This is a genomic window from Schaalia georgiae DSM 6843 (assembly GCF_000429245.1).
Lineage (GTDB): Bacteria > Actinomycetota > Actinomycetes > Actinomycetales > Actinomycetaceae > Pauljensenia > Pauljensenia georgiae.
In genome coordinates this window covers 1-57,671 of the sequence record NZ_AUBM01000006.1, presented here as the reverse complement: position 1 = coordinate 57,671, position 57,671 = coordinate 1, and the positions used below count along the sequence as shown (strand labels likewise).

Here is a 57,671-nt window from a genome sequence, read left to right as displayed (position 1 = left end):
ACCTGCCGTTCGGTGGCACGACCCTGCTGATCATCATCGGCGTCGGCCTGCAGACCGTCAAGGAGATCAACACGCAACTGCAGCAGCACCACTACGAAGGGTTCCTCCTATGACCGTTGTCATTCTGCTCGGCCCCCCCGGAGCCGGGAAGGGGACGCAGGCAGCGCACATCGCGCAGCGCCTCTCCATTCCGGCCATCTCGACGGGCGACATCTTCCGCGCGAACATGGCGGAGGGCACCGAGATAGGCAAACAGGCCAAGGCGTACATGGACCGCGGCGAGTTCGTGCCGGACTCGGTGACCAACACGATGGTCCGGGCGCGCCTGGCCGCCCCCGACACTGCCGACGGCTTCCTGCTGGACGGCTACCCGCGCAGCGTCGAGCAGGCGCACGCGCTGCGGGACATGCTGCTCGACCTGGGCAAGCAGATCGACGTGGTCGTCGAGATCCAGGTCGACGAGGACGAGGTCGTCGCCCGTATGCTCAAGCGCGCCCAGGAGCAGCACCGCTCGGATGACACGGAGCCGGTGATGCGCCGTCGCCTCGAGGTCTACCGGCAGCAGACGGAGCCCGTGGCCACCTACTACGTCGACCAGGACCTGCTGGAGGTCGTCGACGGCAAGGGCACCATCGACGAGGTCACCGCCCGCATTAACACGGTCCTGGACTCCGTGGCTCAGCGCTGATGGGGCGGATCGAGCTCAAAACCGCCGAGGAGCTCCGCTTCATGCGCGAGGCCGGCCTCGTTGTGGCGACCATCCACGAGAAGCTGCGCGAGGCGGTGCGCCCGGGCGTGACCACCGCGGAGCTGGACGCCGTCAGCTCCGACGCGATCGCCGGGGCAGGGGCGACCTCGAACTTCCTGGGCTACTACGGCTATCCCGCGACCGTGTGCGTCTCGGTCAACAACGTAGTCGTCCACGGGATCCCCGGGGACTACCGGCTGCGCGCCGGCGACCTCGTGAGCTTCGACTGCGGCGCCTGGTTGACGCGGCGGGGCAGGCAGTGGCACGGGGACGCGGCCTTCTCGGTGGTCGTGTCCGACCCGTGGATCGACGACGCGGCCTTCGCGGCGGGGGAGCGGGCGGCCGCGGAACCTGCGGGCGGCGGGCAGGGCCCGGAGAGTGCGGCGCTGCGGCGCCGCCGCGAGCTGGACGCCGTGACCCGGGAGTGCCTGTGGGCGGCCCTGGCGGCGCTCGCCACCGGCAGGAGGGTGAGCGCAGTGGGCGCGGCAGTGGAGGACGTCGTCGCCGCGCGCGCCCAGGAACTCGGCTGGGAAGCCGGGATCATCGAGGAGTACACGGGCCACGGCATCGGCACGAAGATGCACATGGAGCCCGAGGTGCTCAACTTCAACGCCCGCGGGCGCAGCCCGCGCCTCAAGAAGGGCATGGTACTGGCGGTAGAGCCGATGCTGGTCAGCGGGGGCATCGCCACGCGCACCGAGGACGACGAGTGGACGGTGCGCACCGAGGACGGCGGGGACGCGGCCCACTGGGAGCACACGATCGCTATCGCCGAAGGGGGAGTGTGCGTGCTCACCGCCCGCGACGGCGGAGCAGCGGGACTGGCCCCCTACGGAGTGGTGCCCGTCAGCCTCGACTGACGCAGGATCCGCCCCGGGCAGAATGTGAGTGAATTAACGTGAGGTAGTCGACAGGCAGTCGACTACCAGATCACGGCGCCGATGCCGTAAGGTGGACGCTTGGGCGTGTCGCATCCGGCGGGTGTCGCCGCGCCCGCCCAGCGGCATCCGCCGCACCCCTATCCGAGACATGTAGAGGACAGACGGAGGATATGGCAAAGAAAGACGGCGTCATCGAGATGGAGGGCACGGTCGTCGAGGCCCTGCCCAATGCCATGTTCCGGGTGGAGCTCAAGAACGGCCACGTGGTCCTCGGCCACATCGCGGGGAAAATGCGCCAGCATTACATCCGCATCCTGCCCGAGGACCGAGTCGTCGTCGAGCTCAGCCCCTACGACCTCTCCCGGGGCCGTATCGTCTACCGCTACAAGTGACACGACACTGACTGCCCGAGGGCAGTGGAGGTAACAACCATGAAGGTCAAGCCGAGTGTCAAGAAGATCTGTGACAAGTGCAAGGTGATTCGTCGCCACGGCAATGTCATGGTCATCTGCGACAACCCCAGGCACAAGCAGCGCCAGGGCTGAGGCCCGCTGCGACTCGCGGGGCGCCACGCCCCACAGCACCGCTCTAAGCGCCCCTCGCGGGGCGACCCCCGGTTCGGAGGCCGGGGCCGGGCCGCTCGCCCGGACTGAGCGGTGACGACCTCCGAGGAACAACTGGAGCACCACAGCAATGGCACGTATCGCCGGCGTCGACCTCCCCCGCGAGAAGCGGCTCGAGATCGCGCTCACCTACATCTACGGAGTCGGCCGCACCCGCGCCGCCGAGACCCTCGCCGCCACCGGCGTCAGCCCGGACACCCGCGTCAAGGACGCGACGGAAGAGGAACTCGTCAAGCTCCGTGACTACATCGAAGCCAACTTCAAGGTTGAGGGCGACCTCCGCCGCGAGGTTCAGGCCGACATCCGTCGCAAGATCGAGATCGGCTCCTACCAGGGCCTGCGCCACCGCCGGGGCCTGCCCGTCCACGGCCAGCGCACCAAGACCAACGCGCGCACCCGCAAGGGCCCCAAGCGCACCGTTGCAGGCAAGAAGAAGGCCAAGTAAGGCGCCGCCACCCCCGGGTGGATGATTCCGCGACTAGAAGGAACTGAACCACAATGGCAACCAAGAACGCCCGCTCCGGCGCGGGGCGCAAGCCGCGCCGCAAGATCTCCAAGAACGTCACCCACGGCCACGCCTACATCAAGTCGACGTTCAACAACACCATCGTCTCACTCACGGATACCACGGGCGCCGTTGTCGCCTGGGCCTCCTCCGGCCAGGTCGGTTTCAAGGGCTCCCGCAAGTCGACGCCCTTCGCCGCCCAGCTCGCCGCCGAGGCTGCCGCGCGCCGCGCCCAGGAGCACGGCATGAAGAAGGTCGATGTCTTCGTCAAGGGCCCCGGCTCCGGCCGCGAGACCGCGATCCGCTCCCTGCAGGCCGCCGGCCTCGAGATCGGCTCGATCCAGGACGTCACGCCCCAGGCCTTCAACGGCACCCGTCCTCCCAAGCGCCGCCGCGGCTGAGCGCGACCCGCCGGGACGCCCCACGGGGCAGTCCCCACGTCTGGATGCGCGCGCATCCACCCTCCCTGTCCCGCGCCTGCGGGAAACCAGTTCCGGTGTCATATAGCGGGCACCGGTAAGAAAGGAACAAGACGTGCTCATTGCAGAGCGACCCATCCTGACCGAAGAAAAGGTCAGCGACCTGCGCTCCCGTTTCACGCTGGAGCCCCTCGAGCCCGGCTTCGGGTACACGCTCGGCAACTCGCTGCGCCGTACCCTGCTGTCCTCGATCCCGGGCGCGGCGGTCACCTCCATCCGCATCGACGGGGTTCCCCACGAGTTCCGCACGATCGAAGGTGTGAAGGAGGATGTCGCCGAGATCATCCTCAACATCAAGCAGATCGTGCTCTCTTCGGAGAACGACGAGCCCGTCGTGATGTACCTGCGCAAGGCCGGCCCCGGTCCGGTCGTCGCGGGCGACATCACGCCGCCCGCCGGGGTTGAGATCCACAACCCCGACCTCCACCTGGCCACCCTCAACGAGAAGGGCAAGCTGGAGATCGAGCTGACCGTCGAACGCGGTCGCGGCTACGTCTCCGCAGCTCAGAACAAGGATCCGCAGGCCGAGATCTCGCGCATCCCGATCGACTCGATCTACTCGCCGGTCGTCAAGGTGACCTACAAGGTCGAGGCGACGCGCGTCGAGCAGCGCACCGACTTCGACCGCCTCGTCATCGATGTGGAGACCAAGCCCGCGATCACCCCGCGCGACGCCATCGCCTCGGCGGGCAAGACGCTGGTCGAGCTCTTCGGCCTCATGCGCGAGCTCAACGAGGAGGCCGAGGGCATCGAGGTGGGCCCCTCCACCACCGACGCCACCCTGGCTGCCGACCTGGCCCTGCCCATCGAGAACCTCAACCTGCAGTCGCGTTCCTACAACGCCCTGCGCCGTCGCGGCATCCTCACCGTCGGCGAACTGGTCGCCCACTCCGAGGCCGACCTGCTCGACATCCGCAACTTCGGCACCAAGTCGATCGAGGAGATCAAGGAATCCCTGGCCACCCTCGGGATGACGCTGAAGGACTCGGTCATGCCGAGCTTCGGCGAGGGCGAATCGCCGTCGATCTTTTCGGACGACCAGTCCAGCTGACCGCGTCCGTTGGACGCATTCAATCCGTAGGAGACAACATGCCCACCCCCAAGAAGGGTGCCCGCCTGGGCGGAAGCCCGGCACACCAGAAGCTGATCCTGTCCAACCTGGCCAAGCAGCTCATCGAGCACCGCGCTGTGACCACGACCGAGGCCAAGGCCAAGGTCCTGCGCCCCTACGTGGAGAAGCTCATCACCAAGGCCAAGCGCGGCGACATGCACGCCCGGCGCACGGTCCTCAAGAAGGTCCCCTCCAAGGACGCCGTTTACATGCTCTTCGACGAGATCGTGCCCGCGATGGACCCCGAGCGCCAGGGCGGCTACACCCGCCTCGTCCGAGTCGGCAACCGCAAGGGCGACAACGCCCCCCTGATGCGCATCGAGCTCGTCATGGAGAAGGTCGAGAAGAAGGCCGTCGTCTCCTCCGCCGAGCGCACTGCCGCCAAAGCCGCCGAGAAGTCCGCGGCCGCGGAGGTCGCGAAGGAGGCCGAAGAGGCGGCCGACGCCGCCGCCGAGCGCGCCGAGGAGGCGCGTGAGGAGGGCGACGCCGCGAAGGCCGAGGAGGCCGAGCGCATCGCCGTCGAGGCCGGCACGGCGGCCGACGCCGCCGAGCAGGTCGCCGAGGAGGAATGAGCACCCCCGGCATGGGCCGCTGACCCGCGTGGGGCCCGGGCGCCGCAAGGCGCCCGGGCCTTCGCATATCTGGGCCGGGCCGGTAGCCTTGGTGCATGTCCCATGAAATGACTCTGGCGATCGACTGCGGAGGCGGCGGCATCAAAGGCTCCGTCGTCGATGACAAGGGGACCATGGTGGCCCCCGCCCGACGGGTCCCCACGCCCTACCCCCTGCCCCCCGGACTCCTCGTCCGTACGGTATGCGACCTGGCTGCGGGCCTTCCCCGCGCCACCCGGGTCACTATGGGCATGCCCGGCATGATCCGCCACGGCGTCGTCGTCGCCACGCCGCACTACATCACCAAGGACGGGCCCAGGTCCAGGGTCCTGCCCGAACTCGTCGAGCAGTGGGACCACTTCGACATGGGGCGCGCCATCGCGGCCGCCCTGTCCCTGCCGACGAAGGTCCTCAACGACGCGGAGGTCGCGGGGGCGGGGGCGGTCACCGGCCGCGGCCTCGAGATGATCATCACCCTGGGCACCGGCCTGGGCAACGCGGTCTTCGACGGCGGGGTGCTGGCGCCCCACGTCGAGGTGTCCCAGGGCTTCGTGCGCTGGGGGCTCACCTACGACGACTACATCGGCGAGCACGAGCGGCTGCGCCTGGGCGACACGCACTGGTCGCGCCGGGTGCGGCGCGTTGTGGACGGCCTGCGCGCCATGTACATGTGGGACCGCCTCTACATGGGGGGCGGCAACTCGAAACGGATCACCGCCGCGAACCGCGCGAAGATGGGTGACGACATCATCATCGTCCCCAATGACGCGGGCATTATCGGCGGGGTGCGCGCGTGGGAGCTGTGAGCACGCCGCCCCCGGCGTCCGACCCCGGCGCCGCGGGGGAGGAGCGGGTGCGGGTCCGCCTCGACCTCGCCTACGACGGCACGTGCTTCCACGGCTGGGCGGCCCAGCCGGGACTGCGCACCGTCCAGGGCGAGCTCGAGGCCGCGCTGTCCACCCTGGTGCGCCAACCGGTGGCGACCACGGTCGCGGGGCGCACGGACGCCGGAGTGCACGCCCGGCACCAGGTCGCCCACGTGGACCTGCCCGGGTCCGCGTGGCGCGCCCTCGCCCCCCGGTCGGCCCCCGTCGGCGGCCCAGCGCCACAGGGCGCGTGCGCGGACGCACTGGTGCGCCGCGCCAACGCGCTGCTCGCCAGGGCGTGGGCGCAGCGGGAGCGGGGGCGCGGGGGGCGCCCGCCCAGGGGGGTCTCCGACGCGCTCGTGCTCTCCGCCTCCCCCGTCAGCGCGGACTTCGACGCCCGCTTCAGCGCGACTGGGCGCTCCTACGCGTACCGGATCGCGGACCGCCCCACGCCCCTGCGCCGCTGGGACTGCGTGTGGGACGACCGCCCGTTCGACCTGGCGGCGGTGAACAGGGCCGCCGCCGCCCTGCTGGGCGAGCACGACTTCCTCTCCTTCTGCCGCCCCCGCGAGGGCGCGACCACCATCCGCACGCTCACGCGCCTCGAGGCCGCGCGGGCGCCGGACGGCCTCGTCGAGTTCCACGTCGAGGCCGATGCCTTCTGCCACTCGATGGTGCGCTCCCTGGTCGGCGCGCTCGCCATGGTCGGCAGGGGGGCGAGGCCCGCCCCGTGGCCCAGGGCCCTCCTGGACGCCCGGTCCCGCGCGAGTGCCGCCCCCATAGCCCCCGCCCGCGGCCTCACCCTGGAGCGCGTCGACTACCCCGGACCCGAGGAGTGGGCGCTGCGCGCCAGCCTGGCCCGCAGGAGGCGGGACGCCTGCTGCGACGCGGAATCATGAGCCTCTGAGGAATCGCCCACACTGGGCGCCGTGCTTTGACCGGGCCGTGGAGCGCCGATAAACTGGCTAACGCTGCGCGTCAGCAGAGCGCCCGGTGCCTCCCACTCGCCGAGCAGACTCGCTGGCGCCTCGCGGAACTGTTTCATCGCGGGCCCCGCTCCCAGCGGGAGGGGGCGCCCCATGACTGACAAGAATTGAAGGTTACGCCCGTGCGCACCTATTCACCCAAGCCCGGGGACGCCGACAAGAAGTGGTTCGTCATCGACGCCACCGATGTCGTCCTCGGCCGTCTGGCGGCACACGCCGCCAACCTCCTTCGTGGGAAGCACAAGCCGACGTTCGCCCCTCACATGGACATGGGCGACTACGTCATCATCATCAACGCGGACAAGGTCGCGCTGACTGGCAAGAAGCTCGAGCAGAAGATGGCCTACCGCCACTCCGGGCGCCCCGGCGGCCTCACCGCCACCGCCTACCGCGACTTCATGGCGACCGCCCCCGAGCGCGTCATCGAGAAGGCCGTCAAGGGCATGCTTCCCCACACCTCCCTCGGCCGCGCGCAGTTCAAGAAGCTGCACGTGTACGCCGGTGCGGAGCACCCCCACGCCGGCCAGTCGCCGGTTCCCTACGAACTGACCCAGGTGGCCCAGTGAGCCCCGCGCCACTGGCACCGACAACGCACTGAGGAGAACCGTGGCCGAGACCACTGCATCCGTCGAGCTGGACGAGGAGATCGTCACAGGCTCGTACACGACCGAGACCGAATCCGCCCCCGTCGGGGCCGGTCAGTCCATTACCGCACCCGGCGCGGGCCTTGGCCGCCGCAAGGAGGCCGTCGCCCGTGTCCGCCTGGTCCCCGGCTCCGGCCAGTGGACCATCAACGGCCGCACCCTGGAGGACTACTTCCCCAACAAGCTGCACCAGCAGCTGGTGAAGTCCCCCTTCGTGCTGCTCGACATTGACGGCCGTTTCGATGTCGTCGCCCGCATCAACGGCGGCGGCGTCTCCGGCCAGGCTGGCGCCCTGCGCCTGGGGATCTCGCGCGCGCTCAACGAGATCGACCGCGACGCGAACCGTCCCGCCCTGAAGAAGGCCGGTTTCCTGACCCGCGACGCCCGCGTCACCGAGCGCAAGAAGGCCGGCCTGAAGAAGGCCCGCAAGGCTTCGCAGTTCTCGAAGCGCTGAAGCCGCGCCGCAGCTGTGAAACGGTACCCCGCTCCACTTGCCGGAGCGGGGTACCGCGTTATGGGAGTCGCGCGGTAGCCTTGTTGCCGACCATATTTTTCATGAACGGAGAGACAATGCCAAGGATGTTCGGCACCGACGGGGTGCGCGGTCTGGCCAACGTGGACATCACAGCGGATCTGGCGCTGAAGCTCGGCGAGGCGGCCGCCCGCCAGTTCGGGTGCCAGCCCCGCGCCGACGGGTCCAAGCCCCGCGCGATCATCGGCAGGGACACGCGCATCTCCGGCCAGTTCCTCGACCACGCCCTAGCCGCGGGACTGGCGAGCGCGGGGATGGACGTGACGCGCATCGGCGTCGTCACCACGCCCACCGTCGCCCACCTGACCGCCACCGAGGACGGCGTGGACCTGGGCGTCATGATCTCCGCCTCCCACAACCCCATGCCTGACAACGGCATCAAGTTCTTCGCCCACGGCGGCTACAAGTTGGCCGACGCCGTCGAGGACCAGATCGAGGCGCTCGTGGGGACCGACTGGGACCGGCCCACGGGTGAGGGCGTCGGCGAGATCGACGCGGACCACGCGTGGGCGCGCGAATCGTACATCCGCCACCTGGTTGGGGCGGTCGGCACGGACCTGCGGGGCCTGAAGATCGTCATCGACTGCGCCAACGGCGGCGCTTCCGAGTTCGGCCCGGCGGTCTTCCGGGAGCTGGGAGCCGATGCCACCGTCATCAACGCCTCGCCCGACGGGCGCAATATCAACCTGAACGGCGGATCCACCCACCCCGAGTCCCTGATGGCCGCAGTCGTCGAGGCGGGGGCGGACTTCGGAGTCGCCTACGACGGGGACGCCGACCGCTGCCTGGCGGTCGATCACACGGGGGCGCTGGTCGACGGCGACAAGATCATGGGCGCCCTGGCCGTGGACGCGCACCGGCGCGGCGCCCTCGCCAAGGACACGCTGGTCGTCACCGTCATGAGCAACCTGGGACTCATCCTCGCGATGCGCGAGGCGGGCATCGCGACCGTCCAGACGGGGGTGGGCGACCGCTACGTGCTGGAGGAGATGCTCGCCTCCGGCTACTGCCTGGGCGGCGAGCAGTCCGGGCACATCATCGCCACCGACCACGCCACTACGGGGGACGGGATCCTCTCGTCCCTGCTGGTGTCCCGCATGGTCAAGGAGTCCGGACGGTCCCTGGCCGACCTCACTTCCTTCGTCCACCGGTTGCCCCAGACCCTCATCAACGTCGCGGGCGTCGACCGCGCGGGCGCCTCGTCGAACGGGGCAGTCGCTGAGGCCGTCGCAGCCGCCGAGGCGCGACTGGGGGAGTCCGGCCGTGTCCTGCTGCGCCCCTCGGGCACCGAGCCGCTCGTGCGAGTCATGGTGGAGGCGGCCACCCAGGAGGAGGCGGACGCGGTCGCCGAGTCCCTGGCCGATGTGGTGAAGCGGAACCTGGCGCTCTGAGGAGCTGCGGGGCGGAGCGGGCCAACGGGTGCTGCTACGCCGACGCGCGTTGTCGACACCAGCGCGCGTTGTCGACACCGACGCGCGTTATAACCCCCTCGCGGTGTCGACAACCCCATCACAGTGTCGACAACCCCCTCGCGGTGTCGACAACGCGCGCCTGCGTTCGTGCCCGCGGCCCTTAGGGGATACCGGCGAGTGGCCGGGTGCTGGCGCCGCGTGCCCGTACTCCTTCGGCGGCGCGCCCCGGTGACTGGGTCCGGCCGCGGCGCCTCAGCGGGCGCGCACCGACGTCCTCCAGACGGGGGCGGTCGGGAGGGTGCGGACGCGGTCGGCGGTTTCGTCTGAGGGGGACTCGACGGCGGCGATCACTTCCTGGACCGCAAGGCGTGTCATCTCGCGCAGTGGCCACTCCACAGTGGTCAGCCCCAGGCGTTCGCCCGAGCGGGGCTCCTGGTTGCCGAACCCGAGGACGGAGAGCCTCTCGGGGACGGGGATGTCCAGGTCGCGCGCCGCTGCGATGACGCCGGGGGCCTGGGAGTCGTCGGCGACGCAGACGAGTTCCAGCTGCGGGTCCTGGGACAGCAGGGTGAAGGCGGCCTGGTAGGCGGTGGCCTCGTCCCAGTCGGGCAGCGAGATCATGCGGGCGCGGTCGCCGAACCGGGCGAGGACGGGGTTCTGGCGCGAGTGGTTCGTGTTGGGGCCGGCGATGAAGACTGCGTGGGCGCCGTCGCCCGAGGGCAGGTCGGTCCTGGCTATGACGGCCGCGACCCCGGCCGACTCGTCGATGCGCACCAGCGCGGCCCCGTCGGCGCAGTCGCCGGCCTCGATCATGGACATTCCGACGACGGGGATGCCCATGTTCCACAGGAGGGTGGAGGAGAAGCGCTCGCCGGACGTGGTCTCGCGGATGACCCCGGCCAGCTGGGTGTCGCCCATGACCGAACGGATGACCTCCGCGTCCGAGGGGTCGTCGCTGGACTGGAAGAGGGGGACCAGCAGGTACCCGCGCCGTTGTATCTCGATCATCGCCGTGGTGAGCACCGTGTGGACGACCGGGACGAAGGGGTCATCGGGCAGTTCGGCCATGAGCAGCGCGATGAGGTGGGAGTTGCCCGAGCGCAGGGAGCGCGCGGCGGCGTTGGGGATGTAGTTGAGCTCGCGGGCGATGCGCTCGACCCGGGCGATCGTCGCCTCGGAGATCTTCACCTGGCGCCCGCGCCCGTTGAGGATGAGGGATACGGTCGACGGTGCGAGGCCCGCTTCCCTGGCGACGTCGGCTCGGGTCACGCGTTCCACGGCGGCTCCTTCGGCTGGTTCGGTGGATTCGTTCTCTCAAGGGGACTATTACGTGTTAGTCTACTGCCTGGCCCCGCCTGGAGTGGGGCTATGGACCCAATGGAGGTGTCGAAATGGACGCGCGCGTCACTCCCCAATCGTATTCCCCGTCGGCGGGCGCCCTGTGCCCACCGCGCTCGTGGCTGACCGACGAGCCCACGATCAGCCTCAACGGCTCCTGGGACTTCGTCTACCACCCGCGCGTGCCCGACCCCTTCGACGATCCGGAACGGCCCTCGCCGTGCCCCCTCCTGGGCCCCTCCGCCGAGCAGATCGACGTGCCCTCCCACTGGGTCATGGCGCCGCACGGGCGTTGGGGCCGCCCGGCGTACACGAACGTCGACTTCCCCTTCCCCGTCGACCCGCCCCACCCCCCGGCCGACAACCCCGCCGGCGACTACCGCCGCGCCTTCGACGTCCCCGCCGAATGGGTGGGGGACGGGCAGATCCGCTTGCGCTTCGACGGCGTGGAGTCCCAGGCCCGCGTGTGGGTGAACGGGACGTGGATCGGTATGTTCACCGGCTCCCGCCTCGCCCACGAACTCGACATCACCAGCGCCGTGCGCCCCGGTGGGAACGAGGTGGTCGTGCGGGTCAGCCAGTTCTCCTCCGGGTCCTACCTGGAGGACCAGGACCAGTGGTGGCTTCCCGGGATCTTCCGCGATGTCGAACTGCGGCACCTGGGCGCCGCCTCGGTCCACGACGTGTGGCTCTCCACCGACTACCGGGACGGCGAGGGGCGCGTGCGCGTCGAGGCGCTGGCGCCAGGCGGGGGAGGCAGCGCCCTGGAAGGGGTCCTCCGCCTCGTCGGAGCGGAAGGGGAGGGGACGGCCCTGCCCGTGCGGCTCGAGCCCGGGCCCGACGGGCGCCACCGCAGCGGGTGGATCGACTGCGGCCGCGTCCACCCCTGGTCGCCCGACCAGCCGGTGCTCTACCGCGCCGAGCTCGCCGTGGAGGGGGCGGCGCCCCGGGAGCTGCGGACCGGTTTCACGCGCGTCGAGGTCGTGGGGGGGCAGTTGCGCGCCAACGGGGCGCCCCTGGTCTTCAACGGCGTCAACCGCCACGAGATCCGCCACGACCGCGGCCGCGTCTTCGACGAGGCGTGGGTCCGCGACGACCTCGCGCTCATGAAGTCCCTGGGCGTCAACGCCATCCGCACCTCCCACTACCCGCCCCACCCGCGCGTCCTGGATCTGGCCGACGAGATCGGCCTGTGGGTGGTGCTCGAGGGCGATATCGAGACCCACGGCTTCGAGGGCGCCGACAGGGCGTGGGCGGACAACCCGTCGGACGACCCGCGCTGGGCGGACGCCTTCGACGAGCGCACGAGGCGCGCTTTCGAGCGCGACAAGAACCACCCCTCCATCGCCCTGTGGTCGCTGGGCAACGAGTCCGGCACGGGGGCGAACCTAGCCGCGGCCGCCCGTTGGATCCACGAGCGCGCCGAGGGTGCCCTGGTCCACTACGAGGGCGACCACGCCATGGAGTACGCCGACGTGTACTCGCGGATGTACCCGGCGCTGGAGGAGGTCGCGGCCGCCCTGGACGACTCCGACCCGCAGGCGCCCATCGCCGTGCCCGGCCACCCCAGCGCCGGAGTGGACGGGGAGGCCCGGGCGCGCGCCCGGCGCGCCCCCTACCTGATGTGCGAGTACCTGCACGCCATGGGAACGGGGCCCGGCGGCGCCGCGCTCTACGCGGCCCAGATGGACCACCCCCGCCACGCGGGCGGCTTCGTGTGGGAGTGGCGCGACCACGCCCTGGACCAGCGCCACGGCGGAGCCGTGCGCCTGGCCTACGGCGGCGACTTCGGGGAGCCCATCCACGACGGCACCTTCGTGTGCGACGGACTGGTGGACGCCCATTCCAGGGTCTACGCGGGGACGTGGGCGTGGGCGCGGGCGATGGCCCCCGGCGCCCCGGCCCTGCGCGCGCTCGCTGCCCAGCGGGCGCGGGTGGAGGAACGGGACGCGGACAGGGCGCGCGCCCTGCGCGGCCTCGCCCGGTGGGGCGCCTCCCACAGGGAGGGGGGCGCGGAGGCGCCCGAAGGGGCACCGCACGCCGTGGACGTCGATGCCACGGGCGCGTGGAGGGCGTTGGGCGGCCTGCCGGTGCGGGCCTCCGTGAGCCTGTACAGGGCCCCCACCGACAACGACCGCGGTCGCGGGCCCCTGGACTACTGGGGCCTGGAAGAAGACGGGGTAGGGCCCATGGGGGAGGGGCTCAACCGGTTTGGGGTCTCCCACGCGGACCGGTGGGAGGGGGCGCGCCTGCCCTTCGTGCGCCGGAGTCCCCGCTCCCTCTTCGAGCGCCCCGACGGCGCGCGCCTGGTGCGCGAGCGCTGGGGCGTGGCGTCCCGGCAGTTCGGCGTGGACGCGCTCTCCGAGTCCCGCCCCGTGCGGATCGGGATGGCCGGGCCGTGGGGGCCGTTCCTGGACGGCGAGCGCGTTGTCGTCGACCTGGAGCCCTACGGCGGGTTGCCCCGGAGGCTGCCGCGCATGGGCCTCCGCCTGGAGCTGCCGGGCGGCCCCTGGGAGGCGTCGTGGGTGGGGGAGGTGTCCATCGCCTACGCGGATGTGCCCGGCGACGACCCCGACGGCTACGGCTCGGGCGCCACCGACGCGTTGTGGGACGTGTGCGTGCGGCCCCAGGAGGGCGGCCACAGGCCGGGCCTCAAGGCCCTGCGCCTGGGAAGGGGGGCCGATGCCCTCTACTTCGTCCCCCTCGGCGCGCTCGGCTGGTCCGTGTGCCCGTGGGACGAACGGGAACTGGCCGCCGCCGCCCACTGGGGGGACCTGGCGGCGTCGGATCGGACGTTCCTGTGGCTGGACGCTGTTCAAGACGGGATCGGGTCGCGCTCGTGCGGCCCGGACTCGCGTCCGCGGTTCGCGGCGGTGTCCGGCCCCCGGCGCATCGCCTTCGTGTGCGCCCGTGCCCACGAGGCGGGGGCTGATGGTTCGTGTGTAACAGTCGGGTAACGTTTTGCCGATCCGCGTCCTGGTAGTGCATTTCCCAGATGTGCGCGCTATCCTACTATCAGTGACTAACACGAGATAGTCAGTCATTCGGGGAATCCCACCCGGAATACACGGACCAACGGAGGTTTCGCATGTTGAACAAGAAGATGGCAGCGGGTGGACTCGCCCTCGCCATGTTCGCCACCATCGGGCTCACTGCCTGCGGAGGCGGATCCAGCTCCTCGGGGGCCGGCAGCGGCTCCGCGATCCCCAAACCTGATGTCGCCTGCGACATCCCAGAGGGCAACGTCGACGGCAAGGCCATCGACACCTCGAAGGTTGAGGGCGAGATCACTTTCCAGACCCAGGGCCTCCAAGCCGATTTCGCCAAGTTCTTCGAGGAGAAGATCGCCGAGTTCGAGGCGGCCAACCCCGGCACCAAGATCAACTGGACCGACCAGGGCGGCGGCGCCGAGTTCGACCAGGCGATCACCGCGCAGGCCACCAACTGCCAGATGGCGGACGTCGTCAACACCCCCTCCTCGGCCATCCTCGCCCTGTCCAAGGCCAACCTGCTCATGGACTACGACGTCAAGGCGCCCGCCGTCGGCGACAAGTTCGTCAAGAGCATCTGGGACTCCACCGCCATGGGGGCCAACGGGCACCACACCGCCCTTCCCTGGTACTTCGGCCCCTACATCACCACCTACAACAAGGACGTCTTCAAGCGCGCGGGCCTGGACGAGAACAAGCCACCCGCCACCATGGAGGAGATGTTCGACTACGCCGAGAAGGTCCACGCCAACAGCCCCGACGACTTCGGCATCTACGGCTCCCCCCAGTGGTACATGACCGCGCAGTTGCACGGGATGGGCGTCAAACTGCTCAACGATGACAAAACCGCCTTCGACTTCGCGGACAACGAGGCGGCCGTCACCTACGTCACCAAGTTCGCCGAGCTCTACGCGTCGGGCGCCATCCCGAAGGACTCCCTCACCGGCGAGCCCGACCCCGGCAAGGCCTACACCGACGGCAACCTCGCCTTCGGCACCCCCAACGCCTCCTTCCTCAAATCCGTCAAGAGCAACAACCCCGCGGTCTACGAGAACACCGGGGTCGGCGCCTTCCCCACGAACGCGGGGATCAAGCCCGTCTTCGAGGGCCAGTACATCGGCGTCTCCGTCACCACGAAGAACGCGCCCCTGGCGATGAAGTTCGCCGAGTGGGTCACCAACGCCGAGAACGAGTACGCGTGGACCCACGACGGCGGGGCGATCATCTTCCCGGCCGCCACCGAGGCCCTCGACAAGCTGGTCGCCAACCCGCCGGAGATCGCTGACGACCCGGTCTTCAAGGCCGCCTACGAGCAGGCCGCGAAGTCCGCGAAGGACGCCGAGGCGTACACCGACGTGTTCTACATGACCGGGGGCGTCTCCGACATCCTCGTCGAGAACGTCAACAAGGCCATCCGCGGGGAGGTCGAGCCCAAGGCCGCCCTCAAGGCCGCCCAGGACGCGATGAACGCCAAGCTCTCCGCCCTCACCGAATGATCCCGGGGTGGGCCGGGGCCGACTACTGGCCCCGGCCCACCCGCCTGCGGCGCCCGCCCCGGCCGGCGCCGCCCGCGCGCCCGCGAGCTGCGGGCCCCCTGTTCACAGCAGTACAGAAAACGAGGACAGCATGGCCATCACAAAACGCCGAGCTCCAGGGCGCTCCCTCAACGGCGCCGCGCGTTTCCGCCCCAAGTGGATGCCCTGGATATGGATCACGCTGCCGGTTCTGGCGATCATCTCCTTCTACATCTACCCCTTCATCACCACGGTCTACGTGTCCTTCACCAAGACCAAGCCGTTGGGAAGGATCGGGCGGCTCGTCGGCTTCGACAACTTCGCGAAGGTCCTCTCCGACGGCGAGTTCTGGGAATCGCTGCGCAACTCCCTGCTGTACGCGGTGTGCGTCGTCCCCCTCATGGTCCTGCTCCCGCTGCTGCTCGCCCTGCTGGTGAAGAGCCACGTCCCCGGCATCGGCTTCTTCCGCGCCCTCTACTACCTGCCGGCCATCTCCTCGCTGGTCGTCATCTCCCTGGCCTGGCGCTACCTGCTGGACCAGCGCGGCCCGGTCAACAACCTCCTCGCGTCGTGGGGCCTGGCCAGTGAGCCCGTGCCCTTCTTGTCCAACCAGTGGCTCATCCTCTTCTGCGCGATGCTGATCACCCTGTGGCAGGGCCTGCCCTATTACATGATCCTGTACTTGTCCGCGCTGGCCAATGTCGATAAGTCCCTGTACGAGGCGGCGGAGCTCGACGGGGCGGGCCCGGTGCGCCGTTTCTTCACGGTCACAGTGCCCGGCGTGCGGGTCATGATGTTCCTGGTCGCCACCCTCACCACGATCGGCTGCCTGAAGATCTTCACCGAGGTCTACCTGCTGGGGGGTGCCGCCTCGCCCACCAAGACCCTCACCATGTACATCCGCGACCGGATCGTCGATCCGACCTTCGGGTCGCTGGGGCAGGGGGACGCGGCATCGGTGTGCCTGTTCCTGCTGACCTTCGGATTCATCATCGCCTCCCAGGCGCTGCAGAGGAAGGCTGAAGACGCATGAGCGCCCAAGCACCCGCCCAGAAGAACCCCTCCCGCTTCGCGCAGTGGTGCAAAGCGCGCAGGCTCGAGCGCCAGTCCCGCACCGTCGCCAGCCGCCAGATGCGCGGCAGTCAGCTGTTCATCCGCTACACGGTGCTCGTCGTCGTCGCGATCCTGCTGGTCGGCCCCCTCGTGCTGCCCCTCATGGCGGCCTTCAAAGCGCCCGGCGAGTCCGTCTTCGGCCAGGGGGCCACGCTGCTCCCCCAGCAGTGGTCCCTCGAGTCCTTCGCCAGGCTCTTCGAGCGCACCGACATCCTCGGATCCATCGGCAACTCCGCGCTGGTGGCGCTCCTGGCCGTCACCTCGAACGTCGTCCTGTCGTGCGTGGGCGGGTACATGCTGTCCAGGCGCGGGTGGAGCGGGCGCACCGTCATGTACTTCGTCGTGCTGTCGGCGATGATCTTCCCCTTCGAGTCGATCATGCTCTCCCTGTTCTCCATGATGGTGCAGGTCAACCTCTACAACACCCTCACGGGCGTGTGGCTGGTCACCATGATCGGGCCCTTCCAGATCCTCATGATGCGCGCCGCGTTCATGGGGATCCCCGACGAGATCGAGGACGCCGCCCTCATCGACGGCGCGGGGGAGTGGAGGCGATTCTGGGAGATCTTCTTGCCCCAGGTGCGCGGAACCCTCACGGTCGTGGGGCTGACCTCCTTCATCGCCGCGTGGTCGGACTTCATCTTCCCCCTGCTGATGCTGCCCGACCCGAAGAAGCAGACCCTCATGCTCACCCTCACGGCGATCCAGAACTCGCCGCAGGGCACCACCTACCAACTGGTGCTCGCTGGCGCGGTCGTCGCCATGACACCGGTCGTCATCGTCTTCGCCCTCAGCCAGAAGTACTTCTTCCGGGGCATCGAGGACGGCGGCCTGAAGTTCTGAACCGTGGCCGGCCGGGCCCGGCCGGCCACAGTGCCCACCCCACCCGGCCGCTGGCCAAGCCCCTTCCCCGACCATCCCCAGGGAGCGCACATGACCGACCGACTCACCGACGAATTCGCCCCCGACGCCCTCGAGGCCGCAGGGGCGCTGGGGGGAGCCGAGGACCCCGGCTACACCTACCCTGATGACCCCCGCACCGCGCGCGCCCTCGAGCACTGGCGCGATCTCAAGGTGGGGGTCATCATCCACTGGGGGGTCTTCTCCCACATCGGCCAGGACGGATCCTGGTCCCTGCACCGCACCCGACTGGGCGGCTTCACGGACGCCCCCCAGGGGTGGCAGGGCACGGACGCCCAGTACCACACGTGGTACTGCGACCAGGCGCGCTCCTTCACCGGCGAGGACTTCGACGCCGACGAGTGGGCGCGCGCCTGCGCCCGCGCGGGGATGCGCTACGTCGTCTTCACCACGAAGCACCACGACGGCTTCGCCATGTACGACACCGCCTACTCGAACTTCAAATCCACGTCGGAGGAGTCGGGCCTGGGGCGCGACATCGTCCGCGAGGTCTTCGACGCCTTCCGCGGCGCGGGCATGGAGACCGGCGTGTACTTCTCGAAGGCGGACTGGAACCACCCGGGCTACTGGGACCGCTCCCGCCCGATCACGGACCGCTACCACAACTACGACATCGCCTCCCACGAAGCCAAATGGGAGTCCTTCGTCACCTACACGAAGAACCAGATCGAGGAGCTCCTCACCGGCTACGGCGAGGTCAACGTCCTGTGGCTGGACGCCGGGTGGGTGCGCTCCCCGGAGGAGCCCATCGGCATGGACGCGATCGCCGAGGGCGCGCGCCGCCTGCAGCCCTCGATCCTGGTCGTCGACCGCGAGGTCCACGGGCCCAACGAGAACTACAGGACCCCCGAACAGGAGATCCCCGACTCCGTCTTGGACCACCCGTGGGAGTCCTGCATCACGATGACGCGCGGCTGGTGCTCGATGCGGCCCGACGAGGCGATCAAACCGATGCGCCACATCGTCTCCAACCTGCTGGCGATCGTCTCGCGCGGCGGCAACTACCTCATCGGCATCGGGCCCGACGGCTCCGGGCGCATGTCGACGTGGGTGCGCCGCGGGCTCGACGAGCTCGGCGGATTCCTCGAGGTCAACGGACCCGGGATCTTCGCGACCCGCCCGTGGGAGCACGGGGAGCGGGTGCGCGGTGCCGACGACTGGTCGTGGTGGACGACCCGCGCTGCCCCCTCCGCTCCCGGTGGCCAGGGCACCGTCTACCTCTTCGGGATGGGCCCGGCCGACGAGGCGGGCGCGCAATCCCTGGAGGAGAGGACCTTCGCGGCGCCGGGCACCAGTGCCACCTGGGTCGAGGTTCCCGCCCCGGTGGTCGAGGCGCGCCTGCTCGGCTCCGAGGAGCCCGTCGGGGTCGAGGCGCACGGGGAGGGCTCGAGACTGCGCGTGCCCGCCACGGGCCTGGCCTACGCGGTCGGGATCGAAGCGCGCCTGGCGGACGGGCCGAGTGCCTTGGAAGGCCGTGACTAGGCGGGCGGGCATGCCCGCGGTCCGCCCCGCGCCCTAGGGCGCGGCGATCCACGGAGTGCTGCGGGCGCAGGAGCGCCCGCGCGAGGCGGCCCCTCGACCGCCGCGTCGGACAATGGCGCCGCGCAGGCGGGCAGCAGCAAAGACTAACACGTGACAGCAATGCGGAATACGAACACTGCGACGACATCACACCACCACCCAACATCCACGAAGGAGTAGACGAATGAGGAGAAGACCCATAATCGGTGCGCTCCTCGCACCAGCACTCGCGTTCGGGACGCTCAGCGCCGCGCAGGCCGCGCTGGCCGAACCGGCCCAGCCAGCACCCTTCCATCCCGAGGTCCTGTGGGCCACGTCCGAAGAACTCGTCGGCGAATCCGGCGTCAACGGGCACATCGAAGCCCTCACCGACGACGACAAGGGCCGTAGCGGCGCCGCCGTCACGTTCTGGACCACCAAATGGAAAGACGGCGGGGACTCCTTCCCGCACGCCGTCGCCATGCGCAACCCCAACGCGCAGGACGGCACCTGCGGCATAGGGGTCACCGCCAGGCCCACCTACGACACCACGATGGGCAACGACCACCTGCCAGCCGAGTACAGGATCCACGCCTTCGACACGGATCCGGGCAACCCGGCTTCGGACGCGGACAAGCTCGCCGCGTGGAAGGAGTCTGTGCGGGGCGGCCAATGGCAGGGCGGGACGGAACTGGCCCACGCCTCGGGAAAACTGACTAAGACCAACGACGAGCAGTACATCACCTTCCCGAAGACCACCGCGCCCGTTTTCTCCCTCACTGGCCTGTCCGCCCTGGTCGCCTCCAAGAACGACATGGCCCTGTCCGACATCAAACTGCTGCCCTGTGACTCGGACGGCAACGCGATCACCACCTACCCGGCCGAGCCCGGCCCCGGCGCCGAGCCCCGGCCCAAGGTCCCCAACGTCCCCGCGCCCCTCCAGGGCAGTGGATCCGACTCCCTGGTCACCGACTTCGTCATCGACCAGCTGCCCTACGGCGACCCCGGCGCCCCCGTCGAGTTCACCCCGGGCACCCACACCTACTCCGCCACCGGCTACTACCACGCGGCCACCGTCTCCGCGCGGATCCGCACTGTGCCGGGCGCGGAGGTCACCATCAACGGCGCCAAGCCCGACGGCGACGGGCGGGTGAAGAACCTCGACCTCACCAAGGGGATCAACGCCATCACCGCCACCGTCACGAAGGGCGGGGAAAGCGCCACCTACGTCGTCAACATCACCAAGACCGACACCGACTTCCGCGGCAACGTCCTGGTGCCCGCCACGGCCGCCCTCAACGGCGGCAGCGAGGCCGACAACCGCGCCCTGGTGGACGGGGACCGCAACACCACCGTCACCGTCGACCCGCTGGTCCGCTCCGAGCAGTGGGACGGGGCCACCACCGGATTCGAGCTCACGCTCGACGGACAGCGCTACGTCCACCGCGTCAACGGCTTCGGCTGGCCATCGCTGCCCGGCGACGCCAAGGGCTGGCACGGGGGCAACTCCGTCGCCATCGCCATCCAGGAGGCCGACGGCGGCGAGTGGAAGACCATCGTCACCCACGCCTCTCTCACCCGCGACGCGCGCGGCCTGTGGTACTGGGACTTCAACGCCTACCACCTGGCCCACAAGATCCGCGTGTGGATGAACACCGAGACCGAGCCCCAGACTCCCAAGAACATCGCCACGGCCGTGCGCTTCGACGACGTCGAGGTGTGGGGCCTGCCCGCGGGCAGCACCCCCAAGGCCCCCGAGGTCGATAACTCCGCGGACGCCCGCTACTCCGGGTTCGACCCGGGCGACGGCAAGTGGGGCGTCAACCGCGCCCAGGCCCTCGCCCTGCAGTACGGCGTCATGATGCCCGCCTGGGTGCCCTCCGAGGGCTACGGACGCGGCGGATTCGACGCCAACGAGCGCAGCCTCACCGGCGGCGCCTTCCCCATGTTCTACGACCTGCCCTTGTTCAACACCGCGATGATGGAGTCCCTGGGCAAGGGCACTCCGTGGGCGCTCGCGAAGGCCCCCTTCGGGAAGAACGGGATCGCTTCGGCCGGCGAGCCCCGCGACTTCCTGAGCGAGGCGCAGAAGCCCTACGCGAACAGCCTCGTCGACATCCAGTACGGCGACGAGAAGCAGTGGGACAGCACGGAGGGCGACTACTACCAGAAGTGGTTCGAGTGGTCCAAGACGACCTACCCCGGTGCGGTCGTCCACTCCAACCAGTACGACGACTACACGTGGCGCAGGCCGCAGGTGCTCGACCACTACGTGCGCGACGTCAAGCCCGACCTGCTCAGCTGGGACACCTACTACTACTCCACGACCAGCGGGCCGAGCCCCGACAAGGTCGTCACCTCTTTGCTGAACAACCAGACGTGGCAGGCCCAGCGCGAGTACGCCCTCAAGGGCCTGACCGGCGACGGCTCCAGCCCGATCCTGTACGGCCAGTACCTGGACTACAACTGGGACGCCAACGTCTCCGCATCGCAGAAGGCGATCGTGCCCTCCCTGGGCCTGGCGACCGGGCAGAAGTGGTTCGGCCTGTTCCGCATGGAGTACAACGGCTACGACCGCTCCTCGATCATCGACCACGACGGCGCTCCCACCCGCTCCTTCTACGAGTTCACGAGGATCTTCCGCTCCGTGCGCTACATCGGCGAGTACACGAAGGCCTTGGACTCGACCTTCGTCGCCCTTAAACCCGGCCAGTACGACGGCCGCGGCGAGGCCCCGGTCCTGAGCGGCTACCGCTACGGCAACTTCGCCTCCGGTGACGAGGCCGTGGCCGCGAACCAGGGCGCCGGCCTGGTGGACATGAGCGTCACGAACACCGGTTCCGTCAACGGCGGCAAGCCGGGCGACGTGGTGGTCGGCTACTTCGACCAGCTCGGGGGCCTCGAGGCCGCCAAGTCCGCGGAGATCTTCGGCGAGTCGACCACCGTCCCCAAGGGGTTCATGGTCGTCAACGCGCTGACCGGGACCACCAAGTTCCCCTCGATGCTGCTCGACCCGCGCACCGACGACGGCTCCTTCGCCGAGACCGCCCAGGACATCACCCTCACGGTGAAGAAGCCGTCCGCCAACTCGCACCTCATGCTGGTTGATCCCTCCACCGCGACCACCACCGAGGTCGCCCTCGGCGACGGGGAGACCTCGACCGTCACCCTCAAGGCCGTCGGCGGCGGCGACTCGCGCCTGCTCTACTGGGTGACCCGGGACAATCCGACCCCCGGCCCCACGCCCACTCCGACGCCGACCGCGGATCCGACCCCCGCGCCGACTCCAACGCCGACCGCGGATCCGACTTCCGCGCCGACTCCGACGCCCACCTCGGACCCCACTGCGACGCCCACTGCGGATCCGACCAACCCGCCCGCGCCCGGGCCCAAGACGGGCAAGTGGGTGCAGGGGTTCTTCGGCTGGTGGTACCGCTATGACGATGGCACCTACCCGGTGTCCACGACGCTGGTCATTGACGGGCGGACCTACAGGTTCGACGCGCGCGGGTACATGGTGACCGGCTGGCACAAGGACAACGGGGCCTGGTACTACTACTCCCCCTCCGGCGCGCAGGCGAGCGGCTGGACGCTGGTCTCGGGGACCTGGTACTACCTGGATCCGGGAACCGGCGCGATGCTGATCGGCTGGGTCGAGGTGTCGGGGACCTGGTACCACCTGGGCGCTTCTGGCGCCATGGACACGGGCTGGCTGAGCGAGTCCGGTCACTGGTACTACCTGGATCCGGGGACTGGCGCGATGCGCACCGGTTGGGTGCAGTCGGGCGGCCACTGGTACTACCTGGATCCGGGAACCGGCGCGATGCTGATCGGCTGGGTCGAGGTGTCGGGGACCTGGTACCACCTGGGCGCTTCTGGCGCCATGGACACGGGCTGGCTGAGCGAGTCCGGTCACTGGTACTACCTGGATCCGGGGACTGGCGCGATGCGCACCGGTTGGCTGGAGGACGGCGGCCACTGGTACTACCTGGATCCCAGTGGTCAGATGGCGACCGGGACCCGGACGATCGACGGGGTCACACACAGGTTCGCCCCCTCGGGGGTCTGGCTCGGCTGAGCCCTGCCTCCCAGCGGCGCCCCGGGGTTCCCCCGGGGCGCCGCCCGTTGCGGACAAGGCGCCGCTGGCGCTCTGGTGGGGCGCGTGAGGCTCCCAGCGCTCACAGACCGGGTGCCTGGGACTTGCGGCCCACGCCCGCCACGGCCACGGCGCGCACAGGGCGCCAGGTGGGCGGAGGACGGACCAAGAGGGCGCCGAACCGGTGGGCAGTGGGGCACAATGCGGGTGTGGATTCCCTCGACGCACCATCCCCGTTCCCGGCGAGCCCCTACGCCAGCTTCGACCGCGCAGCGTGGGCCAGCCTCGCGGACCGGACGCCGCTGCCCCTCACCCAGGACGACATCGACCGCATCGCGTCATTGGGCGACCCCATCGACATGCAGGAGGTCGACGCGATCTACAGGCCGCTGTCGGCACTGCTGCACCTCTACGTCGACGGGCGAAGGCGCACAGCGGCGGAGCGCCACGCCTTCCTGGGCGAGCCCGCCCCCCTCTCAACGCCCTTCGTCATTGGGATCGCCGGTTCCGTGGCCGTCGGCAAATCCACCGTGGCGCGCCTGCTCCAACTGCTTCTGCAGCGGTGGGACTCCACGCCCAGGGTCGACCTGGTCACCACCGACGGCTTCCTCCACCCGAACAAAGTGCTGGAGGAGCGCGGCATCATCGCCAGGAAGGGCTTCCCCGAGTCCTACGACCGCGCCGCCCTGGTCGCGTTCCTCGCCGCCGTGAAAGCGGGTGCCCACTCGGTGAGCGCGCCCGTGTACTCCCACGTCGTCTACGACATCATCCCCGGCAAGGAGACCGTCGTCTCCCGCCCGGACATCCTCATCGTCGAGGGACTCAACGTCCTGCAACCCCCGCGCGCGCTGCCGGGCTCCGTCTCCATCGCAGTGTCCGACTACTTCGACTTCTCCATCTACGTCGATGCCGACGAGTCGCACATCGAGCAGTGGTACGTCGACCGCTTCCTCAAGCTCCGGGCGACCGCGTTCGCCCGCGAGGACTCGTTCTTCCGGACCTACGCGGGCCTGTCCGACGCCGAGGCGGAGAGCACGGCGCGCATGGTGTGGCGCGCGATCAACCTGCCGAACCTGCGTGAGAACATCCGCCCCACCCGCGAACGCGCGGAACTGGTGTTCACCAAGGGCGCGGACCACAGGGTGGAATCGCTGAAGATCCGCAAGGAGTAACTGAGCGCGCCCCTATGGCGAAGGGCACTCGCCGGTGCTCCTGGCCCCCTGGTGTGGTCCAATTGAGTCCATGTGCGGAATCGTTGGTCATATTGCAAGCAGCCCGTCGCAGCGGTCGTGCCGCGTCGTCATGGACGGCCTGGCGCGCCTGGAGTACAGGGGCTACGACTCGGCGGGCATCGCCCTGGCCGCCCCCGGGGGCCTCGAGGTCGTCCGCGAGGTCGGCAAACTCGCCAATCTGAGGGCCGCCGTCGACCAGGCGCGCCCCGACGACGCCACCGCCGGAATCGGGCACACGCGCTGGGCGACCCACGGGCGCCCCACGGTGGCCAACGCCCACCCGCACTGCACACCCGACGGGCGCTTCGCCCTGGTCCACAACGGCATCATCGAGAACGCGGACGCCCTGCGCGCCCAGCTGATCGCCGACGGCGCGGTCTTCGCCTCGGAGACGGACACGGAGGTCGTCGTCCATATGATCGCCCGCGGCTACGACGAGGCGTCCCCGGCCTCGTACCAGGGCGAGGTCGCTGGCCTTACCGGGGCCGATGGGGACGCGGCCCGCCGGTTGGTCGCCGCCATGCGGGCGGTGACGGAGCAGCTGGAGGGCACCTTCACCCTGCTGGTGGTCTCGACCGAGTCCCCGAACGTGATCATCGCGGCGCGCCGCTCATCGCCCCTGGTCGTGGGCCTGGGCGACGGGGAGAACTTCCTCGGTTCCGACGCGCTGGCCTTCGTCGAGCACACGAGGCGCGCGGTGGAGGTCGAGCAGGACCAGATCGTCGTGGTCGCGGCCGGGGGTGTGACCGTGGTGGGCACCGACGGCCAGGTGGTCGCCCCGAAGGAGTACGAGGTCGACTTCTCGTCGGACCGCGCCACGAAGAACGGGTGGCCCACCTTCATGGAGAAGGAGATCCACGAGCAGCCTGAGGCGGTGGGAGCCACCCTGGCGGACCGCGTCGACTCCCACGGGCACTTGGCCCTCGACGAGGTGCGCATCCCCGAGCACGTGCTGCGCAGCGTCGACAAGGTCATCATGATCGGCTGCGGAACCGCCTCCTACGCGGGACAGGTCGCCCGCTACGCCATCGAGCACTGGTGCCGGATCCCCGTCGAGGTCGAGCTGTCCAGCGAGTTCCGCTACCGCGATCCCGTGGTCACCGAGAAGACCCTGGTGGTGGCGATCTCCCAGTCGGGGGAGACCATGGACACCATTCAGGCGATCCGCCACGCCCGCGAGCAGGGAGCGAAGGTGGTCGCGGTCGTCAACACGCCCGGCTCGACGATCTCGCGCGAGTCCGATGCGGTGGTCCTCACGCACGCCGGGCCCGAGATCGCGGTCGCCTCGACGAAGGCGTTCACCGCTCAGGTGGCCGCCTGCTACATCCTGGGCCTGTACCTGGCCCAGGTGCGGGGCAACAAGTACGCCGACGAGATCGCCGACTACATGGACAAACTGGCCGAGGTGCCCGCCAAGATCGAGCGCGTCCTGGAGCAGGGGGAGACGGTGCGCCAATTCGCCCGTACCATGGCCGGCGCCACGTCCGTCATCTACCTCGGCCGCCACGTGGGCTTCCCCGTTGCGATGGAGGGGGCCCTCAAGCTCAAGGAGATCTGCTACATCCATGCGGAGGGCTTCGCCGCGGGCGAGCTCAAGCACGGGCCCATCGCCCTGGTCGACGAGGGACAGCCCGTCATCGTCATCGTGCCCACCCCCCGCCGCCCCGAGTTGCACAACAAGGTCCTGGCCAACATCGAGGAGGTCCGCGCCCGGGGCGCGCGCACGATCGTGGTCGCCGAGGAGGGGGACTCCTCCGTGGACGCCTTCGCCGACGTGGTCTTCCGGGTGCCGCCGGTGCCGACGCTCTACGCGCCGCTGCTCACGGTCGTTCCCCTGCAGATCTTCGCGTGCGAGTTGGCGGGCGTGAAGGGGCTCGACGTCGACCAGCCCAGGAACCTCGCGAAGTCGGTGACCGTCGAGTAGTCAGGACGCATGTGAATTAGCGGTCACTGGGCGCCCTTCTCCCCGGTGGAGGCGGATGATTGACAACGGATCCCGTTAGCGAGGAGGAGCCATCATGAGTCCCACTACCATTCTCATCGGCGTTCTGCCGTCCGTGTTCTTCGGCGTCGCCACGACCCTCATGGGCAAGACCGGGGGGTCGGACCGCCAGCGCGTCATGGGCACGGTCCTGGGTGGCCTCCTCATGGCCGCCGTGGCCACGCCGTTCCTGCACCCCCAGTGGACGCCGCTCAACCTCGCGGTGTCCTTCGGCACGGGCCTGCTGCTGGGGCTGGGCGTATGCGACCAGTTGCGCTCCTACACTGTGCTCGGCATGTCGCGCACGATGCCACTGTCCACCGGAGGGCAGTTGGTCCTCATGTCGGTGGCGGGCATCGCCGTGTTCGGCGAGTGGCTGCACGGCGGCGCCCTGCCCTACGGCATTGCGGCGATCGCGGTGCTGATCGTGGGGATCTGGTTCCTCTCGCGCTCCGAGGCGGGTTCGGACGCGGCCGGCCTGGACTGGGGGAGGGGAGCGGTACTGCTCACCTCCTCGACGCTGGGCCTGGTCGCCTTCCCCCTGATCATCAAGTACTTCGGCATCGCGCCGAAGGAGTTCCTGGCGCCGCAGGCCGTCGGCTACACCGCGTATGCCGCCGTGTTCTTCGCCATCCAGGGGCGCGGCGGCGTCGACCCCGAGGCGTCGTTGCGCCACCGGCGCATGTTCCCCTCCGTATTCAACGGCGTCCTGTGGGGCATCGCGATCCTGCTGTTGCAACTCAACTCGAACAACCTCGGGGCGGGCACCGGATTCACGCTCTCGCAGCTGGGGATCCTGATCTCCACCCCGCTGGGCATCCTGTGGCTGCACGAGACCCGTAGCAGGAAGGAGCTGCGCTGGACGGGCATCGGCGTTTTCCTGGTGATCGCCGGGGCTGTGCTGGCGGGGATCGCCAAGTCCCTCGACGCCGCCTGAGCGCGGGGGCGGTTCGGCGGTGGGCGGTGTGTTGTTCGGGGGAGGCCCCCGCGCCTGAAGCCGGTGCGTCCGCCACGAGGCGGGGTGCTTCTTGGATTTGCGGTTGTGGAGTTGAACGGGGTACACTGAACGCAATCGTTCAGCCCGCTGCCTCCTTCTGGTCGCAGACGGGCTGGATTTCTATTCATGCGCAGGAGGGCTATGAGCGAGGCTGTGAAACGTCCGACGACGGTGGACGAACAGCTTGGCATCCTCCGGGCGCGGGGGATGTGCGTTGACGAACGGCTCGCTCGGCAGTGGCTAGCGAGTGTGTCGTACTACCGGCTTTCCGGCTACTGGTACCCCTACCGCCGGTTGTCCGCATCCGAGGACTCGGGGAACCCCCAGCGCATCGACGAATTCGAACCAGGGACGACATTTGTCGACGTAGCGGCGCTCTACGAGTTCGACCGTAAACTGCGCACCCTCATCAATGACGGGATGGAGAGAGTCGAGGTCGCGCTGCGCGCTCGAATTGGAGAGCTGCTTGTCGCGAACGGGGATGGGACCTCATACCGGAATCCGTCACTGTTCCGTCAAGCGTTTGACCATTCCGCATGGCTGAGCAGAGTTCGTCAACGCGTCGAACGCGCCAAAGGCCGTGACCGGGCTATTCAGCATTACTTGGCAAAATATGAGGATATTCCATTCTGGGTGCTCGCCGATGTCCTCGACTTCTCCGACGTGTCCCGTCTCCTTGATGGTTTGCTGATCGATGACCAGCGGACCATAGCCGCCAGTTTCGGGCTGAACGTCGATGTCCAGCGTTTGAACTCCAAACAGAGGAGAAGATATTTCGAAAACTCGGATCCGCTGGCTCGGTGGTGCGAGCAACTCACTGTGCTCCGCAATGTCTGCGCCCATCATGGTCGCCTGTGGAACCGGCGCCTGATACCGGTATCGACCAACGCGTTTCGGACTATCGCCGCGTTGTCGTCGCTCCCGGAAGGGCAAAGCGATCAGCTGTACGGGGCGTTAGCGATGATGGCTTTCCTCCTTAAGAACATTTCCCCTGGAACTTCTTGGCCCGCAAAAGTGGGCAGTCTCATCGTTGGTGAGTTTCCTACGAAGATGCGTTCAATTAGTGAGATGGGTTTTCCGGAGGATTGGCGCGAATCCTCCCTTTGGGCCGGTGGGGCTGGTCAGTAGCCAGGGCCGCTCCCTGGCAAGCGCCCGCTCCGCCCCGGGTGTGCGAGCATGGAGGGCATGAGCGCCGCAGAACCGACTCCCGCCCACACTTTCGCCACTGTGAGGAAGCTGGAGGCGCCTCTGATCGCCGAGGCGCGCGCCCAGGGGCATCCCGACGCCCTCATGGAGCGGGCTGCCACAGGGGTGGCGGACGCGGCGTGGGGCCTGCTCGAACGGCCCCGCGGTGGGCTGCGGTCATCCGCAGTCGATCCATGGTGCCCGGGCCTTGATCCCCAAGACGATCCCCGGGGCCATGCCCACGCCTCCGGGGCGGAGCCGACCGCCCTCCCACCCGACATCCCAGCGCCCTCGGCCGCCCTGTCCTCCGTCGCATCGCATGGGCCCTCCCTGGCCCCCTCCCCCCACAGCGCCGCCCATGAGGTCGGAACGCCGGAGGACACCGCACCCCAGGTCGTCGCCCTGGTCGGCTCCGGCGACAACGGGGGCGACGCGCTCTACGCGTGCGCCATCCTGCAAGACGCGGGCACCGCCTGCATGGCGGTCCTGCTCAAACCCGGAGCGCACGAGCGCGCCCTGGGCCGCGCGCGGGCCGCAGGGGTCGCCGTCATCGACCTGGCGGACCGCCCCCTGTCTCGGCTGGACGAGCGGGAGGCCGCGCGCCTCGCGGGCGCCCGCGTCTGGATCGACGGGATCGTGGGAACCGGGGTTCGCGGCCCCCTGGAGGGCTCGCTGGCGGACGCGGTCAAGACACTGGCGGCCCTCAAGCGCTCGGCGGACCCCGCCGTCGTCGCCGTCGACGTGCCCTCCGGCCTGATGGACTCGTGCGGTGAGGTGTCCGGTCCGCTCCTCCCGGCGGAGGTGACCGTCACGATGGGGGCGCACAAGGAGGCGCTGGTCCTGCCCCCCGCCGCGGGGTACGCCGGGCGGATCGAACGCGTGGACCTGGGACTACCCGTGCCCGCCGAGGCGGAGCAGACCCCGCCCGTCGCCCTCCACACCGCCGCAAGCGCGGCGGCCCACTACCATGCCCCGACCTTCGAGGACCACAAGTACACGCGCGGAGTGGTTGGCGTCGTCGCCGGATCCGACACTTACCCGGGCGCCGGAGTGCTCGCCGTGCGCGGCGCGCTCGCCAGCGGGGTCGGAATGGTGCGGCTCAACTCGACAAGACGCGTCGAGGACCTGGTCCTGGCCGCCGAACCCGGTGTGGTCACCGCCGGAGGGCGCATACAGGCGGGCCTCATCGGCCCCGGACTCGACGAGGCGCGCCGCGCCGAGGCCCTCGAGCTCGCCGAGTTCTGCCTCGACGCGCGCCTGCCCTTGGTGATCGACGCGTGGGCGCTGGACCTGGTCCCCGGCCTCGCCGGTCGGACGCGGAATGCGGCGCTGACGATCACCCCCCACTACGGGGAGGCGGCGCGCCTGCTCACCGCACTCGGCAGCCCGACAACGCGCGCGCGGGTCGTGGAGGCCCCCCTGCGGGCCGCACGGAGCCTCCACGAGCTGACGGGCGCGACTGTGGTCCTCAAAGGGGCGGCGACCATCGTCTACGGCGCTGCCCGCGCCACCCTCGTCGACGGGAGCGCGCCAGGGCGGGAGGGCGCCCTCGGACCCGAACAGGGGGACGGGCTGGGGGCCCCGTGCAGTCCAGAGGAACCGCGGGGCTGGGACTCCGCCCGCGCCATCGTGGCGCCCCTGGGCTGCGGCTGGGCGTCCGTGGCGGGATCTGGCGACGTACTGGCGGGCCTCGTCGCTGGGACGCACGCGGGCGCTCGGGCCCGCAGGGAGCGGGACGGCGCCAACGTCCACGACCCGGTCGCCGAGGCCGCCGCCGCCGTGTGGGTCCACGGCGAGGCCGCGCGCTTGGCCTCCCGCGCCCGCCACGCGCCCGGCCATCCGATCCAGGCCCGCCAGATCGCCGACGCGATTCCCCCAGTCATCGGTGGGATACTGGGAGCGTGACTGACACCCACGCGCCACAGGCGGACGCATACCCCGGCGAGGCGCTCATCGACCACGGCGCCATCGCCCACAACCTCCGGGTCCTCCGCGCGGCGGCTCCCGCCGCCCAGCAGATGGCGGTCGTCAAAGCCAACGCCTACGGGCACGGCCTGCTGCCCGTCGCCCTCACGGCGCTCGCCTCCGGCAGCGACTGGCTGGGCGTCGCCCAACTGCCCGAGGCCGTGGAATTGAGGGAGGGCCTCGACCGCGCGGGCATCGACCGGGCGGACGCCCCCGTGCTCGCGTGGATCACGACCCCCGGCTCCGACTTCGCGGGGGCCATCCGCGCCGGTATCGACCTGTCGGTGTCGTGGACGTGGGTGCTCGACGCCATCAGCGTGGCGGCGCGCGCCGTGGGCCGCCCCGCCCGCGTCCACGTCAAGATCGACACAGGGATGAGCAGGGCGGGATCCACGCTGGCGGACCTACCCGCCCTGGCCTCGGCGCTCGCGGCGGCGCAGGCCGATGGGCTAGTCGAGGTCGTCGGCGCGTGGAGCCACCTGTCCCGCGGGGACGACCCCAGCGAGGGCGGGCTGGCCTCGACCGCCTCGCACGTCGAGAACTTCGAACGGGGCCTGCGGATCCTCCAGAATGCTGGCGTCCGCCCTGCGATCCGCCACCTGGCGGCCACCTCGGGCATCCTGTGGCACCCGGAAACCCATTACGACATGGTCCGCGCCGGGATCGGGCTCTACGGCCTGTCCCCCGACCCCGCCGTCGCGGACGCGAGGGAACTGGGACTGCGGCCCGTCATGACGCTGCGCGCCCCCCTCACCTCCGTCAAGGTCATCGAGCGCGGGGCGCCCGTCTCGTACGGGGGGACGTGGGAGGCGCCGACCCGGCGCTGGGCGGGCCTGGTCCCCCTGGGGTACGGGGACGGCGTCCTGCGCTCCGCCTCCAACGCCGCCCCCGTGGTGGTGCGCGGCCCCGGCGGCGACGTGCCCGCGCGCTGCGTGGGCCGGGTGTGCATGGACCAGTTCGTCATCGACCTCGGCCCGGCCGACGGGGCGGGCGGGACGCCGAGCTCCCAATCGGGTGCCCCGCCCGCCCGCGTAGGGGACTGCGCCGTGCTCTTCGGCGACCCCACGACCGGCGCCCCCACCGCCGACCAGTGGGCAGTGGCCGCCGGAACCATCAACTACGAGGTCGTCACCCGCTTGGGCGACCACATCCCCCGGATCCACGTCCGGGCGGGAAGGAGCCAGTAGATGGCAGGGGAGACGACCATCGCCACCGGCTCGGCGGAGGAGACCCGCGCCCTCGGGGCCGCCCTCGGGGCAGTCCTGGCCGCCGGGGACCTCGTGATGCTCAGCGGCGGCCTCGGCGCCGGGAAGACGACCCTGGCCCAGGGGATCGGCGAGGGCATGGGCGTGCTCGGGCGCGTCGCCTCGCCCACCTTCATCATCGCGCGCGTCCACCCCTCCGGGCGGGGAGGGCCCGACCTCGTCCACGCCGACGCCTACAGGATCCGCGACCTGGAGGACCTGGAGACCCTGGACCTCGACTCCTCCCTGGACGAGGCGGTGACCGTCGTCGAATGGGGCGAGGGCAAGACCGAGGCGCTTTCCGACTCCCGCCTGGAGATCGGGGTCCACCGTGCCCAAGGGGGCGCGGCGCCCGCCCTGGGCGGTGCCATCGACCTGGCGGCCGTGGACGACGGGCGCCGCGACATTGTGATGCGCCCGTTCGGGCAGCGGTGGGACGGGGTCCTGGAAGCCGTCGTCGCGGCGTTCCGGCGGGCCGCGCCGTCCGACTCCGTGGACGCAGTAGGATCGACCCGTGCTTGAACTCGCCCTGGACACGCTGAACGCGACATCCGTTGCCCTCGTGCGCGATGGGGAGGCCGTCGCACGCGCCACAGCCGGATCCGCCCGCCACCATGCGGAGTCCCTCACCCCCCTGGTCCGCCGGGTCCTCCAGGACGCGGGGCTGGGACCGGACGCGGTCGGTGCAGGGCTGGACAGGGTGCTGGTGGGCACGGGGCCCGCCCCCTTCACGGGACTGCGCGCCGGCCTCGTCTCCGCCCGCGTCATCGGCGAGGCGGTGGGCGCCCCCGTCCTCGGTGTCGCCTCCCTGGATGTCGTCGCCCGCCAGGGACTGGACCTGCTGCCCCCCGACATGACGGTCTTCGCGGTCTCGGACGCGCGCAGGCGCGAGCTCTACTGGGGGTGCTACGAGGCCGACGGCCCTGACGACGTGCGGCTCGTCGGGCGCCTGGAAGTGGGGGCCGCGCACGCCCTGCTGGGCGCGATGCGGGGGGCTGACGGGCTCATCGTCGCAGCCGGCCCCCTGCCCGCCCACTCCGCGCAGCTCCTCGCCGACGCGAGCCAAGGGCCCGTCATCGACCTGGACCCCGCAGTCATGTCCCGCGTAGTGGCAGCGCGCCTGGCCCGGGGGCAGGAGGAACGCCTGGGCACCCAGCCCCTTTACCTGCGCCGCCCCGACATCCAGGGCCGGGCGCCCGCGCGCCTATGAGCGACGGCCCGGATCCCCAGCGCGCACCCGGCGCCCCCGGGGAGCGCGACATTCCGGACCCCGGACGCGGGCAGTGCCCCGCCGTCGACGTCGTTCCCGCCCGGGCGGGGGACCTCCGCGAGCTGGTGCGCCTGGAGGGGCTGCTCTTCCCCGAGGACCCCTGGACCGAGGGGATGCTCCGCGAGGAACTGGCGTCCGCCTCGTCCCACTACCTCATCGCCCGCGCCGACGGGACGGCGTGCGGTTACGGCGGAGTCAAAGTGCTCGGCGACCAGGGGGACATCATGACGATCGGGGTGGTTCCCGGCGCGCGCGGGCGGTCCGTGGGCTCGCGCCTCCTCGACGGCCTGATCGCGTGGGCGCGGCGGGCGGGCGCAGACGAGCTCTTCCTCGACGTGCGCGCCTCGAACGCCGCCGCCATCGGCCTGTACCTGTCGCGCGGTTTCGAGGCGGTCGGGCGCCGACGCCGCTACTTCCGCAACCCCGTCGAGGACGCCCTCGTCATGCGCTTGGCGGGCTTGGCCGGGGGCCCGGCGGCACACCCATCGAATTAGCAAGGCAGCATTTTCTAAAATCCCCTCCGGACGCGCCCTCCGAGGGCGCCCCCGACGAGGCCGGGCCCGCTCCTCCCCGGAGAGGAACGGGGTGAGGAAACCGCGTGAAACCGCCGAAAACGACAGTGCGTTGCAACAGGGGCGGGCGGGTCACGGCAATGGTCCCACATCGGGGGAGCCGGGGGTGGATATCCTCATCACATGGCCACAACAACCGTCGCAACGAAAAAGCGCCGCGCATGGACCACCAGTGTTTTCATCAAGCAGCTGATGGCCATCTCGGGCTTCGTCTTCGTGTTCTTCCTCCTTTTCCACTCATACGGCAACCTCAAGATGTTCCTGGGCGAGCAGGTCTACAACGACTACGCCCACTGGCTCCACGAGGAGGCCTTCGTACCGATCTTCCCGCACGGCGGCTTCATCTGGGTTTTCAGGGCCGCGATGGCGCTCATGCTGATCATCCACCTCTACGCCGCCGCCTACACGTGGCTGCGCTCCCGCCGGGCGCGCAGCACCCGCTACGTCGTCGTCAAGTCGGTGTCCGACTCCTACGCGGCCCGCACGATGCGCATGACCGGCGTCCTCCTGATCCTCGGCATCGTCTTCCACCTACTGCACTTCACCACGGCCAGCCTGCCCCGCCAACTGGCGAACTTCGGCTCCGAGACCACGGCCCCCTACTCCCGCATGATCGCCGCCTTCCAGTCCCCGTGGCTGGTGCTCTTCTACGCGGTCTTCGTCGGCGTGGCCTGCTTCCACGTCTCCCACGGCTTCTGGTCCATGTTCCAGTCGCTCGGCTGGGTGCGCCCCGCGACCCGCAAGCCGCTCGTCGTGCTCTCCGGGCTGGTCGGCGTCATCATCTTCGTGATGTTCCTGGCCCCGCCCGCAGCCATCGCCACCGGGATCATCCACTGAGGAAGGCCAAGGAACCATGACAGAGACACTCATTCACGGCCTGTACCGCGAGGGCGAGAAGATCGCCGACACGAAGGCGCCCCACGACGTCCCCATCTCCGAGCGGTGGGCGCGCCGCCAGTTCGAGGCCGCCCTGGTCAACCCCGCGAACCGCCGCAAACTGCGCGTCATCATCGTCGGCTCCGGCCTGGCGGGCGGAGCCGCGGCAGCTTCCCTGGGCGAGATGGGCTACCACGTCGACGTGTTCTTCTACCAGGACTCCGCCCGCCGCGCGCACTCCATCGCCGCGCAGGGCGGCATCAACGCCGCGAAGAACTACCGCAACGACAACGACTCCGTGTACCGCCTCTTCTACGACACGGTCAAGGGCGGCGACTACCGCGCCCGCGAGGACAACGTGTACCGCCTGGCCGAGGTCAGCGGCAACATCATCGACCAGTGCGTCGCCCAGGGCGTCCCCTTCGCCCGCGAGTACGGCGGCCAGTTGGACAACCGCTCCTTCGGCGGCGTCCAGGTCTCGCGCACCTTCTACGCGAGGGGCCAGACCGGCCAGCAGCTCCTCATCGGCGCCTACCAGGCCATGGAGCGCCAGGTCGCGGCGGGCACCGTCACCGAGTACCCGCGCCACGAGATGGTCGAGCTCATCGTCGACGAGGGCAAAGCACGGGGCATCGTCTCCCGAGACATGTCCACCGGCGAGCTGCGCACCCACATCGCGGACGCGGTCGTCCTGGCCACTGGCGGCTACGGGAACGTGTTCTTCCTGTCGACGAACGCGATGGGCTGCAATGGCACCGCCATCTGGCGCGCCTACCGCAAGGGCGCCTACTTCGGCAACCCCTGCTTCACGCAGATCCACCCCACGTGCATCCCCCAGCACGGCGACCAGCAGTCCAAGCTGACCCTCATGTCCGAGTCGCTGCGCAACGACGGGCGCATCTGGGTGCCCAAGCGCGCCGAGGACTGCGAGAAGGATCCGCGCAAGATCCCCGAGGAGGACCGCGACTACTACCTGGAGCGCATCTACCCCTCCTTCGGCAACCTGGTGCCCCGTGACATCGCGAGCCGCCAGGCCAAGAACATGTGCGACGAGGGCCGCGGCGTCGGCCCGAAGATCGACGGCGTCGCCCGCGGCGTCTACCTCGACTTCGCCGACGCCATCCAGCGCCTCGGCAAGGCCGCCGTCTCCGCCAAGTACGGCAACCTCTTCGACATGTACGAGCGGATCACGGGCGACAACCCCTACGAGGTGCCGATGCGCATCTACCCCGCCGTGCACTACACGATGGGCGGGCTGTGGGTCGATTACGACCTCGAGTCCAACCTGCCGGGCCTGTACGTGACAGGCGAGGCGAACTTCTCCGACCACGGCGCGAACCGCCTGGGCGCCTCGGCGCTCATGCAGGGCCTGTCGGACGGGTACTTCGTCCTGCCCAACACGATCAACGACTACCTGGCGCACTGCTTCCACCTGCCCGAGCTGAACGAGGACTCGCCCTCCGTCAAGGAGGCCCTCGAGGCGGCCCAGGGGCGCATCGACACCCTCATGTCGGTGGGCGGCACCCGCTCCGTGGACTCCTTCCACAAGGAGCTGGGCAAGATCATGTGGGAGTACTGCGGCATGGAGCGCACCGAGGCCGGTCTGAAGAAGGCGATCGGGATGATCCGCGAGCTGCGCGCCGACTACTGGCGCCATGTCCGGGTGCCCGGCAAGTCGATCGGCGAGCTCAACCAGTCCCTCGAGAAGGCGGGCCGCGTCGCGGACTTCATGGAGCTGGGCGAACTCATGTGCATCGACGCCCTCCACCGCGAGGAGTCCTGCGGCGGGCACTTCCGCGCCGAGTCCCAGACCCCCGAGGGCGAGGCCCTGCGCCACGACGACAAGTTCCTCTACGTGGCGGCCTGGGAGTTCGCCGGTGACGACCAACCCCCGGTCCTCCACAAGGAAGACCTGATTTACAACGACATCGAGTTGAAGCAGCGGAGCTACAAGTGAACCTGACACTGAGGATCTGGCGCCAGAACGGTCCCGAAGACAAGGGCGCAATTCATGAATACCAGGTGAAGGGAATCTCGGAAGAGTCCTCGTTCCTGGAGATGCTCGACGTGCTGAACGAAGAGCTCTTCGAACGGGGCGAGGAGCCCATCGCCTTCGACTCGGACTGCCGCGAGGGCATCTGCGGCCAGTGCGGCGTCGTCATCAATGGCATCGCGCACGGCCCGGAGGTGACCACGACCTGCCAGCTGCACATGCGGTCCTTCAACGACGGCGACGTCATCACGATCGAGCCGTGGCGCGCCCAGGGCTTCCCGATCATCAAGGACCTCGTGGTCAACCGGTCCGCTCTTGACCGCATCATCCAGGCCGGCGGTTACATCTCCGTCAACACCGGCGGCGCGGCGGCCGCGGACGCGACCCCCGTTCCCAAGCAGGACGCCGAGCGGGCGTTCGAGGCGGCGGCGTGCATCGGCTGCGGCGCCTGCGTGGCGGCGTGCCCCAACGCCTCGGCCATGCTCTTCACCTCTGCGAAGGTGACGCACCTGGGTCTGCTGCCGCAGGGCAAGCCGGAGAACTACCGCCGCGTGGTCTCCATGCTCAATCAGATGGACGAGGAGGGCTTCGGCTCCTGCTCGAACATCGGCGAGTGCGCCGCGGTCTGCCCCAAGCAGATCCCGCTGGATGTCATCGCCAACCTCAACCGCCAGCTGGGCAAAGCGGCCTTGAAGGGCGTGTGATCCCTCACGGGTGCGAGCAGTGGCCAGCGGCCCCGTCCCCTCATGGGGGCGGGGCCGCGTCGTGTTCCACGGGTCATTGCGGGGCCGCGCGCTGAGTTGTGGGGGCCGCGCGCTGAGTGGGGTTGGGCGGCTCGTGTTTCACGCGTGTTCCACGGTGTTCGCCCTGTTCAGGGGCCTGTAGCGGTGCCCGTGCGGCCCTGATCTGAGTGCTGCGCATTTGCGGACGGGCCCCGTCGGCGGCTGCGCGCGCCCGGGGTGTTCTGGTTAGCGCATCCGGTAGGTCCTGCCTGCCGTCAGGGAGTGGGCCCCGGTCACATGACGGACCCCTCCGAGGTCCTTCCGGATACCCTTCTGGACTATACTGACCTGTTGGACGCTTTCATGGGAGGTTGTCATGAGCGCACCACAGCGATCCGCTGGTCCTGATCAGGGCGGGTACGGACAAGGACGGCCCTACGGCCGGCCCCAGGAAGGATGGACGGGCCAATCCAGCCAGGGCCAGTCCCCCTACGAGCGGGACAAGGAGCGCCGCTACGACGTGCAGACGTGGCGCAAGGTCGCGTACTACGGCGGGGCCGTTCTGATCGCAGTCGGCATCATCCTGTTTTTCGTCCCGTTCGTGATGACTTTCGCCTTCTTCGGCTCGATGCGCTTCAGTGCTGCGGGTCCGGGCGACAACTTCTTCGGAATCTTCCGGGCGTTCCCCCTGGCCTTTGTCGGGTTCTTTCTCATCAGTGCGGGCCAGGGACTGCGTTCCTTGGGCCGCAAGGGACTGGCCGGATCGGGTGTCGTCCTCTCGCCCGAGGGCGAGGCCCGCGACGCCGAGCCGTGGCAGCGCTCCAAGGGCGCCCAGATGCAGGACGCCCTGGAGGAGGTGCCGATCATCCGCGACGCGATGGCCCGCGTCGGGGGAGGGGAGCAGCAGATCCGCGTGCGCTGCACGAAGTGCGGCTACCTGGAGACCGAGGACGCCAAGTTCTGCTCCGGATGCGGGGCGCCGATGATCTCCGCCCCCTGACTCGGGCTCCTACGGCAGGCGGGCGCGGCGGCCGGGGCCGCCCTGAGCCGTGGCAACTACACTTGGGGGCGTGAGTGAACCCCTGGTGCTTGGAATTGAATCGACGTGCGACGAGACCGGAGTCGGCCTGGTGCGCGGATGCGACCTGCTGGCGGACCGGACGGCCACGTCAATGGACGAGTACGCGCGCTACGGCGGCATCATCCCCGAGATCGCGTCCCGCGCGCACTTGGAGTCCTTCCTGCCCGCGCTGCGCAGCGCCCTGTCCGAGGCCGGGGCAGGCCTGTCCGACGTGGACGCTGTGGCGGTCGCGGCGGGCCCGGGGCTGGTGGGCTCGCTGACGGTCGGCATCTGCGCGGCGAAGGCCCTCGCCTCGTCGTTGGGAAAGCCGCTGTACGGCGTCAACCACGTCATCGGGCACCTCGCGGTCGACAAACTGGCCGAGGGCCCCCTGCCGGAGCGCTTCATCGGACTCGTTGTCTCCGGCGGGCACTCGAGCGTCCTCCTGGTCGACGACATCGCGACAGGCGTCCAGGAACTGGGCGGCACCCTCGACGACGCGGCGGGAGAGGCCTTCGACAAGGTGGGCAGGCTCCTGGGGCTCCCGTACCCGGGCGGGCCCCACGTGGACCGCCTGTCGCGCGAGGGCGACCGCGGGGCGATCCGCTTCCCCCGGGGCTTGGCGGCGGGCAAGGACAAGGAGCGCCACAAGTACGACTTCTCGTTCTCCGGTCTCAAAACCGCCGTCGCCCGTTACGTCGAGGGCGCCCAGGCCCGGGGGGAGCAGGTGAGCGCGCCGGACGTGTGCGCCGCATTCTCCGAGGCGGTCAACGACTCGCTGACCGCGAAGGCCGTGCGCGCTGCGGTGGACACGGGGTGCTCGACGATCGTCGTCGGCGGTGGCTTCTCGGCGAACTCGCGCCTGAGGGAGCTGCTGGTCGCGCGCGCCGACGGGGCGGGAGTCGCGGTGCGCATGCCCCCGCTGCGTTTCTGCACGGACAACGGCGCGCAGATCGCCGCTCTCGGCTCTGAACTGGTGCGCGCGGGCTTGCCCGCCTCCGACTGGGGGTTCTCACCGGAGTCGGGAATGCCGCTCACCAGGACCTACGCGGCTCCGATGGGGTGAGGGCACGGGGAGCGTTCTCCGTCCCGATTCTGCTCATAGTGTTCGAACGCGCACCAGAACGGCGGCAGTGCAGTGGCGGCCGCTTCGGGCAATCCGCGGCACAAGAACGCGCCCCGGGCCGATCGCAGGCCGACCAGTGACCCTGCCTACATGAACGCTTCGATCAGGGAGGAGAGCGCGGTCCGCCACGACGTGTAGAAACCGCCAGTGGCGTTGCCGAGCATTCCGAACAGCAGGGCGACCATTCCCATCGTCGCGGAGACGGCGACCAGGCGCGCGGTGAAGAACCACGCGCGGCGAAGCCCCCGCGGCAGGCGGGACGCGCGTGCGCGCACTCCCGCCAGGCGACTGCGTAGCGCCGCCAATGCTCCTCCGCCCGTGGCCTGGGAGGTTCCGGTGTCCGCCGCCTCGTCCGGCCCCGAGGCGATGGCGCTGTTGGCGCTCCCGGCGGCGGTGGCCCGGTCGGCAGTCACGGCTCCCGCCTCGTCCGGATCGGCCGACTGGGAGGGGGACGGCGAACTCCCGCCCCCGGCCGCCGCGACCCATCGCGGCACGAGCAGCGCGCAGAACACAGCGCTCAGAAGCGCGAGCAGCCCTACGACGACCAGTGAGCCGACTCCGTTCACGCCGAAGGGGCGCGTCCTGTGGGTGACGGTCTGCGAGGTCACGATCTGCCCGAAGTCGTTGGACGACTGCGCGGCCTCGGCGGTGGGAGGCGTGCCCACGGCGTGCGCGACGGAGTTGTCCGAGCCCCACCACGCCAGCATCGTGGGGATGTGCTCCCTCCACAACGGTCCGGCGTGTCCTCCCGTCTCCGGTGTGTCCGGTGTGACCGAATCGGGGGCCTTGGCGGCGTTCGCCATGGCAACCGCGGTGGGCGCTCCGCCGACGGCGTCGTCCTGGGCGGCCATCGCGTAGATGCGCAGTCCGTCGGGCGTGCGGTTGGCCAGCATGGTCGACAGCGTGTTTTCCGCCAGGTACTGCTGCCCCTGCCTCTTCATCTCGCCCTCGATCTGTGTGTCGTAGCCCGAAAGGAAGGCCGCTGAGCCGAAGACGTCGGGCGCGCGCATCGCGGTCCACACAGAGCAGTAGGCTCCGGAGGAGAACCCCGCGATCATCCATGCGGCCCGCTCTGTGGACACGTTCGGGAAGTTCGCTTTGATCATCGCGGGCACGTCCTTCGTGACCCACGTGAACACGGGCGGGCGCCCGGGCAGGTCGGCGCAGTCGTGCTCGGAGTCATCGACGTTGACCTCGGGGCCGATGACGATCGTCGGCGGGATGAGCCCCTGGTCGATGGCGCTTTGCAGGGCCTCGGAGACCTGTGCGCCCCACATGGTGCCCTCGGGGTCGCCCGGGTAGCCGTGGAGCGTCATGATGACCCCGTACTTCTTGCCGTCGTTGGGCCTGTAGCCCGCTGGGGTGATGGCGTACACGGGCTGGGTGATGCCGCTGATCGGTCCGGTCCACGTGGTCTTGAGCATCCCGGACTCCTCGGTGGGCTCGAAGTCCGTGAGCAGGGCGGGATCCCCGGATTGGGTCTGCTCGTGCGCGGATTGTTCGCCGTCGGATTGCCCGTCCGCCGACTGCACATCGTCAGTCTGGGGGCCCGACAGGCCCGCGGATATGATGCCGAAGAGGTCGCGAGGAGTGGTGACGAGCTTGAGCGTGCGGTTGTAGGCCATGGCCCCCGTTGCCAGGATCATGATGACGGGGAGCAGCATCGCCAGTGCCCGCACGGACCACCTTCCGGCGGTGCGCCACGGGTGCGCGCGCCTGGGCAGAACTGCTCCGAGCGGAGAGCCGGCCCGGCCCCGGCGGGTGAGGGGGAGCACCAGCGCGCTGACGACCAGGACTGCGATGGTGAGGAGCAGGGCGGTGATCATGGCCCTGTGGGTTGTGAGGTCCACTGAAAGCAGGAAGCCCATCAATGCGTTATCTCGATTCTGGTTCGACCGTTTACTAGTTGTCCTTGATTGCGGCTGCCGCCACGCCGCCCGCCACGGAACCCGCCAGGCGCGCCGTCTGAGCGGCCGTCATGTTCGGCACGTAGGCGTGGCCGATGGCCGCGCCGACGGTGCCCAGGGATGAGACGTCGGGGACGGCCAAGTACAGGGGCTCGCGGCGGGGTTTGAACTTGCGTTTGAAGGAGTGGAGGGAGGAGAAGCCGTACAAGGGCTCCAGGATGGAAGCCAGGACGTCCAGCATGGGGCCGAAGCCGGATTCGTCCTCCTGGGAGCGGGCAAGGGGGGCGCCTGACAGCGAAAGGACCTCGAGCCCCTCCTCCTGGGCGGACAGGGCAGCGCGGGCGATCAGGAAGTCGATGGCGGGACGCCACCCGTCCTTGCGTCGCCGCATGACGTCGAGGGTGAGGCCGACGACCGCGCCTTGGCGGTGGATGGGCAGCCACGAGGTGACGGCCTGGACGGTGCCGTCGGAGTCGATGGCCAGGAGCAGGCGGGTGCTCGGGTCGCGCAGCTCGTCGAGGCCGCCCAGGGTGAACCCCATCTCGGGCAGCGCCTTGTCCGCGCTCCACGCGCGGCTGATCGACTCGATCTGGTCGCGCCGCCCCTGCGGGCATTCCTCCCACGTGGTCCACACGGCCTCCACGCCCTCGCGCTTGGCGTGGTTCATGGCCGTGCGCACGTCCTGGTACACCTTGCCCTTGAAAGCCAGTCCGGGCAGGTCCAGCAGGGACTCCTCCGCCACCTGCATGACCGTCCACCCCAGTCCCCGCGCGGCCTCGGCAACGGGCTCGTGGATGGAGTACATGGCCGGCGTCAGCCCCGAGTGCGACGCGAAGTCGGCGAACTCCTCAATGGTCGCGGAGACCTGCGAGGAGGGGCACACGGGGTCGGTCACCGTCAGGGCGGTGCCGCCGCCGGGGCGGTAGGCCACGCCCGCGCGGTCATCCTCGCGGATCCACACTGAGTTGCCCTGCCACGTCATCATCCACGCGAGGGTCCCGCCCCCGCCGGCGCGGATGAGTTCGACGAGGCGGGAGGCGGACCCCTGGCGCGTGTGCGCGGGTGTGACGAGGGTGCGCCCCACCAGGGCGAGGCTGAGCGCCCACGCAACCAGCGGCATCCAGACGACGGGGACCTCGGCCAACAGGGTGAAGGGCTCCAGGGAGGGCTCGAAGATGGAGACCGTGGAAGTGGGCAGCAGGGCCAGCAGGTAGTCGTGCAGTATTGCGAGGACGCTGGCGCGGGGGATCTCGATGTCGGGGACGGCCTGGTCGAGGACCAGGGGCAGGTAGGAGTCGGCGGCCAGCAGGCCCAGGCCGATGCTGATCGCGGCGACCACGCCCATCATGGTGGCCCACCGCGCCGCCATGGCGCGCACGGTGCCCGGGCGCGAGCGAAGGGTGAACGCCTTGCGTGACCAGGCGACGATGGCGCAGAGCAGCAGGTTGAGGGTGACGGGGACCAGTAGGAACTGCGTGGTGTTGGTGATGACGCTCGCCGAGGCGTCGTCGGCGAGGTACCGCAGCTCCCGGGTGGCGGCGATCTCCATGACGAGCGCGCCGACGGCGGAGCTGAGGGCCAGGCACCCTTGGAGTACCAGGGTGCCGATCATCGCGAAGCGCCGTCCCCGGCGCAGCCCGTAGGCGAGGACGAGCTGGAGGAGGACGGGCATGAGCGCCAGCAGGGTGGAGCCGACGCTGGCGCGCCCGAGCATCCACCACCCGGGTGCCACGGACCAGCGCATCTCTGCCAGGGGGCCGCGCAGCGTCGTCGAGAAGATGGTGAGGGCGGCTGCGACCGTCCAGCACACGACGGTCAGGGACACGATCTGGCGGTGGATGACGATGTCGTGCGTGGAGGCGTCCTCCTCGCGCCTGCCGCGGTAGGCGATCCTGCCGATGACCAGGCCGTACACCCCCGCCCACAGGCGCGTGAAGGTGTCCATGGAGCCGATGATGCTCGCGGAGAGGGCGAGGACGCCGATGAGCAGGAAGCGGGCGCGCCACCGCCATCCGCGGCCGAGGCTCTCGATGACCGGGCCCGTCAGGCCCACGATCATGGGGCCCGCGCCCCAGATGGTGCCGCGGTCCAGGGAGGCGCCCCACTCGGGCAGGCATTCCTGGATGAGGGGCGCCAGCAGCCATGTGGTGGCAATGGCGGCGGCGGGGGCGATCAGGGCGGCGGCCAGCCACCGCCGGGAGCCGACGCGGTGCTCCGCCATGCCGCCCAGGACGACGAGCGCCAGCACGATGAGTAGCACCGTCTCCATCGATGTGCGGGGGAACACGAAGGGCGCAGTGACCAGGCTCCACCAGTGGGCGGGGTCAGCGGAAGCGGACCCCAGAGGGAAAGCGTCGGACCAGGTCAGGCAGACTGCCACTCCGACCAGCAGGGCTGCCGCGACGGCGCGCGTGGCGGGGACGGAGCGGAGCCACCTCATGCCCAACCGGACCGCCGTGGCGGACCACTGCCCCACGGTCGCCGCCCATCTGCGGGCACTCCTGCCCAGGCGCGCGACACCGGAGGGCGCCTGCTCGCAGGGTTGGCGCTGTTCCTCGTTGGCACCGGGGTCGCGCTGTTCCCCGTTAGTGTTGGGCGTGCGCTGTTCCTCGTTCGCGCGGCGCAGTTGGGCGCCCTCATTGGTCGGCATGTGTTCCTTTTGACGTCGGGCCTTGGGTGGCGTTTGGCCGTGGCTGCGCGGAGCTGGGGGCGCCCGTGTCGGGCCCTGCGGGGCCGCGCGACTGCAAGCGTATTCTAACGCGGCTCCCTGAGTGTCGGTTTTCAGGAAAGAGTTACCCCATTATCCCAGGTCGGGGACCTGCAATGTCGCGAACTCCGCAAGACTGAGGGGGCGGCCCGCCTCCATCTCGGCGCACATGAGGGAGACAACCGCGTCCAGGCCCTCGCCCGGTCGGGCGGCCGCGAAGGCGGCGCGCTGGCGCTCGTAGGCGGCTCCGACGCCCAGGATCGTCCCGATCCCGTCGAACTCCTGCGCGCACCCCAGGTCCGAGGCGATGGGCGCCAGCTCCTCGGCCAGGCGCGCGAAGGTGTCGCGCGCGGGCTCGGTGGTGCCCTGCGGGTCCAGGATCAGTTCGGCGTCCATGCCGTAGCGCGCGGAGCGCCACTTGTTCTCGGCGATGAACCAGTCCGGCAGGACGGGCAGGGCTTCGCCCGCGTCGTACATGCGGGAGAAGTGCTCGACGAGGACGTGGGTGAGGGCGGCGAAGACCCCCACTTCGAGGATGTTGGTCGCCGCGTCGAACACCCGGTTCTCAACGGTCCCGAAAGCGGGAGAGGGGCGGATGTCCCAGCGCACCTCGTCGAAGCCCTTGATGACGCCGGTGCGGATCATGTCTTCCGTGTAGCTCTCCAGGGCGTCCCACGTGTCGAAGTGGCGGGGGATCCCGGCTGTGGGCAGCTGCTGGAAGACCATCGCGCGGTTCGAGGCGTAGCCGGTGTCGACGCCCGCCCAGTAGGGGGAGGAGGCGGCGATGGCCTGCAGGTGCCCCAGGTGGGTCGACAGCGCCGCTTGGATGGGCAGGACCTTGTCGCGGTCCTCCACCCCCACGTGGACGTGGACGCCGTACAGGAGCATCTGGCGGCCCCAGTACTGGGTGCGCTCGACCAGTTGGGCGTAGCGCCGACTGTTGGTGACGCGCTGGCGCCCGGGGCGCGCGAAGGGGTGGGTGCCCGCGGCGGCGAGGGCGATGCGCAGCCGACGGGCGATGGGGGAGAGGAAGTCGACGCACGAGGTGATGTCGGCCAAGCAGTCGGCCACGGTGGCCCGGGGCTTGGAGGTGACCTCGATGGTGTTGAGCAGCATCTCGCGGTGGATTCCCGTGAAGAGCTCACCGTCGACGGTGGCTTGGTCGATGACGGCGTCCGCGCTCTGGCGCAGGTCGTGGGAGTCCTGGTCGACCAGTTGGAGTTCCCATTCGACTCCGAGGGTGGACCGGGCGGACCGGCCGAATGGCAGGGGCATCGGGGCCTCCTTCTCGTGCCTGCGTCCCCTAGTCTCCCAGCCGCGGGGCCGGACGGCAGGATTTGCGCGGTTGACATGCGTCTCGCCGTGCGTCGCGAGTGGGGCAGCCTTGTCTACGGGGTTCTCCGGCACGAGGCGGCAGCCGCCGTCGGGGTGTGGCGGGGAGGGGCCGTCAAAGGACAACTCGTCGCCGTTGTTCGAGCTGAACCAGTGCCTCTGGCCCGGGCCGTCAACGACGAGTTGAGCGTTGGAGTCCACCGGTAGCGCGGATACTGGAGTGCGCGAGGGGTCGGTGGTCCAAAATGCGTCTGAGTCTCGGGCGGAAATGGGGGCTTGGCGGGCATGTGGTCCAAAATGCGTCTGAGTCTGACCGGATCCGCCCATTTCCGACTCAAACCGTGAAACCCAGACGCATTTTGGACCACTCCCGTGCAGAGCCCGCCGAAAACAGCGAAACCCAGACGCATTTTGGATCGCCCCCGTTGGCGTGCCCGGGCGGGCGGGGCGACCAGCATGCCTCCCGCAGGGCCGGGCGCTTGGCGCTCTGGGCCATACGCCCGCTTCCAGAACCCAACCCCCGCCCTCGATCAACCGGCCCCTCAGTCCGCCAGGCGCCTCGCGATAATGGCGCAGTGGCGTCCGCCGACGCGGGTCGCGAAGACGGTGGCGCCCGGGCCGCCCGGGGTCAGGTCCAGTCTCTTGCGCAGCGCGGCCGGGTCGATGTCCGCCCCGCGCTTCTTGACTTCCACGGAGCCGACTCCCAGGGGCCGCAGGGCAGCGGACACCGCCTTGGCGCGCAGCGCGGTGCGGGCGACCACCTCGAAACGGCTCAGCAGTGGGCTGGCGGCGATGTCGTCCGCCGTGAGGTAGGCGATGCGCGGGTCGATCAGGCGGGCGCCAATGGAGTCTGCCAGGTGGGCCAGCCCGCCCGACCGGATGACCGCCGGGTCGGGCTCGGCCAGGACGGCGCCGAGCTCCCCGGAGGGGGCCTGGCGCACGGGCGCGTCGGCGGAGGCGGTCGCCGGGTCGGCGAGGACGCGCGCGCCCGCCCCCGTGATGACGAGGGCACTGCGCCCTGGGCCCTCCGGCGCCAGGGCCGGGGTCCACACGGACGCCTCCACCAGGTCCCCGTCCACGCTCGCCCACTGGGCGTGGCAGTCGGCGGGCAGTGCGCTGTGGGCGATCCCGGGCGCGAGTTTCACGCCGACGCGCTCGAAGCTGCTCCGCCACCGCCACACGGCGGACAGGGGAGGGGACCACTGCTCGGGGTCGGCGATGCGCCGCGACCCGCCCCCAGCTCCCGTGCGCCGCGCAGGGTCGGCGAAGATGGCGTCGACCCCCTGGCCCCGCAGGTCCGCCATGTCCAGTTCGGTCACGTCCCCGCGCAGGACGCCCGCCTCATCGAAGTGCCGCAGGTTGATGGCGGCGGCGGCCGCGGCGTCCTGGTCGCGGTCGACCGCCAGGATCCGCAGGCCCAGGCCCGCGATGGCGAGCGCGTCCCCGCCGATGCCGCAGCCCAGGTCCGCGACGAACGAGGCCCCCGCCTCGCGGAAACGGCGGGCGTGGTGGGCGGCGACCACCAGGCGGGTCGCCTGCTCGAGGCCATCGCGCGTGAAGACCATGGAGTCCGCGTAGGGGCCGAACTTGGCGTGGGCGGCGGAACGCAGTTCCAGTTGTGTGAGCACCGCCGAGACGATATCGGCGGGCGTCCCCGCCCTGCGCAGGGAGGCGCCGAGGAGGTCGAGGTCCGTGCCCGGGGATGTGCGCTCGCCCAAGGAGCGCAGGATGTCCCAGCCGGGCGAGGTGAGTACGGGGGCGAGCGCGCTGTTCACACGCCCGATTGTGCCATGGGGGAGGGGCGGGGGCGGCGAGGCGGCGCGGGCGGTGCGCTCAGGGCTGAACGCCCCGCCCGGATTGGCACTCGGCTTGCCCGAGTGCCAGGGGCGTGCCTAGACTCTTACACGGATAGCGGCCAAGGCCGCCACCGGTCCCGCACCTGGCCCCCGCGACGGCAGGGAAGGGACGAAAGAGTTCTTCGCAAGAGAAAAGGAACGACAGTGTCGATCTCCATCAAGCCCCTCGAGGACCGTATCGTCATCCGTCAGGTCGAGGCCGAGCAGACCACCGCTTCCGGCCTGGTCATCCCTGACACCGCCAAGGAGAAGCCCCAGGAGGGCGAGGTCATCGCCGTGGGCCCCGGTCGCGTTGACGACAACGGCAACCGTGTGCCCGTCGACGTCAAGGTCGGCGACACCGTGATCTACTCCCGCTACGGCGGCACCGAGGTCAAGTACGAGGGTCAGGAGTACCAGATCCTCTCCTCGCGCGACGTCCTGGCCGTCGTCGAGCGCTGAGCCCAGACGGTCCCGCTTCGCGGGGCCGTCCGCGCGCCCGGACGGGCCGCGGGAGCCTGCGGGCCCGAATCCCTCCCCGGGGTCCGGGCCCGCAGTGCGTTGCGCGTGGGGGCGGGGGCGCCTACTGGGCGGACTCCGCCGCCTGGTCGATGACCGTTTGGCGCACGAACGCGGCGTCGCGGTATCCGGGGATCACGGCGTTCCCGATGATCATGAAGGGCGTTGAGGAGATCCCCATGCCGTGGGCGTCGTCCGCCGCCTTGGTGACCTTCTCCGCGGTGTGGGCGTCGTTCATCGTCGCAGTGAACTGGTCGATGTCAGGCACGCCCGCGGTCTTGGCGAACTCCACGAGTGAATCGGTCGTGTACGTGGGGTGGTCGGAGGGGTCCGCCGCCGCGTAGACGGCGTCGTGGAACTCCCAGAACCTGCCCTGCTCCGCCGCGGCGAGGCCGGCCTGCGCGGCCAGTGGCGAGGTCTCGCTGATCTGGGCGAGATCCCGCCACTCGATCCGCAGGGTCCCGTCCTCGACCAGGTCGGCCAACTGGGGCTCGACCTGCTGTGCGAGGAGCGTGCAGTACGGGCACGCGAAATCGGAGTAGAGCACCATGACGACGGTGGCGTCCGTGCGCCCCTTGGCCTGGGCGTCCGAGGAGTCGCGCTTGGGCAGTGAGCGGATGAGCTCGAGGGCCTTCGGGTCCGTCACAGCGGGGGCGGAGGTGGGTTCGGGGCTGGCCGACTCCGAAGCGGGGGCCGAGGTGGCCGGGGAGGCCCCGGACTCGGCGGGGGAGTCGTCGCGTTCCCACACCAGGTACGCGACGACGACGGCGAGTACCGCGATGACCGCGACGAGCACGATGACCAGGGGGGAGCCCGAGGGGGCGCGCCCCTGGGGGGCGGTGGTGGTTGGTTCCTTGTCGGTGTCGCTCATATGTGTTCCTCATGTGCGGCCCCTGGGGGCGGTGGTGGATGCGCGTATTGTCTCACGCCCCGGTGCTGCTATCCCGTGGGCGGGGCGGGGCGGAGCCGTGGGCGGCGTGGAAAACGGTGGCAACATCGTGTGATGCTGCCACCGCGGTCGACTAGCGGAGTGCGCTACGAGGCGCGCCGGGTTCGCCCCGAGGCGCGGATCTCCTCCCGCCGTTCCTCCTCGGTCATGCCGCCCCAGATGCCGTAGGGCTCCTGGGAGGCGAGCGCGTAAGCGCGGCACTGCTCGATGACCGGGCACGAGGCGCAGATGGCCTTGGCATTGGCGGCGCGGCGCCGGCGCGTGGAGCCGCGCTCCCCCTCCGGGTGGAAGAAGAGCTCCGTGTCGAGGTCGCGGCAAGCGGCCCTGTACTGCCACTCCCATGCGTCGATCATGGGTCCGGGCAGACGGGAGACGTCGGTCATGGAGTGCCTCCTCGGTGTCTTGGTGCGGTCGCGCGGGGGAGCCCCTGCGCGCGTGAACGTGAAAAGGATAGACACTTGCGCGGTAGTTATTCAAGGACCCTTCGCAAATTATGAGCCAGTTCTCAGGATACCCGGCTTTACCTGAGAAAAGTCTGAAAAGTATTGCGATTCCTGAATGGATAAGTGGTGAATAAGTGGGTGAATAAGTTGGGGTGTTGGGCACCCGCTCCCGTTTCGAGTGGCGCGCCCCCGCGGCGAGCGTGAGAATCGAAGCAGGAACAGTGAACGACAGCCGAGGAGGGGCCATGCCACGTGCAGTGCTCGGCGCGCAGTCCGTGCCCGAAGCCGCCCTCTCCGTCACCGAGGTGTCGAAGCGCCTCGGGGTGTCCGCCTCGACCCTGCGGACCTGGGAGCGCAGGTACGGCGTCGGCCCCGAGGAGCGCGCCGCGGGGGCGCACCGGCGCTACCTGCCCGACGATGTCGAGCGGCTGCGCGCGATGATCGGCCTGGTGCGCAGCGGGATGCCGACCGGGCAGGCGGCCGCCGCCGTCCATGCGGACCGGGCGCGCCCGGACCGCAGTGCGCCCGTGCGCCCCGCGGAGCTGCGGGTCATGGCCGAGTCCGGGGAGGCGCACGCCCTCCAGGAGCTTCTCGAGTCAGCGGTGTCCGAGTACGGTCTCGTCCACACGTGGAGCCGTTTCGTCGCCCCGGCGCTGCAGGAGATCCGCTCCGGCTCGGACGGCGAGGTCCCCGGCGGCTCCCCGTCCCGTGTCCTGATGTGCGCCTTCGAGCACGTCCTCCAAGCGGTTCACCGGTCGCGCCCGCGCCGCCCTGCGCAGGTCCCCGCCCGGATCGTGGTGATGTGCGACGCCATCCACGAGATGGGGGCGCAAGTGGTCGGTGTCGCGCTGACCTGGTACGGCTTCGACGTGCGGATCCTCAGCTCCGAGCGGTACGGCGGGGTGTGCGCCGCCGAGCGCTTCACCGCGCACTCCGCCTCCCACGAGGTCGATCTGGTCGTCGTCATGGGCAGGGGCGGCACCTGCGAGGAGTTCGTCACCACCATCGCAGACCGGTCCGATGTGAACATCCTCCTGGTCGGGGCGGACACCCCGGAGATCCTCTCCCAGAACATCCAGCGCGTGCGCACTCCGGCGGCGTGCGTCGAGGAGGCCATCGCGATGCTCGCGCCGGGCGCCGAACCCGGCGCGGTCGGGCGCCTCTGACACCCGGGCTGGCAGGAGGGGCCGCCCGGCGCCCCGCTCCCGCGCCACCCGCCCTCCCGGTACCTGCGGCCGGAAATGCGGTGCGACCTCCTGCGGGAGGGGAGCCGATGGGATACCGTGGCCATGCACAGATCCCATCATCCAGGAGCACTCGATGGACGCCCCGTGGAACGACGCAGCGCTGGCAAGCGCGTTCGGACAAGACTTCGACGCACTCGTCGCCTTCGCCTCACGCGCGAAGGCCCCCCTCGGCTACGGCTTCTTGCGCGCCGACGGCAGCGTCGATATGGGGCGGCCCGCCTCCTTGTGGATCAACGCGCGCATGACGGCCACCTTCGCCCTCGCCCAGGAACGCGGCACGGAGGGCGCTGCCCACTTGGTCCAACACGGCCTCGAGGCCCTGTCCGGCCCCTTCGCCAGGGCCGGGGGAGGCTGGTACGGCGCCCTCGCCCCGGCCCCGGAGTCTGGCCCGGCGCCCCTGCCGGGCGCGCGCACGGACCAGGGCTCACTGGCCGCCCTCATCGTCGCGGCATGCGGGGCCGCGCGCGCCGGCCACGACCAGGGGCGGGAGTTGCTCGCGCGGGCGCTCGCGGACCAGGAGGCCCACTGGTGGGACCCGGGTTTCGGAATGCCCCGCCATTCCTGGGACCCCGACTACTCGCGCCCGGGCGCCCTGCGCCGCCTCGGCGACGCGCTGAGCACGGCCGACGCCTACATGAGCGCGTGGCGGCTGTGCGACGACCGCGCGTGGTTGGACCGGGCGCGCTCGATCATGCGTTTCACCGGCGAAGCGGCGGCCCGCAGCGGCTGGGTGCTGCCGGACCTGTTCGACGCCCACTGGCGCCCACTGCCCCCCGGGGCCGCCCTCGACACCGACGAGGCGCGGGCCGGTTCCCTCGTCGCGTCCGATGGGGGAGCGGTCGCCGCCCGCACGTGGGACCTCGTGGTCCCCGGGGACTCCCTGCCCGGCCTCGGCCTGCGGGCGGTGCGCCTCATCGCCCGCCTCGCGCGAGTCCTCAACGGCCTCGGCGAGCCCCCCAGCCCGTGGATGTACGACACGGCCGTGGCCGTCTACGACCGCTCGCAGTCCGACGGATGGGCGCAGGGGGGCGGCTTCCTGCTCAGTGTGGACGGCGCGGGCCGTCCCTCCGTCGAGTCGCGCATGTGGTGGGTCGCCTGTGAGGCGCTGCGGGCCGCCCACGGCCTCGGCCAGTGGGCGGCCTCGCGAGGCGACCGCGCCACTGCGGCCCGCCTGGCGACCGACTACGCGCGCACCGTCGCGTGGATCGACGAGCGCTTGCGGGCGGGGCAGGGGCGGTGGATCCACGAGCTCGCGCCCGACGGATCGGTGTCCACCCGCGTGTGGGAGGGGCGCCCGGACGCCTACGCCGCAGCCGCTGCCCTGCTGCGCCTCGACGTGTGAGCGCCCCCGCCCAGGGACGCCAGGGGGCGCGGCACGGGAGCGCCATACCCTGAACACATTGGACCCGAAAAGCCTGGCTGCCCGGGGCGGGCGCGGCATGGGAGTGCCCCCGTCCCGCCCGCCCGTGAGTTCCCCCACGGCCGAGCGGTCCCAGGCGCACGATTCGAGGGGCTGCGCCGCCGACGCCTAAACTTGGCCCATGGGAGAACTGACAACACACGATCCTTTCGGCCTGACCGGCCTCACCTACGACGACGTGCTCCTCCTGCCCGAGCTCACGGACGTCGTTCCTTCGTCCGTTGACACGACCAGCCGCCTGACGAAGAACATCTCGCTGCGCGTGCCGCTGCTGTCCGCCGCGATGGACACTGTCACGGAGGCCCGCATGGCCATCGCCATGTCGCGCCAGGGCGGCATCGGCATCCTGCACCGCAACCTCTCCATCGAGGAGCAGGCCGCGCAGGTCCGCCAGGTCAAGCGCAGCGAGTCCGGAATGGTCGAGGACCCCGTCACCGTCGGCCCCGACGCCACCATCGACGACCTCGACCGCCTGTGCGGCCACTACCGCGTGTCGGGCCTGCCCGTGGTGTCCGAGGACAGGACTCTACTGGGCATCATCACGAACCGCGACCTGCGCTTCGTGCCCGAGAGCAGCTGGTCGCGCCTGCACGTGCGCGAGTGCATGACCCCGCGGGACCGGCTGGTCGTGGGCCAGGTGGGTATTTCCCGCGAGCACGCCAAGCACCTGCTGGCCGAGCACCGCGTCGAGAAGCTCCCCATCGTCGATGAGGACGACCGGTTGACGGGCCTGATCACCGTCAAGGACTTCGTCAAGACCGAGCAGTACCCCAACGCCACGAAGGACTCGCGCGGGCGGCTCGTCGTCGGAGCGGCCGTGGGCTACTGGGGCGACACGTGGGAGCGCGCCACGGCGCTGGCCGAGGCCGGGGTGGACGTGTTGGTCGTCGACACCGCGAACGGCGGCGCGCAGCTGGCCCTCGACATGATCCGCCGCATCAAGGCCGATCCCACGTTCGAGGGGATCGATATCATCGGTGGCAATGTCGCGACGACGGAGGGCGCCCGCGCCCTCATCGACGCGGGCGTCGACGCCGTGAAGGTCGGCGTCGGCCCCGGTTCCATTTGCACGACCCGAGTGGTCGCGGGCGTCGGCGTTCCGCAGATCACGGCCATTCACCTGGCCGCCCAGGCGTGCGGGCCCGCCGGCGTGCCACTCATCGCGGACGGTGGACTGCAGTACTCGGGCGACATCGGCAAGGCACTGGTGGCGGGGGCGGACACGGTGATGCTGGGCTCCCTGCTGGCTGGCTGCGAGGAGTCCCCGGGCGAGGTCGTGTTCACGAACGGCAAGCAGTTCAAACGCTACCGGGGCATGGGGTCCCTGGGCGCCATGAGTTCGCGCGGGCGCAAGTCCTACTCCAAGGACCGCTACTTCCAGGCCGACGTGTCCAGCGACGACAAGATCGTCCCCGAGGGCATCGAGGGGCAGGTCCCCTACACGGGCTCCCTGGCCTCGGTCATCTACCAGCTCGTGGGCGGGCTGCACCAGACCATGTTCTATCTGGGTGCCTCCACGGTTGCTCAAATCAAGGCGAACGGCCGCTTCGTGCGCATCACGAGCGCGGGGCTGCGCGAGTCGCACCCGCACGACGTGCAGATGACCACGGAGGCCCCGAACTACCACTCCTCCTCCGCGAAGTAGTCGCAGATCGGGCGCGGATCGCGGGCGGGGCCGGCCGGTGGGTTGCTCCCGCCCGCTTCCCGTGCCCGGCGAGGTCGAGGCGCCGCTTCTGCCGCCCGGGGAGGTCGGGGGTCGCTTCTGCCGTCCAGCGGGGTCGAGACGCCACTTCTCCCGCCCGGTACCGGGGGGCGGGCTCAGTTCCCATTTTTGACGAGCCCGGTTGTTTTCTCCCCGGCGCGCGGGGAGCGCCCAGCTGGGGGCGTGGCTTCCTTGGGGTGGGCGCCTTTTCCGCCCGGCTGCTGCGTGCCATCAGCGTGGCGCCCGTGGGATTCGGGCGTGGCGTGGGTTACTCCTCATCGGTCCAGTCGGAGTACCCTTGACCTGCTGAACGTATTTTCCTGTTGAGTCAAGGAGCTGCACGTATGCTCATCCTCATTGATCACGCCAACGTCGATGCGATTGCGCAGACCCTCACCTACCTGCCGATCGACGGTGTCACCACCAACCCCACGATCCTCTTCCGCGAGGGCAAGGAACCCCTCGAGGTCCTCCACCAGATCAAGGGGATCCTGCCCGACGGCGCCCAGCTGCATGTGCAGATCGTCTCCGAGCGCGCCGACGACATGGTCGCCGAGGCGAGGGCCCTGCGGGGGGAGATCGGGGGCAACCTCTTCATCAAACTGCCTGTGACGCGCGAGGGATTCGCCGCGATCCCCCGGATCGTCCGTGAGGGGATGCAGGTGACCGCGACCGGGATCCACTCCTCCATGCAGGGCTTCATGGCCGCGAAGGCCGGGGCCCGCTACGTCGCCCCCTACGTCAACCGCATGGACAACTACGGCATCGACGGCGTGCGCGTCGCCTCGGAGATCCACCGCACGCTGCGCAGTTACGAGCTGGGGGCGGACGTGCTGGCCGCCTCCTTCAAGAACTCCGAGCAGGTGCTCGAGCTGGTCCGCCAAGGAGTCGGCGCCATCACCGCCGCCCCTGACGTTCTGGCCGCCCTCATCAAGAACCCGGCCACTGACGCTGCCATCGCGGATCAGAACCGCGACTTCGCGTACCTCATCGGCGAGCAGCGCACGTGGCTCGACCTCATCAAGGAGAAGTGACGGAGCCCGCGCGGCGGCGACTCCCGGCCCCTGCCCGCGCGCCCGGGCCGGTCCGCTGTCCGCCGGGCGGGGCCGGGCTGCTCTCCGTCGCGGGCCTCCCGGGTCGGCCCCTGCCGTGTGTGCCCCGTGCTGCCCTCAGTCGCGCGGGCGGGGCATGATCTGCGGCCAATCGCGCTCGATGGACGCCTCGCGGCCCTGGCGGCGCAGGTACTTCTCGAAGTCCTCCGCCCACTCCCGGTGCGCCCTGGTCTGGTAGTCGGTGAGAGAGGCGGCGTCGTGTTCCTCCAGCTCGGGGAACTTCTGCGCGATCCCCGCCAGCACGTCGAGGGTCATCGCCACGTCCACCTCGGCGGTGTGGGCGTCCGGCGACGCCTCCACCCCGTACACGGGGGCCATGCCCGTCAGCGTCTTCTTCCCCTTGCGGAAGCGGTCGAGTTTGCGGTCGAGCACCAGTGGGTCGATGACCAGCATCGGTTCCCCGTCGAGGCGCTCGGCGAAGGTGGCCAGTCCATGGCGGGAGAGCTCGCGGTCCACCAGGGTGATGTCGTAGGAGGCGTTGAACGCGACCACGGGGAAGCCCCGGAACCAGTGCTCGGTCAGGCATCCCGCCACCTCATCGAGGACCTCCTCGACCGGGCGGCCGTGCTCGCGCGCGTACTCCGTCGTGATGCCGTGGACGGCGCTCGCCTGCTCGGGGATCTCCACACCGGGGTCGGCCAGCCACGTGGCCACCTGGTCGTCGTGCCCCTCGACGCGGAGCACGAGCGCCGCCGTCACGAGGCGGTCCTTGAAGGGCGAGGTCCCCGTCGTCTCAGTGTCGAAGCCCAACCATGGGTCGCTGGTCCAGGTCATGATTGCTCCTGTCGTCGCTGGTGGCTCCAGTGTGGCAGAGGACGGGCACATCTGCGTCTCCAAGGAATGGTTGCGATGAGCTAACGGTGCTGTGTTTCGTTGCTCAAGATCCGGTTGACCAGGTGCTGATTGGAAGCTTTGAAATAGACCCACGTATAGGCGGAAAAGACAAATGGTGATATGAGGAAGATAAACGCGGCAATCGTGTTAAGCGTTGGAATTGGGGCCGCGGTGAAGGATAGTGCGAAGAATGAGATCAAGAGCCCGAGGACATCGCTGAATCTGCCGAGAATGTCGCTGAGAACTTCCGGGTTGCGAATGCCTTCCCGTTTTCCCCTCTTTTTGAGCCGCCTCTGCCAGTCGGTGAGAATAATGCCGTCCTCATGTTTTCCGGGGCCAGCGAATCTTTTGAACAGCCTACGAGTCCTGCTCTTGGCGTAGAAATCGTTTATGTCGCTTTGCATTCCCTTTTGGATCTGATTGATGCGACGATTCTTGCATGCGCAGAGCACGATCAGGACCAGTATCACTGCTTGCGCGGTGCCGTAGGCAAAGAGTGACAATTCTGTGGAGAGCATTATTGCTAATTCGTCTCGCAGCAGGGGGAAGTTGCTGAGGGCCAGGGAGAGCCCCGTCAGTTTGATCAGCAAGTTGAATTGCGCTTTCTCGACTGTGAGCAACTCTTGTTGTGGGCTGGATCCCGCATCGCGATTTTCCTGTTGTTCCCCGCTCCTCGGATTGGAATCCTTGGCGTGATTTCCGTTTCGCTTTTTGTGTTTTCTGCTTTTGCCAGCCATGACGCGCTCCCCCATGTTCATGATGTTGCGGAAGGAGGTTCGTTTATTCCCCCTGTATTGCGATCGCCCTCGGTGGTGATCTGAGAGGCGATCCCATGAGAGTCAGTATAGGTGGGGCGCGGCCGACTCGCGCGTTTTTTCTCCCGTCTGCATCTGCACGTCATTCCCAGTGGCTTTCCCGACGGTCGCGAGGGCATGCCGAGCGTAATCTTGGCCATTAGCTCCGGTGCGACACGGGGGCGCATCCGCGTCCTGTCGTGCAGTAGAATCGGAGAATGAGTCACGAAGTGGAGATCGGAAGGGGCAAACGGGGCCGCCGCGCCTACACGCTCGACGACATCGCGCTGGTCCCCTCGCGGCGCACCCGGGACCCCGAGGATGTCAACGTCGGCTGGCAGATCGACGCGTACCACGTGGACATCCCCCTGATGGCCGCGCCCATGGACTCGGTGATGAGCCCCGCCACTGCCATCCGCTTCGGGCGCCTGGGTGGCATCGGGGTTCTGGACCTGGACGGCCTGTGGACCCGTTACGAGGATCCCGGGCCGCTCCTCGCCGAGATCGCGCGTTTGGGCGCGGACGAGTCGATCGCACGGCTGCAACAGATCTACTCCGAGCCGATCAAACCCTCGCTCATCACTGCGCGCCTGCGCCAACTGCGCGAGGCGGGGGTGGTGGTCGCGGCGAAACTCTCACCCCAGCGGACCCAGAAGTACTGGCGGTACGTGGTGGACGCGGGGGTGGACCTGTTCATCATCCGGGGATCCACGGTGTCGGCGGAGCACGTGTCCAGCCACCACGAGCCCCTCAATCTCAAGCGCTTCATCTACGAGCTCGATGTTCCTGTCATTGTGGGCGGCGTGTGCACGGACACCGCGGCGCTCCACCTCATGCGCACGGGAGCCGCGGGGGTGCTGGTCGGTTTCGGTGGGGGAGCGGCGCACTCGACGCGGCGGTCCCTGGGGGTCCACGCGCCGATGGCGACCGCTATCGCGGATGTGGCGGCCGCCCGGCGCGACTACATGGACGAGTCCGGCGGGCGCTACGTGCACGTCATTGCGGACGGGGGGATCGGGCGCTCGGGCGACCTGTCGCGCGCTATCGCCTGCGGGGCGGACGCCGTGATGCTGGGCGCAGCGCTGGCCAGGGCGGAGGAGGCCCCGGGGCGGGGCTGGCACTGGGGCTCCGAGGCGACCCACCCCGACATGCCGCGCGGCCAGCGCGTGCACGTGGGGACCACGGGCACGCTGGAACAGATTCTCTACGGCCCCTCGACCAGGGCGGACGGGTCGTTGAACTTCGTGGGGGCTCTCAAACGGACGATGGCCTCCACGGGGTACTCCGAGGTCAAGGACCTGCAGAAGGCACAGGTGGTGGTCAGTCCCTACTCCGCCCAGTGATCTTTATCTTTCCGCGGGTTGCGGGGCCGCAGCCGGTTCCCGAGGCCGCCGGGCACGGGTTGCGGGGACCGCAGTCGGCGGCTGGTGCCGCTTGGGGGCTGCGCCAGTGCGGGCGGGTTCGCCGGGGCTGCTGGGGTCTGGGAGTGCGCTTGCCCGGTGGGCTGGTCGTGTTGTGTTGTGTGTGTTGTGGGGTTAGTGGCCGTCTTGTTCGTCGGCGGTGTCGGTCAGGTCGATGCGTAGGTGGGAGATGGGGAAGGGGTCGGATTTCTCGGTGGTGGTCACTGCTGCTGGGAGGGTGAGGGTTTGGCCTGTGAAGGGGTTGGTGGTGGTGGCGTCCCACGTGGTCGTCAACGTGATCACCCGTCTTTCGTCCCCGTGGGTGGTCTGCTCGTAGTGGTGGGTCAGGCGGGCTTCCTTGTTGCCCCTCCTCCACG

49 protein-coding genes and 1 pseudogene (1 of these 50 running past the window's edge) are annotated in these 57,671 nt (G+C 69.8%); 40 read left to right on the top strand and 10 right to left on the bottom strand.

Translation table 11 applies throughout. The features are described from left to right. The 14 genes from secY to glmM form a co-directional block, all read left to right on the top strand. Nucleotides 1-113 carry the final stretch of a preprotein translocase subunit SecY gene (secY, locus tag G447_RS0100250; RefSeq protein ID WP_005872733.1) on the top strand. 1,180 nt of this gene lie to the left of the window's left edge, so the window shows 113 of its 1,293 coding nt (coding positions 1,181-1,293); its start codon lies beyond the left edge, outside the window; its stop codon occupies nt 111-113. Beyond that, nucleotides 110-688, top strand: coding sequence for an adenylate kinase (locus G447_RS0100245; RefSeq protein WP_005872748.1), 579 nt, complete (start codon nt 110-112; stop codon nt 686-688). The genes secY and G447_RS0100245 overlap by 4 nt, the downstream gene beginning before the upstream one ends. After that, a complete protein-coding gene (locus G447_RS0100240; protein ID WP_026429614.1) occupies nt 688-1,608 on the top strand; it encodes a type I methionyl aminopeptidase in 921 nt (306 codons plus the stop codon). Before G447_RS0100245 ends, G447_RS0100240 begins: the two co-directional genes overlap by 1 nt. A gap of 191 nt (nt 1,609-1,799) precedes the next feature. After that, the gene (gene infA, locus G447_RS0100235) at nt 1,800-2,021 is read left to right on the top strand and encodes a translation initiation factor IF-1 (RefSeq protein ID WP_003790580.1); all 222 of its coding nucleotides are present in this window, start codon (nt 1,800-1,802) and stop codon (nt 2,019-2,021) included. A gap of 39 nt (nt 2,022-2,060) precedes the next feature. Next, entirely contained in the window at nt 2,061-2,174 is a 114-nt protein-coding gene (gene rpmJ, locus G447_RS0100230; RefSeq protein ID WP_003790577.1) for a 50S ribosomal protein L36, read from the top strand. A gap of 148 nt (nt 2,175-2,322) precedes the next feature. Further along, nucleotides 2,323-2,697 (top strand): 30S ribosomal protein S13, encoded by a 375-nt coding sequence (gene rpsM / locus G447_RS0100225; RefSeq protein ID WP_005872704.1) that lies wholly within the window; start codon nt 2,323-2,325, stop codon nt 2,695-2,697. 53 nt (nt 2,698-2,750) lie between these two features. Beyond that, the gene (gene rpsK / locus G447_RS0100220) at nt 2,751-3,158 is read left to right on the top strand and encodes a 30S ribosomal protein S11 (protein WP_005872714.1); all 408 of its coding nucleotides are present in this window, start codon (nt 2,751-2,753) and stop codon (nt 3,156-3,158) included. Between the two features lie 133 nt (nt 3,159-3,291). After that, complete coding sequence (locus G447_RS0100215; protein WP_005872750.1) at nt 3,292-4,287, top strand: DNA-directed RNA polymerase subunit alpha; 996 nt, start codon at nt 3,292-3,294, stop codon at nt 4,285-4,287. 38 nt (nt 4,288-4,325) lie between these two features. Continuing rightward, nucleotides 4,326-4,919, top strand: coding sequence for a 50S ribosomal protein L17 (gene rplQ, locus G447_RS0100210; protein WP_005872721.1), 594 nt, complete (start codon nt 4,326-4,328; stop codon nt 4,917-4,919). A gap of 95 nt (nt 4,920-5,014) precedes the next feature. Then, the gene (locus G447_RS0100205) at nt 5,015-5,764 is read left to right on the top strand and encodes an ROK family protein (protein WP_005868487.1); all 750 of its coding nucleotides are present in this window, start codon (nt 5,015-5,017) and stop codon (nt 5,762-5,764) included. Then, nucleotides 5,761-6,723: a tRNA pseudouridine synthase A gene (locus G447_RS0100200; protein WP_243442263.1), complete on the top strand. Its 963-nt coding sequence runs from the start codon at nt 5,761-5,763 to the stop codon at nt 6,721-6,723. Before G447_RS0100205 ends, G447_RS0100200 begins: the two co-directional genes overlap by 4 nt. A gap of 209 nt (nt 6,724-6,932) precedes the next feature. After that, on the top strand, nt 6,933-7,376 hold the full coding sequence (gene rplM / locus G447_RS0100195) for a 50S ribosomal protein L13 (RefSeq protein ID WP_005869379.1): 444 nt from the start codon (nt 6,933-6,935) through the stop codon (nt 7,374-7,376). A gap of 40 nt (nt 7,377-7,416) precedes the next feature. Further along, the gene (gene rpsI / locus G447_RS0100190) at nt 7,417-7,908 is read left to right on the top strand and encodes a 30S ribosomal protein S9 (RefSeq protein ID WP_005869371.1); all 492 of its coding nucleotides are present in this window, start codon (nt 7,417-7,419) and stop codon (nt 7,906-7,908) included. 116 nt (nt 7,909-8,024) lie between these two features. Beyond that, nucleotides 8,025-9,377, top strand: coding sequence for a phosphoglucosamine mutase (gene glmM, locus G447_RS0100185; RefSeq protein ID WP_026429612.1), 1,353 nt, complete (start codon nt 8,025-8,027; stop codon nt 9,375-9,377). 273 nt (nt 9,378-9,650) lie between these two features. Here glmM and G447_RS0100180 read toward each other — a convergent pair whose 3' ends face one another. Further along, nucleotides 9,651-10,676: a LacI family DNA-binding transcriptional regulator gene (locus G447_RS0100180; protein ID WP_005869367.1), complete on the bottom strand. Its 1,026-nt coding sequence runs from the start codon at nt 10,674-10,676 to the stop codon at nt 9,651-9,653. Nucleotides 10,677-10,789: 113 nt separating this feature from the next. Between G447_RS0100180 and G447_RS0100175 the strand changes: the two genes are divergently transcribed. The 20 genes from G447_RS0100175 to tsaD all read left to right on the top strand — a co-directional run bounded on the left by G447_RS0100175 (nt 10,790) and on the right by tsaD (nt 39,033). Further along, nucleotides 10,790-13,693 carry a glycoside hydrolase family 2 TIM barrel-domain containing protein gene (locus G447_RS0100175; protein WP_026429611.1) on the top strand — a complete coding sequence of 968 codons (2,904 nt, stop codon included), beginning with the start codon at nt 10,790-10,792 and terminating at the stop codon, nt 13,691-13,693. Between the two features lie 131 nt (nt 13,694-13,824). Further along, nucleotides 13,825-15,222, top strand: coding sequence for an extracellular solute-binding protein (locus G447_RS0100170; protein WP_026429610.1), 1,398 nt, complete (start codon nt 13,825-13,827; stop codon nt 15,220-15,222). A gap of 130 nt (nt 15,223-15,352) precedes the next feature. Beyond that, on the top strand, nt 15,353-16,273 hold the full coding sequence (locus tag G447_RS0100165) for a carbohydrate ABC transporter permease (RefSeq protein WP_005867360.1): 921 nt from the start codon (nt 15,353-15,355) through the stop codon (nt 16,271-16,273). After that, nucleotides 16,270-17,196: a carbohydrate ABC transporter permease gene (locus G447_RS0100160; RefSeq protein ID WP_026429609.1), complete on the top strand. Its 927-nt coding sequence runs from the start codon at nt 16,270-16,272 to the stop codon at nt 17,194-17,196. Before G447_RS0100165 ends, G447_RS0100160 begins: the two co-directional genes overlap by 4 nt. Nucleotides 17,197-17,286: 90 nt before the next feature. Next, a complete protein-coding gene (locus G447_RS0100155; RefSeq protein WP_026429608.1) occupies nt 17,287-18,756 on the top strand; it encodes an alpha-L-fucosidase in 1,470 nt (489 codons plus the stop codon). Nucleotides 18,757-18,979: 223 nt separating this feature from the next. After that, nucleotides 18,980-22,852, top strand: a complete 3,873-nt coding sequence (locus tag G447_RS0100150) for a cadherin-like beta sandwich domain-containing protein (protein ID WP_026429607.1) — start codon at nt 18,980-18,982, stop codon at nt 22,850-22,852. 227 nt (nt 22,853-23,079) lie between these two features. Then, nucleotides 23,080-24,042: a type I pantothenate kinase gene (gene coaA / locus G447_RS0100145; RefSeq protein ID WP_005867358.1), complete on the top strand. Its 963-nt coding sequence runs from the start codon at nt 23,080-23,082 to the stop codon at nt 24,040-24,042. Between the two features lie 70 nt (nt 24,043-24,112). Continuing rightward, nucleotides 24,113-26,026 (top strand): glutamine--fructose-6-phosphate transaminase (isomerizing), encoded by a 1,914-nt coding sequence (gene glmS, locus G447_RS0100140; RefSeq protein WP_026429606.1) that lies wholly within the window; start codon nt 24,113-24,115, stop codon nt 26,024-26,026. Between the two features lie 94 nt (nt 26,027-26,120). Next, nucleotides 26,121-27,020, top strand: a complete 900-nt coding sequence (locus G447_RS0100135; protein ID WP_026429605.1) for a GRP family sugar transporter — start codon at nt 26,121-26,123, stop codon at nt 27,018-27,020. A 201-nt stretch (nt 27,021-27,221) separates the two neighbouring features. Next, entirely contained in the window at nt 27,222-28,208 is a 987-nt protein-coding gene (locus G447_RS0100130; protein WP_034475870.1) for an Abi family protein, read from the top strand. Between the two features lie 57 nt (nt 28,209-28,265). Continuing rightward, the gene (locus G447_RS0100125) at nt 28,266-30,170 is read left to right on the top strand and encodes a bifunctional ADP-dependent NAD(P)H-hydrate dehydratase/NAD(P)H-hydrate epimerase (protein WP_034475869.1); all 1,905 of its coding nucleotides are present in this window, start codon (nt 28,266-28,268) and stop codon (nt 30,168-30,170) included. Beyond that, a complete protein-coding gene (gene alr / locus G447_RS0100120) occupies nt 30,167-31,417 on the top strand; it encodes an alanine racemase (protein WP_026429602.1) in 1,251 nt (416 codons plus the stop codon). The genes G447_RS0100125 and alr overlap by 4 nt, the downstream gene beginning before the upstream one ends. Next, entirely contained in the window at nt 31,418-31,996 is a 579-nt protein-coding gene (tsaE, locus tag G447_RS0100115) for a tRNA (adenosine(37)-N6)-threonylcarbamoyltransferase complex ATPase subunit type 1 TsaE (protein ID WP_026429601.1), read from the top strand. Further along, nucleotides 31,989-32,684: a tRNA (adenosine(37)-N6)-threonylcarbamoyltransferase complex dimerization subunit type 1 TsaB gene (tsaB, locus tag G447_RS0100110; RefSeq protein WP_026429600.1), complete on the top strand. Its 696-nt coding sequence runs from the start codon at nt 31,989-31,991 to the stop codon at nt 32,682-32,684. The genes tsaE and tsaB overlap by 8 nt, the downstream gene beginning before the upstream one ends. After that, the gene (gene rimI, locus G447_RS0100105; RefSeq protein ID WP_026429599.1) at nt 32,681-33,238 is read left to right on the top strand and encodes a ribosomal protein S18-alanine N-acetyltransferase; all 558 of its coding nucleotides are present in this window, start codon (nt 32,681-32,683) and stop codon (nt 33,236-33,238) included. Before tsaB ends, rimI begins: the two co-directional genes overlap by 4 nt. 201 nt (nt 33,239-33,439) lie before the next feature. Beyond that, entirely contained in the window at nt 33,440-34,153 is a 714-nt protein-coding gene (locus G447_RS0100100; RefSeq protein WP_026429598.1) for a succinate dehydrogenase cytochrome b subunit, read from the top strand. Nucleotides 34,154-34,169: 16 nt separating this feature from the next. Then, nucleotides 34,170-36,149, top strand: a complete 1,980-nt coding sequence (locus tag G447_RS0100095; RefSeq protein ID WP_026429597.1) for a fumarate reductase/succinate dehydrogenase flavoprotein subunit — start codon at nt 34,170-34,172, stop codon at nt 36,147-36,149. Continuing rightward, complete coding sequence (locus G447_RS0100090) at nt 36,146-36,889, top strand: succinate dehydrogenase/fumarate reductase iron-sulfur subunit (protein WP_026429596.1); 744 nt, start codon at nt 36,146-36,148, stop codon at nt 36,887-36,889. The genes G447_RS0100095 and G447_RS0100090 overlap by 4 nt, the downstream gene beginning before the upstream one ends. Nucleotides 36,890-37,283: 394 nt before the next feature. Beyond that, complete coding sequence (locus G447_RS0100085; RefSeq protein ID WP_026429595.1) at nt 37,284-37,907, top strand: zinc ribbon domain-containing protein; 624 nt, start codon at nt 37,284-37,286, stop codon at nt 37,905-37,907. 70 nt (nt 37,908-37,977) lie between these two features. Continuing rightward, complete coding sequence (gene tsaD / locus G447_RS0100080) at nt 37,978-39,033, top strand: tRNA (adenosine(37)-N6)-threonylcarbamoyltransferase complex transferase subunit TsaD (RefSeq protein WP_026429594.1); 1,056 nt, start codon at nt 37,978-37,980, stop codon at nt 39,031-39,033. A 146-nt stretch (nt 39,034-39,179) separates the two neighbouring features. On the opposite strand, the gene G447_RS0100075 is transcribed toward tsaD, so the two are convergent. The 4 genes from G447_RS0100075 to G447_RS0100060 form a co-directional block, all read right to left on the bottom strand. After that, nucleotides 39,180-40,961 carry an alpha/beta hydrolase gene (locus G447_RS0100075; protein ID WP_026429593.1) on the bottom strand — a complete coding sequence of 594 codons (1,782 nt, stop codon included), beginning with the start codon at nt 40,959-40,961 and terminating at the stop codon, nt 39,180-39,182. A 34-nt stretch (nt 40,962-40,995) separates the two neighbouring features. Beyond that, on the bottom strand, nt 40,996-43,650 hold the full coding sequence (locus G447_RS0100070) for a bifunctional lysylphosphatidylglycerol flippase/synthetase MprF (protein WP_005868822.1): 2,655 nt from the start codon (nt 43,648-43,650) through the stop codon (nt 40,996-40,998). A gap of 150 nt (nt 43,651-43,800) precedes the next feature. After that, a complete protein-coding gene (locus tag G447_RS0100065; RefSeq protein WP_026429592.1) occupies nt 43,801-44,982 on the bottom strand; it encodes a glutamate--cysteine ligase in 1,182 nt (393 codons plus the stop codon). Between the two features lie 599 nt (nt 44,983-45,581). Next, the gene (locus G447_RS0100060) at nt 45,582-46,814 is read right to left on the bottom strand and encodes a class I SAM-dependent methyltransferase (RefSeq protein ID WP_026429591.1); all 1,233 of its coding nucleotides are present in this window, start codon (nt 46,812-46,814) and stop codon (nt 45,582-45,584) included. Nucleotides 46,815-47,039: 225 nt separating this feature from the next. On the opposite strand from G447_RS0100060, the gene groES reads away from it, so the two are divergent. After that, a complete protein-coding gene (gene groES / locus G447_RS0100055) occupies nt 47,040-47,336 on the top strand; it encodes a co-chaperone GroES (RefSeq protein WP_005868844.1) in 297 nt (98 codons plus the stop codon). Between the two features lie 121 nt (nt 47,337-47,457). On the opposite strand, the gene G447_RS0100050 is transcribed toward groES, so the two are convergent. Beyond that, nucleotides 47,458-48,264 (bottom strand): DsbA family protein, encoded by an 807-nt coding sequence (locus tag G447_RS0100050; protein WP_005868838.1) that lies wholly within the window; start codon nt 48,262-48,264, stop codon nt 47,458-47,460. A gap of 164 nt (nt 48,265-48,428) precedes the next feature. Next, entirely contained in the window at nt 48,429-48,725 is a 297-nt protein-coding gene (locus tag G447_RS0100045) for a WhiB family transcriptional regulator (RefSeq protein WP_005868814.1), read from the bottom strand. A 305-nt stretch (nt 48,726-49,030) separates the two neighbouring features. Between G447_RS0100045 and G447_RS0100040 the strand changes: the two genes are divergently transcribed. The 4 genes from G447_RS0100040 (at nt 49,031) to G447_RS0100025 (ending at nt 54,188) form a co-directional block, all read left to right on the top strand. Next, a complete protein-coding gene (locus G447_RS0100040; RefSeq protein ID WP_026429590.1) occupies nt 49,031-49,951 on the top strand; it encodes a MerR family transcriptional regulator in 921 nt (306 codons plus the stop codon). A gap of 154 nt (nt 49,952-50,105) precedes the next feature. Next, the gene (locus G447_RS0100035) at nt 50,106-51,374 is read left to right on the top strand and encodes an AGE family epimerase/isomerase (protein WP_026429589.1); all 1,269 of its coding nucleotides are present in this window, start codon (nt 50,106-50,108) and stop codon (nt 51,372-51,374) included. A 199-nt stretch (nt 51,375-51,573) separates the two neighbouring features. Continuing rightward, nucleotides 51,574-53,097 (top strand): IMP dehydrogenase, encoded by a 1,524-nt coding sequence (guaB, locus tag G447_RS0100030; RefSeq protein WP_026429588.1) that lies wholly within the window; start codon nt 51,574-51,576, stop codon nt 53,095-53,097. Nucleotides 53,098-53,498: 401 nt separating this feature from the next. Then, the gene (locus G447_RS0100025; protein WP_005870319.1) at nt 53,499-54,188 is read left to right on the top strand and encodes a transaldolase family protein; all 690 of its coding nucleotides are present in this window, start codon (nt 53,499-53,501) and stop codon (nt 54,186-54,188) included. Between the two features lie 135 nt (nt 54,189-54,323). Here G447_RS0100025 and G447_RS0100020 read toward each other — a convergent pair whose 3' ends face one another. Together G447_RS0100020 and G447_RS0100015 are read right to left on the bottom strand one after the other, a co-directional pair. After that, nucleotides 54,324-55,040 carry an exonuclease domain-containing protein gene (locus G447_RS0100020; protein WP_026429587.1) on the bottom strand — a complete coding sequence of 239 codons (717 nt, stop codon included), beginning with the start codon at nt 55,038-55,040 and terminating at the stop codon, nt 54,324-54,326. Between the two features lie 80 nt (nt 55,041-55,120). Next, nucleotides 55,121-55,852, bottom strand: coding sequence for a hypothetical protein (locus G447_RS0100015; protein ID WP_131295627.1), 732 nt, complete (start codon nt 55,850-55,852; stop codon nt 55,121-55,123). Nucleotides 55,853-56,112: 260 nt separating this feature from the next. Here G447_RS0100015 and G447_RS0100010 point away from each other — a divergent pair, with 260 nt between their 5' ends. Further along, nucleotides 56,113-57,237: a GuaB3 family IMP dehydrogenase-related protein gene (locus G447_RS0100010; protein ID WP_026429585.1), complete on the top strand. Its 1,125-nt coding sequence runs from the start codon at nt 56,113-56,115 to the stop codon at nt 57,235-57,237. Between the two features lie 192 nt (nt 57,238-57,429). Here G447_RS0100010 and G447_RS10735 read toward each other — a convergent pair. Continuing rightward, nucleotides 57,430-57,671: pseudogene (locus tag G447_RS10735) on the bottom strand (hypothetical protein); the annotation flags it as partial.

Coding starts and splice junctions, on each gene's coding strand:
- G447_RS0100050 (WP_005868838.1), bottom strand. CDS start 48,264: ATGAGCGACACCGACAAGGAACCAACCACCACCGCCCCCCAGGGGCGC.
- rpmJ (WP_003790577.1), top strand. CDS start 2,061: ATGAAGGTCAAGCCGAGTGTCAAGAAGATCTGTGACAAGTGCAAGGTG.
- tsaE (WP_026429601.1), top strand. CDS start 31,418: ATGGCAGGGGAGACGACCATCGCCACCGGCTCGGCGGAGGAGACCCGC.
- G447_RS0100045 (WP_005868814.1), bottom strand. CDS start 48,725: ATGACCGACGTCTCCCGTCTGCCCGGACCCATGATCGACGCATGGGAG.
- glmM (WP_026429612.1), top strand. CDS start 8,025: ATGCCAAGGATGTTCGGCACCGACGGGGTGCGCGGTCTGGCCAACGTG.
- G447_RS0100160 (WP_026429609.1), top strand. CDS start 16,270: ATGAGCGCCCAAGCACCCGCCCAGAAGAACCCCTCCCGCTTCGCGCAG.
- G447_RS0100035 (WP_026429589.1), top strand. CDS start 50,106: ATGGACGCCCCGTGGAACGACGCAGCGCTGGCAAGCGCGTTCGGACAA.
- G447_RS0100155 (WP_026429608.1), top strand. CDS start 17,287: ATGACCGACCGACTCACCGACGAATTCGCCCCCGACGCCCTCGAGGCC.
- G447_RS0100165 (WP_005867360.1), top strand. CDS start 15,353: ATGGCCATCACAAAACGCCGAGCTCCAGGGCGCTCCCTCAACGGCGCC.
- G447_RS0100025 (WP_005870319.1), top strand. CDS start 53,499: ATGCTCATCCTCATTGATCACGCCAACGTCGATGCGATTGCGCAGACC.
- G447_RS0100245 (WP_005872748.1), top strand. CDS start 110: ATGACCGTTGTCATTCTGCTCGGCCCCCCCGGAGCCGGGAAGGGGACG.
- G447_RS0100240 (WP_026429614.1), top strand. CDS start 688: ATGGGGCGGATCGAGCTCAAAACCGCCGAGGAGCTCCGCTTCATGCGC.
- rpsM (WP_005872704.1), top strand. CDS start 2,323: ATGGCACGTATCGCCGGCGTCGACCTCCCCCGCGAGAAGCGGCTCGAG.
- G447_RS0100085 (WP_026429595.1), top strand. CDS start 37,284: ATGAGCGCACCACAGCGATCCGCTGGTCCTGATCAGGGCGGGTACGGA.
- G447_RS0100130 (WP_034475870.1), top strand. CDS start 27,222: ATGAGCGAGGCTGTGAAACGTCCGACGACGGTGGACGAACAGCTTGGC.
- G447_RS0100095 (WP_026429597.1), top strand. CDS start 34,170: ATGACAGAGACACTCATTCACGGCCTGTACCGCGAGGGCGAGAAGATC.
- G447_RS0100075 (WP_026429593.1), bottom strand. CDS start 40,961: ATGGGCTTCCTGCTTTCAGTGGACCTCACAACCCACAGGGCCATGATC.
- G447_RS0100010 (WP_026429585.1), top strand. CDS start 56,113: ATGAGTCACGAAGTGGAGATCGGAAGGGGCAAACGGGGCCGCCGCGCC.
- G447_RS0100070 (WP_005868822.1), bottom strand. CDS start 43,650: ATGCCGACCAATGAGGGCGCCCAACTGCGCCGCGCGAACGAGGAACAG.
- glmS (WP_026429606.1), top strand. CDS start 24,113: ATGTGCGGAATCGTTGGTCATATTGCAAGCAGCCCGTCGCAGCGGTCG.
- G447_RS0100175 (WP_026429611.1), top strand. CDS start 10,790: ATGGACGCGCGCGTCACTCCCCAATCGTATTCCCCGTCGGCGGGCGCC.
- G447_RS0100205 (WP_005868487.1), top strand. CDS start 5,015: ATGTCCCATGAAATGACTCTGGCGATCGACTGCGGAGGCGGCGGCATC.
- guaB (WP_026429588.1), top strand. CDS start 51,574: ATGGGAGAACTGACAACACACGATCCTTTCGGCCTGACCGGCCTCACC.
- G447_RS0100150 (WP_026429607.1), top strand. CDS start 18,980: ATGAGGAGAAGACCCATAATCGGTGCGCTCCTCGCACCAGCACTCGCG.
- G447_RS0100100 (WP_026429598.1), top strand. CDS start 33,440: ATGGCCACAACAACCGTCGCAACGAAAAAGCGCCGCGCATGGACCACC.
- G447_RS0100015 (WP_131295627.1), bottom strand. CDS start 55,852: ATGGGGGAGCGCGTCATGGCTGGCAAAAGCAGAAAACACAAAAAGCGA.
- G447_RS0100040 (WP_026429590.1), top strand. CDS start 49,031: ATGCCACGTGCAGTGCTCGGCGCGCAGTCCGTGCCCGAAGCCGCCCTC.
- G447_RS0100135 (WP_026429605.1), top strand. CDS start 26,121: ATGAGTCCCACTACCATTCTCATCGGCGTTCTGCCGTCCGTGTTCTTC.
- infA (WP_003790580.1), top strand. CDS start 1,800: ATGGCAAAGAAAGACGGCGTCATCGAGATGGAGGGCACGGTCGTCGAG.
- rplQ (WP_005872721.1), top strand. CDS start 4,326: ATGCCCACCCCCAAGAAGGGTGCCCGCCTGGGCGGAAGCCCGGCACAC.
- rpsK (WP_005872714.1), top strand. CDS start 2,751: ATGGCAACCAAGAACGCCCGCTCCGGCGCGGGGCGCAAGCCGCGCCGC.
- G447_RS0100065 (WP_026429592.1), bottom strand. CDS start 44,982: ATGCCCCTGCCATTCGGCCGGTCCGCCCGGTCCACCCTCGGAGTCGAA.
- G447_RS0100125 (WP_034475869.1), top strand. CDS start 28,266: ATGAGCGCCGCAGAACCGACTCCCGCCCACACTTTCGCCACTGTGAGG.
- G447_RS0100170 (WP_026429610.1), top strand. CDS start 13,825: ATGTTGAACAAGAAGATGGCAGCGGGTGGACTCGCCCTCGCCATGTTC.
- G447_RS0100020 (WP_026429587.1), bottom strand. CDS start 55,040: ATGACCTGGACCAGCGACCCATGGTTGGGCTTCGACACTGAGACGACG.
- rimI (WP_026429599.1), top strand. CDS start 32,681: ATGAGCGACGGCCCGGATCCCCAGCGCGCACCCGGCGCCCCCGGGGAG.